We start from the raw sequence: 54,856 nt of genomic DNA on the forward strand, positions 1-54,856 counted from the left end.
CCAGCCTGCGGGCGAAGGTTGAGCACCCGTTCCGGGTGGTGAAGCGGCAGTTCGGTTACACCCAGGTGCGCTACCGGGGCTTGGCGAAGAACACGGCGCAGGTGCTGACGCTGTTCGCGCTGTCGAACCTGTGGATNGCGCGGCGACGTCTGTTGCTGCCGACGGGCTAAATCCGTCCGTTGGACGGGGAAACCCGTCGAAAAGCGCCAGAAATGGCGAGAAAGTGATCACATCGAGGTCGATCAGGCGCCTTGGCGCTGAAATCCAAGCATCAGCGCGCTTTGATCAGACCTTCCCTAGGCTCGTATCTCTCCCGTTCCCGTTGGCGATCACGACAAGCGAGGCAAGCCCGCACTCGGCTGCTTCAGACTGAAGGACTGGTTTCAACATTCCCATTGCCACACCATAAACGTGGGAACACCCGAATGACTTGAGCCCCCTCGGCGATCTCGCTCCCGGAGTCACGCTCCTTGGTTTAATTGGGATAAGATCAGAAGAAAAACAAAATTCCCGATGTTATATGAAAAATGAAAGATATAGCACGCCAGAAATCCAAGTCTTACATAAACAAAAGAGGCAATTAACGAAAAGGCGAAGACAGATAGCCACCGATCAGGATGCGCTGCGGCAAACATCGAGCTTGCGACTATGGCCGAGAGCAGCGCCTCCTTCCCGTTCGATTTCCAAATGGCGACACCACGAAAGAAAAACTCCTCAATCAGCGGCGCGATAAGCGAAGACAACAAGATACTTGAGAAAATGAATTTTCCATCGAAATTCCAGCCAGCTATCCTTTCCACATCCATGTTACTTAAAAGCACGTAGCACAAATGGAAGGCGACGCCCCCGGCACACGCCAGCACAAGGTCGAACCCGTAGGGGTTCTCATCAAGTCCACTCCCGCCCCCAGATACGCAAAAAGGGCCCCTTGTGGGGGCCCTTTTTGCGTATCTGGCGGAGAGAGGGGGAAGCCCCTAACCCGATACTAACCCCATGATTTCCCGAGAAAAGCGGCCGGGTGAGAGTTTGTACCAACTGGCGTACCAGCGTCAGGGCATAGTCTAGCAGCCCTCATGCGCGGCGCGGAAGCGCCCGCGCCAAGCCCTGGCCCCAGGCCAGGACACGGTCGCCGCAGGCGGCCGCACCGGCAGCCCCCTGGGGGGCGTCCGCCAGGCGCGTAGCGCCGCAGCGGGCCGGCGGGGGCGGCTTGGTCTCTTACCTGTTCTATCTCTTACCCCCCTCACGAAACACCGCAAAACAAGCCTTTCAGGCTCATTTCCCCCTTGTTTCCACAACCGCTAAAGGTAGTAAAAGCCACAGCCCCTGAAGGTTGTAGCCCTACAACCCCTGAAGGTTGTTGCCGAGGTTGTAGCGCCGACAACTTTCGGTTGTTTCTCACCGCGGATGACATTGAAATGCGGCTGGCATAGGATCGCCCCACAGGGGCTGACAGGGTGATTTTCATGCGCGCATTGCTGATCGTATCGGCGTTCCTTTTGCTGGCAATGGTGGCTGGAGACGCCTCGGCACGACTTTGCCGGAAGAACACAAACTTCCCCTTGATCGACAAGGGGATGACGCTGGATGAAGTCACCAAGTTGATTGGCAAGCCCGTCAGCGCAGAAAGCGGACCAGAGGACTCGAAGGTTCTGTTTTACTGCCTTGCCTCGTCTTTCCTGGATACCGACGGCAGCGACACCCGCGAGTATTGGGTACAGATGATGGATGGCAAAGTCATTGGCTACGGGGAGCGCAGTGACGCCGCCGCCATGCAACGTGCACAGCGCCAATATGCTGCGGCGTGGGGAAGCGCGAACATGATTGTAAACAGCGCTAATCAAGCCGCAGACAGAATGACCTACACGGGCACTCCGGCCGTGAGTACGCAAGTCAATGTTCAGCAGAACACCGTTATCCAGCAGGCGGCTCCTGCGCCCGAAGCCACGCAATCAGCGGACGACCAATCAAAACCCGATTGGCGCAAGTGGAAGCCGCTCTAACCTGCGCGAACATAGTTTTTCACGCTTGACAGGTTGTGTTTATTTCGCCTAATGATTGGGCGAGGCTGGCGGGCTGCCTTCCTTCGCACTCTTGCGCGAAGGAACATTTATGTCATTACAGACCCGAACCGAAACCGTCTCCGCCGCAGAGGTCCGCTACGAGTTGGAAGCAGATAGCGGCTTATCCGATGAAGCAAAACAGGCCCTGGCTGGCGCTGCCGCTGCCGGCGGTGTGCTCGAGAAGCGCACGACCTACCGCGAGACCTCGCCCATTGCCATCGAAAAAGGCGCGGGCTGGGTGCTGGCATTTCTCGACAATTTCCGCCAACTGCTCAACGCGGGCATTACCACCCAGGAGATGAGGATCGTCGCCTATGTCCTGGACAAGATGGAATACGGCAACCTGGTTTGTTTGTCGCAAACGGCCACGGCCAAGGATTTCAACTGCTCCCAGCAAGCCATCTCCAAGCACTTCAAATCGCTTGAAAAGCGCGGGTTTTTCGTCAAAAGCGGTGGACATCTGTTCGTGAACTCCACCATCTTTGCCAAGGGCTTGGCCACCAGGATGGACGAGGAAAGGCGGCAACACTTGGCAGCCGCGCAGGACACGCGCGGCGGGCGGTTCAAGACGACGCTCAAGGTCAAGAAAGTCAAGACCTAAACCCTGTAGCGGTTTAGACTAGACCTATCGACTGGCGGGGGGGCGTATGGCGTTCTGGCTATTGACACTTCTCTACTTGGCTGTGGCGGTTGCTGTTGTTCGGTGGACCCTGATCTCGGCGCTAGGCCTTTGGGTCTGTACCCCGCACGCGTTCATCAAGTACCCAACGGTATACAAGTTGGTACCGTTGGTGCTTCTAGCGATTGCGGCGATTGTTGGCCTCTCCTCGGATATTCCTTGGTATCTAGTGATCGTTGTGCTCTTGATCGCTAGGACGCTAAGCATGTGGGTTGGGAAGAAACTAGCTTTTCAAAAGGTTCGGAAGGAATACGCAGAGTTTTCCGAGTCTGACGATACATGGGACCCGGCAAAAGCTAGCGATAGTGAGCTATGGGAGCTGGCCAAATCTAAACTCAAGTACGATCCCTGAGCGCACGTTCCCCCCCCAACTATGTGCCCAGCGCTTCGACTTTTGGAAAAGCCCGCGTCTTTGGTGCGGGCTGTTGTTTTGGTGTGAGGGGAGGAGATAACAAGCGCTCCGCGCTTGCGCCTCCGGCCTGGTCTGTTAGTTGTGGTTACTCCCGCCCGGAGTACGCCCATGCCCGACAACACCAAAGCGACCCACGCCGTCCTGCGCGCCCTGCTGGACGAAATGGCGAAATCCCTAACCGCGACGAAACCGCAACCCGTCGAGCCTGGCCCCGGCTATCGCACGCGCGTGAATGTGCGCGAGTTCCTGCGGGGCCAGGAGGGGGAGGATAGTTGGTGGGACGACAGCGGCGATGAGGATGCTTTCATCGGTTTGCGCCCCCGCCCGAAACCACGCGCGAAGCGCCGCCTCCGTTGACTACCAGCGCGGGCGCGGACTGCGCCGCCGAGTCGGCGCATTGTTCGCAGTCTGCAAAGAAGTACGCGCGGCCAGCCGAGTAGCCACCTGGGCGAACCGTTCGGCCAGCGTGGGCGGTAGGGTTTTGGTCTGCCGAACCGGGCGCGACGCGGCGGCGGCTTTGATCGTCACTGCGCCCCTGGCGCTGCGAGCATGCCCGTAGCCCTGCTGGCTGCGGTCATTGGCATGACCGAGCCAGGCCGCCGCCCCTGTGCGGCTCTGGGTGGCTTTCGCGTCTCCGGCTCGCGCATGCCTGTACGCATAGGGCGATAGACCAGGCTGGGCCTGGCGCATAGCGCGACGCACCGCCACCACGTCGGTAGGCGTGGCGGCCAGGTCGCCGCCCGTGTCATCGACATAAGCCCGGAGGAAGGCCACCGCCAAGCCCGACAGGCCGCGCCGGGTTGGCTCCACATCCAGCACGCGCAGGGGCTGGCCACGCGCAGCGTCCACCTTGGCCCCGGCCACGGCTAGGCGCAGGCCCGTGGCGGTGTTTTCCAGCACCACGCCCCGCACCAGTTCCGCCGGGCGAATGCCGAACAGGGCAAAGACGCAGGCCAGGGCTTCCACCCGGGTACAGCGCCCAGGCTGACGGGCCAAGGCCACCAAGAGGCGATCCGGCGAGAGCGCCCGGCGGCCGGCCTGGCGCTTGGATTTGCTCGCGGGACGCTGGCCGGCCGCCCGTAGGGCCGCCGCCTTGTGCGCCCAGGTGGGGCGATCCGGGGCCAGGTACAGCGCCCGGAAGACGGTAGCCCGCTCGAAGGCAGCCAGGGTGTAGGCCCGCATGGCGTCGGTGTCCTTGGCCTTGCGTGCCGCCTCGGCCAGGGCACGGAGCCGGGCAATTTCCTGGGTCTCCACCCACCGACAGGCGCTGCGCAGGCGGTCGAAATGCGCCCGCGTGCTGGCCACGTCCAAGGGCGTGGCCCCGGCGGCCCACAGCCGGGCATGGTCGCGCCCGTAGGCGCTCCGGCTGGCCGGCGAGGGGTTGGCCCCGGTCGCGCCCGCCTCGTCCAGGACCGCGCGGATGGCGCGATCCTGGGCGACGCCCACCGGCACGCGCAGGCGTAACCCCTCGGCTTGGGCGACGGCTTGGGCTTGGGCCAGGGTGTCGGCGTAGCGTGCCCGTAGTTCCGCTGGCAAGCCTGCGCCCAGGTTCTGGGTCGGCGGCGTGCTGGCCTGGGGGTTGTGGCTTTTCATGCCCTCCCACCCCCAGAGCACCGGGACGGCGGAGCCGTTCCGCGTCGTCGGGCGCCAGCCCGACGACAGACCACCGGCGCTCGCCGGTGGTCAGCGGCCAGCGCTGGCGCGCTGTCCGTCGCCCGGTCGCTCCCGCTTCCCCGTCGCCGCTGGACGCGGCAACGGGCCGGGCGGCCATTCTCCGGTCCTGGACTCGCGCGCGATGACTCGCGCGCCCAGGTCCTGCGAATGGCCACATTGTCGGCCAGTGAGGCCGACAATGTGCGAGACAGCCAGCCAGAGAGAAACGCCATCCGGCCAGGCTAGGCGCGAAACCTGGGCAGGCAATGGCCGCCCAGGTCCAAGAGCGCGAGCCAGCACGCAGGCCGAGCGCGCGGGGTCTGTCAGGCCATCGCTTTCGACTGCTTCCGGCGGCCGCTCGTTGCCGTCTCCGGGGCCGCTCCAACGGCCAGCAAAGGCCGCAGGCCGTCCAGGTCGATGACTCCCTCGGCGGCCCAGTTCAGGGCCGGCAGGCAGGCGGCGGCCGTCGCTTTCAGCGCCGAACCGCCGGCCCCGTACGTGGCGGCGTGGTCGGTGTCCAGCGTGCTAGGCCCTTCGCTGCTCTCGTGGCCGACGAAGCGCTCGCGCCAGCCCTGGGCCACGCCTTTGCGGGTCATCGTCTGGATGACGGTGGCGCGGAAGGAGTGAAGCCCCATCCGGCCCTTGCCGCGCGGGGCAATGCCCCACGCTTTCAGGGCCGACAGAAACGCCTTCTGACTGGACGCGGCCGGGCCGTTCTGCGTCAGCAGGTTGCCTGGGAAAAGCCGAGACTCCCCGGCGGCCTTCCTGGCCTCCACCCGATCCAGCAGGCCCAGGGCCAGCAGGTCGGGGTGGATTGGCACCAGGCGAATGCTGGCCTCGGCCTTTACGGCCTTGTCTTCGGCCAGTTCGTTGATGTCCAGGACGGGCACACCCTCGTGCTCGTCCGGCCCCACGTCCACCAGCTCCAACCGGGCCAGCTCGTTCGACCTGGCCCCGGTGTAAAGCGCCAGCACGGCCAGCCAGCGGTCTTTGAGCGTGGGCAGAACGGCGAACGCCTCGGGCGTAAACATCGCCTTGAGTTGCTCCGTCTTGAACGCCTGGAAGCCGGTACCGCGCCGGCTAGCCTTGTCGGCCCGGGTCAGGCGGATATGCCCGGCGGCCGGATTGGCTTTGTCGTCGGGGTAGTAGCCGCTGGACGCGGCCCAGGTAAAGAACCGTTTGAGGTAGGACTGGACGGACTGCGCGGTCTTGCGCGCCAGGCCGCCGGCCATCAAGTGGTTGTAGAAGCCTGCGCAGTCCGCGCGGCCCAGTGTGTAGAGCCGGGTTCCCGGCTTGACGTAGGCGGCGAAGGTTTCGCCGGTCTTCTTCAACTTGTGGTAGGTCTTCAAGCGGGCCGGCGTGGTGAAGTTCGGCCGCTCGGCTTTCAGCCAGAAGTCCACGGCGCTGTCTGTCCGGCTGTTGTGGACGCCAGGCGGTGGGCCAGGTGGCGGCGGTACCGGCAGGGCCGACGGCGGCGGCTGGTTCGCCAGTGGGCCGGCCCCGCCGTACAACTCGGCCAGGAACCTGGCCGCCTCCTTGGCGGCCGCCATGTCGGCCGCCCTGTCGTCGGTGTCCGGGCCTTCCATCGACATGCCGGAGGCGGCATGTACCACCTTCCACTCTTTCGGCTTGCGTCCGCCAGTCAGGCCCAGCGCTTGCGCCAGGTCGTCATCGTCCTGTTTCCGCCACACCATCCCCGACGCCTCCACCCGTGCGATAGCCGCATGGTAGGCGAGCAACAACGCGCCTGACCATGCCAGCGCCAGGCGCGGATCATGCGTGCGAAGGCTGCGCCGGATCTCGCCGCGTCCGTCGAATTGGCGGCGCAGGTGCTTGGGAACAACCAGGCGGAAGGTGTAGCCGCTAGGGCGGTGGAGCAAGTAGCGAGGCAGGCGCATGAATGTACCAATCCATGTACCAGGCGCGTTCTCTCCGAAAAAAGAAAAACCCCTGTAAAAACAGGGGTTTAGGCGTATCTGGCGGAGAGAGGGGGATTCGAACCCCCGAAGCGGGGTTTAGCCGCTTACACACTTTCCAGGCGTGCTCCTTCAACCACTCGGACACCTCTCCGGAACCTGGCGGGGTCGCTTGGACGCCCGTTCAGGGGCGGGAATTCTATAGCTTGCGGGCACTTGCCACAAGCGCGGTCCGGGACGGGGACGGGGACGGGGACGGGCATGGCACAATGCCGGTCCTGGTCGAAACGGTTGCCCGATGTCCTATCTCGTCCTTGCCCGCAAGTGGCGCCCGAAGCGGTTCTCCGAGCTGGTCGGGCAGGAACACGTCGTGCGCGCGCTGGGCAATGCCCTGGATACCGGGCGGGTCCACCACGCCTTCCTGTTCACCGGCACCCGCGGGGTGGGCAAGACCACCATCGCCCGCATCTTCGCCAAGTCGCTGAACTGCGAGAAGGGCACCAGCGCCGAGCCGTGCGGGGTCTGTCCGGCCTGCACCGACATCGACGCCGGCCGCTACATCGACCTGCTGGAGATCGACGCGGCCTCCAATACCGGCGTGGACGACGTCCGCGAGGTGATCGAGAACGCCCAGTACATGCCCTCGCGCGGGCAGTACAAGGTCTACCTGATCGACGAGGTCCACATGCTCTCCAAGGCGGCGTTCAACGCGCTGCTGAAGACCCTGGAGGAGCCGCCGGGCCACGTGAAGTTCCTGCTGGCCACCACCGACCCGCAGAAGCTGCCGGTCACGGTGCTGTCGCGCTGCCTGCAGTTCAACCTCAAGCGGCTGGACGAGGGCCAGATCGAAGGGCAGATGACGAAGATCCTGGCCGCCGAGGGCATCGAGGCCGATACGGCGGCGATCCGCCTGCTGGCGCGGGCCGCCGACGGCAGCCTGCGCGACGGCCTATCTCTGCTGGACCAGGCCATCGCCTATGCCGGCGGGGCGCTGCGCGAGGACGTGGTCCGGGCCATGCTCGGCAGCGTCGACCGCACCCAGGTCGCGGCGCTGCTGGACGCGCTGGCCGAGGGCAACGGCGCGGCGCTGCTGGATACGGTGGCCACCCTGGCCGGGTTCGCCCCCGACTGGGGCAACGTGCTGGAGGCGCTGGCCGAGGCGCTGCACCGGATCCAGGTGCGGCAGCTGGTGCCGGGCGCGGCCCAGGAGAACGAGGGGCTGGACCTGGACCGCTACGCCTCGGCGCTGCGGCCGGAAGTGGTCCAGCTCTGGTACCAGATGGCGGTCACCGGCCGTCGCGACCTGGAACTGGCCCCGGCGCCGCGGGTGGGCTTCGAGATGAGCCTGCTGCGGATGCTGGCGTTCCGCCCGGAGGCCGATGCCGGTCCGCTGGGCAGCGGCGGTGCGGGGGCGGGGGCCAGCGGCAATGCCGGCGGTGCCGGTCCGCGTCGCGCGCCGGTCTCGGCTGCGGCCGGCGAGGGCGGGGCGGTGGCGCGCGAGGCTGCGGCGCCGGACCCTGAGCCAGTGCCGGCCCCCTCCATGGCCGCCCCGGTCGAACCGGCGCCCGTGCGCCCGGCCCCGGCCCCGGCCCCGGCCGACGATCCGCCGCCGTGGGACCTGCCCGCGCCGCGCCAGGCGACGCCGACGCCCGTGGTGGCCCCGGAACTGGCCGCGGTGCCGCCGCCGGCCGCCTCGCGCGCGCCCACGATGGAGGAAATCGACGCGCCGGCGCCCGCTAACGGAACCGCGAAGCCGGCCGCCGCCGAGACGCTGGCGCCGGGGATCGTCGTGTCGCCGTCGCCCGCGCCGGTGCAGGCCGCGCCGGCCGCCAATGCCGATGCCGGCGGGGTGGTCGTGGCCGACGCCGAGGACTGGCTGCAGCGCGTGGCCAGCTGCGACCTCAAGGGCCCGTCCAGGGAACTGGCCGGGCACACCGCCTTCGTCAGCCACGCCAACGGCGTGCTGACCCTGGCCCTGGATCCCGGCTTCGAATACCTGCGTACCGAACGCTCCACCGCGGCGCTGGCCGATGCGCTGGCCGCCACGCTGGGCGAGGCGCCGAAGATCGTCTTCACCACCGGCGACGCGCCGGCGGAGACACTGAACCAGCGCCGCGAGCGCGAGCGAGGCTCGCGCCAGGCCGCGGCCGAGGAGACCTTCCTCAACGATCCGGCGGTCAAGCGCCTGATCGAGAAACACGGCGCCCGCGTCGTGCCCGACTCCATCCGACCTTCAGACGGTAACTGACATGCGTGGCAACATCGCCCAACTGATGCAACAGGCGCAGAAGATGCAGGAAAACCTGCAGCGCGCCCAGGAAGAACTGGCCAGGCTCGAGGTCACCGGCAACGCCGGCGGCGGCATGGTCAGCGTCACCCTCACCGGCACCAAGGAGTGCCGCAAGGTGCGCATCGATCCTTCGCTGCTGTCCGACCAGGAGATGGTCGAGGACCTGGTGGCCGCGGCGTTCAACGACGCCTCCAACAAGGTTGACGCCGAGTCCAAGGCGAAGATGGCGGCCGCTTCGGCCGGCATGCCGCTGCCGCCGGGCATGAAGCTGCCGTTCTAAGGGCCGTAATTCGGGATTCGTGATTGGTGATTCGAGAGCCGTGATTCGGGATTCGTGATTGGTGATTCGTAACAGCAAGAGCAGGCGTTCGGTCCCTCTGGCGGAAACCGCAGGAGCGGATGCCTTGGTTCTTCGAATCACTAATTACGAATTACCAATCACGAACCCACCAATCACGAACCCAATCACGAACCACCAATGACGGCTCTTCTCGAACAGCTGATCGAAGCCCTGCGCGTGCTGCCGGGCGTGGGGCGCAAGAGCGCCCAGCGCATGGCCTACCACGTGCTGGAGCGCGGCCGCGATGGCGGCCGCCAGCTGGCGGCGGTGCTGGCCGAGGCGGTCGAGCGCATCGGTCATTGCAGCCAGTGCCGCGACTTCAGCGAGACGCCGGTGTGCGCCACCTGCGCCAGCGCCAGCCGCGACCGCCAGCAGCTGTGCGTGGTCGAGTCGCCGGCCGACCGCCTGGCGATCGAGACCGCCACCGGCTACCGCGGCCTGTACTACGTGTTGCAGGGCCGGCTGTCGCCGCTGGATGGGATCGGCCCGCGCGAACTGGGCCTGGATGCGCTGGCCACGCGCCTGGCCGGTGGCGAAGTCGCCGAGCTGATCGTCGCCACCAGCGCCACGGTCGAAGGCGAGGCCACCGCGCATTACCTGGCGCAGCTGGCACGCCAGCACGGCGTGCGCCCCAGCCGGCTGGCCCAGGGCCTGCCGCTGGGCGGCGAGCTGGAGTACGTCGACCGCGGCACGCTGTCGCACGCCTTCGGCAGCCGCGGCGAGATGCGCGAATAGCCCACGCCGCGTGGGCCGGCGCGGGGCAGGGCGCTATGCTTGCGCCTTCCTTCGGCGAACCACGGACCGGAACACCATGAGCGACACCCTCTTCGGCAAGATCATCCGCCGCGAGATTCCCGCCACGATCGTCTACGAGGACGAGGACATCCTCGGCTTCCGCGACATCGCCCCGCAGGCGCCGGTGCACGTGCTGTTCATCCCGAAGCAGAAGGTCATCCCGACCCTCGACGACGCCACTGCCGAAGACGCCGAACTGCTCGGCAGGCTGATGCTGGCCGCGGCCCGCTGGGCGCGCGACGAGGGCCTGGCGCAGGACGGCTACCGGGTGGTGATGAACTGCCGCGAGCATGCCGGCCAGACCGTGTTCCACCTGCACCTGCACCTGCTCGCCGGTGCGCACCTGGGACGGTTCGGCACGCCGGGCTGAGCGCGCCGCGACAGGCAGGCCGCAAATGAAAACGCCGCCCCGGAGGGCGGCGTTTTCATTCGGGTCAACGAACAGGGCGGCTTACCAGCCCCACCAGCTCCAGCGCCCCCACGGACCGCCCCACGGGCCCCAGGGCCCCCACGGGTCGTGGTGGATGACGCGGACCTCGTTGACCACCGGCCACAGGTAGACCACGTCGGCGGCCATGCGCGGCAGGGTGTAGTCGTACTCGCCGATCTTCACCTTATCGGTGCCCTGCACGCGGCCGACGAAGGTGACCTCGCGGCCGGGGGTGAACACCGCCGGGTCGTAGAAGCCGGAGCGGCAGGCGAGGAAGCGGCCCTGGGCCACGTCGCGCGAGCCGCTGGCCGGGCGGCCGCTGGCGTCCAGCGGGATCGACACCACCTGGAAGCAGGTGCTGTCCGGGCCCGGCGTGGTCTGCACGATGCGCCCGCCCCAGCGCACGCTGGCGCCGAGCTGCTGGCCGGCCACGGCCTGTTCGGGCGTGAGCGGGAGGAAGGCGCCCTGCAACGGCTGGGGCGCGGTAGCGCAGGCGCCAAGCAGCGCGAGGGCGCTGGCGGCGATGGCGATGCGGAACGGGATGCGTAGCGACATGGCGGCCTCCGGAAGGTCAGGGGCGGTGCCGTTCCAGCGCTTCCCGCAGCCGGCGCGTCCCCCCATGCGCCGGAGCGTATCGCGCGGCGACGAAACGCCGGCTGAGCGCCAGCAGCTCCTCGGCCGAACGCGGGTGCGCGGCGGCCACGCGCTGCGCCCAGGCCAGCGCCGGCTCGTGCGGGGCGCGGCCCAGGCCCAGCCGCGCGTAGCGGCGGCCGAGGCGGTGCCAGGCGCGCAGCAGCGGATCGCGCTCGCGCTCGCCGCGGGCCAGCAGCCAGATCATCCCGGCCATGGCCAGTGCGGCGAAGGCGGCGAACAGCAGCAGCAACTGCGAAGGCTCCAGCCGGCCCAGGCCCAGCGGGCTGAGCAGGGCCTGCTGGCGTTGCGCGTCGAAGCCCAGCACCAGGTCGTTCCAGCCGCGGCGCATGAAGTCGACGAGGTCGCCGAGGCGTGCGCCGCGCAGTGCGTCGATGCCGTCGGCCGCCGGGCCGCCAGCGCCCAGGCGCGCGTCGAGCGTGTCGTAGATGCGCTCCGGCGCCACCGCCGCGGTCGGGTCCACGCGCACCCAGCCGCGTCCTTCCAGCCACACCTCGCTCCAGGCGTGGGCGTCCATGCGCCGCACGATCCAGTAACCGCCGAACGGGTTGCGGTAGCCGCCGGCATAGCCGGTGACCACGCGCGCCGGGATGCCGGCGGCGCGCATCAGCACGGTGAAAGCCGAGCTGAAGTGTTCGCAGTAGCCGGTGCGGGTCTCGAACAGGAACTCGTCGACCGCGTGGCGGCCGGGCAGCGGGGTGTCGAGGGCGTAGGCGAAGTCGGCGCGGATCATCGCCAGGGCGCGCTCGATGATGGCCTCGTCGTTGTCGCCGAGTTCGCGCCGCCACTGCGCGGCCAGCGCCCGGGTACGCGGATCGCGGTCGCGGGGCAGGGCCAGCGCGTGCTGGCGCAGGATCGGGCGCAGCTCCGTCTCGAAGCGCCGCGGTGGTGCCGATTGCAGGCGCCAGCGGCTGGGCGCGGCCAGCGGGCGGTCGGTGCGCAGGCCGCCGCCGTGGCCGGGATGGGTGCCTTCGGGCGCGATGAGCGGCAGGTCGAGGGCCGGCAGGTCGCGGCGGTCGGTGGCTTCCACTTCCAGCGCGTAACTCCAGCGGGCCGGCGCGGGCTCCCATGACGGAGGGGGCAGGTCCTCGATCCAGCGGTTGCGGGTCCAGGTGCGGCCGTCGTAGTCCAGCAGCACCGGCCCGCGCCAGTACAGCTGCTCCACCGGCGGCACCGGGCCGTCGAACTCCGCGCGCAGCGCCGGCGCGTCGTCGGTCATCAGGTCCAGCCAGCCGCCCGGGCTCATGCTGTCCGACAGTCCGGGCCGGCCCAGCGCACGTTCGGGCACGCCCCACAGCGGCGTGGACAGGCGCGGGAACAGCCAGAACGCGACCAGCGCCAGCGGCAGGCCGATCGCCACCAGCCGGCCCATCGTGCCCAGGCGCTGCTTCACCGGCGGCGCGGCCACGCCGGCTTCCAGGTCGGACAGCCGCTGCAGGGCGAGCAGGCCGGCCAGCACCGCGGCCAGCGCCGCGGCCATCACCTGCGGGCTCTGGTCGAGCAGGAAGGCGGCGAACGGCGCGAACAGGGCGAAGCCGACAAGGCTGCGCGCATCGCGTAGGGTGCGCAGTTCGGTGGGCTTGATCGCCAGCATCGCCGCCAGCAGCGCGCTGCCGGTATCGCGGCCCAGGCGCGTGCCCATCATCGCCAGCACGCCGGCGATCACCGCCAGCGCGATCACGCCGCGCAGCAGGCCGGGCATCGGCCGCCGCCATGCGATCGCGGCCATCGCCGGCGCGGTCAGGGCGAAGCCGACGCCCAGTGTCGGCGGCAGGTTGATCAGCAGGGGCAGCAGCGCCAGCGCGGCGGCGGCCAGCGCCCAGATGCGGCTGCCCGCATCCAGCGGCGTGGTCCCGTCCTGCGGCGGAAGCGGCGGCACGGTGCTCATGCGGACGGCAGCAGCGCGAGGGCGCGCAGGCAGGCGTGGCGGTGGTCGGGACCGCGGCCCGGGCCCAGGGCGAGGCCGGGCAGGCGCAGGTGGTAGCGGCGGCCTTCGCGCTCGGCCTGGTCGACCCAGGCGGCCAGGCGCGAGATCCGCGCCTCGTGGCCGAGGTGGCGCAGCGCGTTCCAGTCCAGCAGCACGTCCTGCTGGCGCGCGCGTTCGTACTCGCGCACCACCAGGCTGTCGCGGCGCGCGCTGTGCTTCCAGGCGATGGTGCGCGGCGCATCGCCGCTGCGGTACGGGCGCAGCTGGTGCGGCTCGTCGCCGAGCGGATGCACGCGGCTGTGCTGCACGCCCTCGCCGCTGTCGGGCAACGGCGGCGGCTGCGGCTCGGCGCGTGGATAGACCAGCAGGCGCTGCCGTGGCCAGGCCCGCGACCAGGCCCGCGCCAGGCCCAGCGGCTGGGTGGTGGAGATGCGGAGGCGGCCCGGTTCCAGCCAGCCGCGCTGGCGCGTCGGCAGCGGCAGCGCCACGTCGGCCAGGCCGTCCTCGCCGGTGCTGGCCCCGGCGACGGTGTGGTCGTGTTGCAGGCGCAGGCCGCGCCGGCGGCGGCCGTCGCGGGTGGAGAAGGTCATGCGCAGCCACAGGGTCTGGCCGGCGGCGACCGGGTCGGCGGACACCGCGTCCAGCTGCAGGCCCGACAGCTGCAGGTGCGCGGCGACCAGGCTGGCCAGCCCGGCCGTACCCAGCAGCAGGGCCAGCAGCAGCGCCGGGTTGTTGTTGTAGTTGAGCGCGCCGAGCACCATCGCCAGCACCAGCAGCCCGTAGAACAGGCCGAAACGGGTGGGCAGCACGTAGATGCGGCGGCGGTCGATCCGCAGCGGCAGGGACTCGGGCGCGCGCGGGCGTTCGAACGACTCCAGCCACGTGCGCAGTTCGCGCCACGTGCGGGGCATCAGTCCACCGGCACCGCGTGCAGTACCGACTTGGCCAGCGCCGCGCCGGTGCCGGCTTCGGCCTCGCCGACCAGGCGGTGCCCGGCCACGGCGATGAACAGTGCCTGCACGTCTTCCGGCAGCACGTGGTCGCGGCCGAGCAGCAGCGCGTAGGCGCGCGCGGCGCGCAGCAGGGCCAGGCCGGCGCGCGGCGACAGGCCGACACGGATGCCCGGTTGCTGCCGGCTGCGCGCCAGCAGCGCCTGCACGTAGCCGACCAGCGCGTCGCTGGCATGCACCCGCGCGGCCGCGTCGCGCAATGCGATCACGTCGCCGTCGCCGAGCACCGGCGTGGCCTGCGCGATCAGTTCGCGGCGGTCGCTGCCGGTGAGCAGGGCGCGTTCGGCGTCGGCGCCGGGATAGCCCAGCGAGAAGCGCAGCAGGAAGCGGTCGAGTTGCGAATCCGGCAGCGGGAAGGTGCCGGACAGGTCGACCGGGTTCTGCGTGGCGATCACGAAGAACGGATCGGGCAGGCGGTGGGTGGCGCCGTCGATGGTCACCTGCTGCTCGGCCATCGCTTCCAGCAGCGCGCTCTGCGTGCGCGGCGGCGCGCGGTTGATCTCGTCGGCCAGCAGCACCTGGGTGAACACCGGACCGGGATGGAAGCGGAACTGGCGCGTGGAGGCTTCGTAGATGGACACGCCCAGCACGTCGGCCGGCAGCAGGTCCGAGGTGAACTGGATCCGCTGGAAGCCCAGGCCCACGGTCGCGGCCAGGGCGTGGGCGAGGGTGGTCTTGCCCAGTCCGGGCAGGTCCTCGATCAGCACGTGGCCGCCGGCCAGCAGCGCGACCAGGGCCAGGCGCACTTCATGCGGCTTGCCCAGCACCAGCGCGTTGACCTGGCGCTGCGCCTGCTCCAGCGACTGGCGCAGGGCGTCGGTTAGGATGGGGCTCGAGGGCGTGGCGATGTCCGACATCGTCTTCCTGGGTACCGGGTCCGGAGGGAGTGTAGCGGCTGATGGAGGCGGAGTACCGCGCGCAACGCACGTTCATTGTCTGGTGGATGCTGGCCTGCGTGCTCAAGCTGGTGGTGGCGGCGCGTTTGCCGCTGTTCGTCGACGAGGCGTTCTACTGGCAGGAAGGGCGGCACCTGGCGGCGGCGTACTCCGACCTGCCAGGGATGACCGCGTGGCTGGCGCGGCTGGGTACGTCGCTGGGCGGCGACCACGTGCTGGCGCTGCGGATGCCGTTCCTGCTGATGGGCGCGCTGCTGCCGTGGTGGGTGGCGCGGATCGGCCGGCGCTGGTTCGGCGCGATCGCCGGCTGGCGCGCCGGCACCCTGGCGGTGCTGCTGCCGCTGCTGGGCATGCTCGGCGTGCTGGCGCTGCCGGACGTGCCGCTGGCGCTGGCCACGGTGCTGTGCCTGCATGCGGGCATGCGCATGCTCGAGGAGGTCACGCCGCTGGCGGTGATGGAGCTGGCCTTCGGCCTGGCGCTGGGCGCGCTGAGCCATTACCGCTTCGCCGGGGTGTGGGGCGCCGGCATCGTGGTGCTGCTGCTGTTGCCGCAGGGCCGGCGGCTGCTGCGCGACCCGCGCGTGCTGCTGGCCGGCGCGTTCGGCCTGCTGGCCTGGCTGCCGCTGCTGCTGTGGAACCTGGAGAACGGCGAGGCCGGCCTGCGCTTCCAGCTGGTCGAGCGGCATCCGTGGGCGCTGCATGGCGGCGGCTGGGCCTTCGTCCCGGTGCAGGCCCTGCTGGTCACGCCGCTGCTGGCGGTGGCGCTGCTGCAGGCGGCGTGGGTGACCGGCTGGAAGCGGCGCCCGGCGCGGCCGCAATGGCGGTTCCTGGCGCTGTTCGGTTCGATCATCCTCGGCGGGCTGTTCGTGCTGGGCTTCGTCGCCGATGCCGAACGGGTGAGCTTCCACTGGCCGGTGCCGGCGTACCTGGCGCTGCTGCCGGCGGCCGCGCGGGTGCTGGAAACCTGGCCGGTGCAGTGGCGGCGGGCAACGTGGACCGTCACCGGGCTGGGCCTGCTGGCCGCGCTGGGCTGGTGCCTGGCGGTGTCGGTGCCGGCGCTGCGCGAGGCCAGTGCCGGGTCCAAGCATTACCCGCGCAACTTCGCCGGCTGGGAGCCGCTGGCCAGGGCGGTGCGCGAGGAGCTGGAGGCGATGCCGCCGGGCACGCAGCTGCTGGCCGACGACTTCAAGGTGGGGGCCGAGCTCGGCTTCGCGCTCGGCGATCCGGACATCGCGGTGCTGGACCACCCGCTCAACCATGCCCATGGCCGCGCGCCACAGCTGCGCAAGTGGGACCTGCTGGCCGAGGGCCTGCCGCAGGCGCCGGCGCTGCTGGTGCTGGCACCGGGCGACGTGTCGTTCCGTGACCTGCTGCGCCGCTACCACGCGCTGTGCCAGCGCCTGGGGCCGTTGCCGCCGCCGTCGCGCACGGTGCTGGTCGACCATGGCGCCACGCGTTTCCTGCTGGTCCGCCTGCCGGGTGGCAAGCCGGTGCCGGCGGCCGGTTGCGTCGCCCCGGCCCTGGCCTGGATCGATGCGCCGGAGCCGGGCGCGCGGGTGTCGCCGCGCTTCGAGGTCGGCGGCTGGGCGTTCAGGGAAGGCATCGGCCTGTCCCGGATCGAGGTGCTGCTGGACGAGGCGGTGGTGGCCGAGGCCGAGTACGGGCTGCCGTTCGACGTTTCCGGGCACTTCCCCGGCTCGACGGATCCGAACCAGCCGCGCGTGGGCTTCCGCGCGCAGGTCGACCTGCCGGCAAGCCAGGCCGGCACGCGCTGGCTGGGCCTGCGCCTGCACGGGACCGATGGCAGCGTGGAGGAATGGCCGCGGCAGCGCGTGCGGATCGTGGCGGGGGACGACGGCAGGTAAGATGCTGCCGGTTTTCCAGGAAACGCCCGATGCAAGGTCCAGGGGAAGGGTCCAACGCCGAGGCCGCGCAGGGCTTGCGCATCGCGTTGCTGGTCCCGTGCCATAACGAGGCGGCGACGGTGGCCGCGGTAGTGGAGGCGTTCGCCCGCAGCCTGCCTTCGGCGCGCTGCCACGTGTTCGACAACCGCTCCGTCGACGCCACCGCCGAGATCGCCCGCGCCAGCGGTGCGCAGGTGCACCCGGTGGCGCTGCGCGGCAAGGGCAACGTCATCCGCCGCGCCTTCGCCGACATCGAGGCGGACGTCTACGTGATGGCGGACGGCGACGCGACCTACGACGCGGCCGCCGCTCCGGAAATGGTGCGGCGCCTGGTCGAGGACGGCCTGGACATGGTGGTGGGCGCGCGCGTGGACCAGGACCCGGCGGCGTACCGCGCCGGCCACCGCTTCGGCAACCGTCTGCTCACCCGCTGCGTGGCCATGCTGTTCGGCGACAGCTTCGACGACATGCTGTCCGGTTACCGGGTGTTCTCCCGGCGCTATGTGAAGTCGTTCCCGGCGCACGCGGCCGGGTTCGAGATCGAGACCGAGCTGGCGGTGCACGCGCTGCAGCTGCGCATGCCGGTGGCCGAGGTGCCGGCCGCCTATGGTGCGCGGCCGCAGGGCTCGACCAGCAAGCTCAACACCTGGCGCGATGGCGCGCGCATCCTCGGCACCATCGGCCGGCTGGTGATGGCCGAGCGGCCGCTGCTGTTCTTCTCCGCCTGTGCCGCGGCGACGTTGCTGCTGTCGCTGCTGCTGGCCGCGCCGCTGCTGGCCACGTACCTGGAGACCGGCCTGGTGCCGCGTTTCCCGACCGCGATCCTGTGCGCGGCGCTGGTGCAGCTGGCGGCGATGCTGTTCGGCTGCGGCCTGGTGCTCGACACGGTCACGCGCGGGCGCATCGAGGCCAAGCGCCTGGCCTACCTGGCGATCCCGGCCACGCGCGGGCACCTGCCGGCGGCGGAAACGCCGCTGGGGCTGCCGGTCGCTGGCGTGCCGGTGGCGGACGTGGCCGTGGCGGGCATGCCGGTGGTCGCGCCGGAGCCGGCGCCTCCGGCGACGGGCGAGGGCGGGGAATGAGCCTGGTGGACATGCGCGCGCGCCGGCGCGGGGCGCAGGCGGCATGCGTGCGCGTTTTCGGCTTCGGTTCGCGTGCCGGCATGGTGCGGGCCGCCGTGGCGGTGGCGCTGCTGGGCGCGGTGGCCTCGCTGCTGCGCGGGCAGGACGCCAACTGGGACCTGCGCAACTACCACCTGCACAACGGCTGGGCCTGGTTGCACGGGCGGCTGGGCATGGACCTGGCGCCGGCGCAGCTGCAGACCTGGTTCGTGCCGTTGATGGACGTGCCGTACTTCCTGCTGGTTCAGCATGCGCCGGCGCCCGTGGCCGGCGCGCTGCTGGGACTGGTGCACGGACTGGCGTTCCTGCCGGTGGCCTGGATCGGCTGGCGCGCGCTGGCCGGCGACCCGCGCCGCGACTGGCTGGCGCCGCTGCTGGGCCTGGCCGGCCTGGCCAGCGCCGCGTTCCTGTCCGAACTGGGCACGACCATGGGCGACAACACCACCGCACCGCTGGTCCTGGGCGCGCTGGCGCTGTGCCTGCCGGTGGCGGGGCGGTGGCGCAACGGCCGCACCGTGCTGGCCGGCGTGCTGCTCGGTGCGGCGGTCGGGTTGAAGCTGACCAACGCGCTCTACGCGGTCGCCCTGGGCCTGGCGGTGCTGGCCGCACCGCTGCCGTGGCGCGCGCGGCTGCGCACCGGCGTGCTGCTGGCCGGCGTGGCGCTGCTGGTCTTCGCCGTGCTGGCCGGGCCGTGGCTGCATGCGGTGTGGCAGGCCTATGGCAATCCGCTGTTCCCGCAGTACAACACCTGGTTCCAGGCGCCGCTGGCGTCGCCGGAGGCCACGGCCGACCTGCGCTGGCGGCCGCATGGCCTGGGCGAGGCATTGCTGCGGCCGCTGCTGTTCACCGCGAAGCCGCATCTGGTCAGCGAGCTGGCGTTGCTGCAGGCGATCTGGGCGGTGCTGTACATCGTCGCCGTGCTTGCGGCCGTCGCCTGGCTGTGGCGGCGTTTGCGCGGACGCGCGCAGGTACACGCGCAAGGCCGCGATGCGGCGGTGCTGCGCATGCTCGGGGTGTTCTTCGTGGTCGGCTTCGTGCTGTGGCTGTGGATGTTCAGCATCCACCGCTACCTGGTGGTGCTGGAACTGCTGGCGCCGCTGGTGCTGTGGTGGCTGCTGCGCACGCTGCTGCCGGGGCGCGCCGGTTCGCTCGTGGCCGGCGCCGCGGTGCTGCTGTGCGCGGTGGTGGCGCTGGTCGGCTGGAACGACTGGGGCCATGCGCGCTGGACCCGTGAGGCCTTCCGCGTCGAGGCCCCGGCTGGGCCGCCGCCGGGCCTGGTCCTGCTGGCCGGGGACGATCCACAGTCCTGGCGCATCCCGTTCCTGCCGAAGGGGCCCGTGTATGCCGGCGTGGCGACCAACTTCCCCGAGTCGCCGGCCTATGCCGCGCAGGTGCGCGCGCTGGTGGCCGCGCACGACGACGTGCGGGTCATGCTGCCGGCCGAAGCCGATCCTTCCGGCGGCGGCAAGCTGATGGAGAAGCTCGAGCGCGCCGACCGCCAGAACCGCTGGGCCGGGCGCCTGGGCCTGGATCGCGACGACTGTCCGGCGATGCGCTGGATCGTCGAACGCAGCCGCAATCGTGGGCTGCTGGGATCCGGGGAGTCGCCGACCGGCCGCTGCCGTTTCGTTCCGCTTGAAGGCGGGAAGCCGCTCGATCCGCGGGCGACGCAGGCCCTGCGCGAGGCGCAGGACCGCGAACGCCTGGCGGGCATGGCGGCGACGCTCGAACAGCGCTACGGCCTGCACGTCGACCGCGACAGTTGCCAGGTGCTGCGCAGCTGGATCGGCGCCAAGGCGTTCCCGTACCGGTTGTGCCGGGTGGGCCTGGTGGAGGCGGCCGGCTGAAGCCGCCGCCCGCGCCAGTCAGGGCAGGGCGTAGCCGGCCTCGCGCAGCAGGCCGGACAGGGCGATCAGCGGCAGGCCGATGAGTGCGGTCGGGTCGCGGTTCTCGATCGCCTCGAACAGGCTGATGCCCAGGCCCTCGCACTTGAAGCTGCCGGCGCAGTCGAACGGCTGCTCGGCATCGACGTAGCGTTCGATCTCGTCGGCGGCCAGGGTCCGGAAGTGCACCTGGGTCAGGTCGACCGTGGCCAGCTCATGGGCGCCGCGGCGCAGGCATACGGCCGTATGGAAGCGCACCGTGCGCCCGCTCATCTGCGTCAGCTGGGCGATCGCCGCCTCGCGGCCGCCGGGCTTGCCCAGCACCTGCCCGTCGAGTTCGGCGGCCTGGTCCGAGCCGATCACCCAGGCGTCCGGGAACCGTTCAGCCACCGCGTCGGCCTTGGCCTGGGCCAGGCGCCGGACCAGCTGGGGCGGGCTCTCGGCGCGCAACGGGGTCTCGTCGATCCCCGGGCTGGCGCATTCGAAGGGCAGCCGCAGGCGCTGCAGCAGCTCGCGGCGGTAGCGCGAAGTGGAAGCGAGGATCAACATATGGGGGTACGGCAGGTGGGCCGGCCAGTGTCGGCCGCGCCGCGGCCGCCGGCAATGGCCCGTTTCCACGCCCGGGCCGGGTTTGACATGGCCCGGTCCGGTCCTTAACATTCAGCGGCTTATGTCCGCAGGTGCATCCGTCGTGCAGGTCCCCGAAACGCTGGATGCTTGGAGGATGGTCGCCGCGAGGCGGCAGTTCGAAGGGCGGATGCCGCTGTCGGCGATGCCCCGGCTGGGCGGGAGCCTGGCCGACACGGATGGCGAATGCCGCTTCGCGCTGGAGTTCGGGCACGACGCGTTGCAGGTGCCCTACGTCGAACTGTCGATCGATGCCGGTCTGCCGCTGGTGTGCCAGCGCAGCCTGGAGCGGTTCGTGTTCCCGGTGAAGACCGTGCAGCGGCTCGGTCTGATCCGCGACGAGGCCGGGGAGGCCGCGTTGCCGCCAGGCTACGAGGCGCTGCTGGTGCCGGAGGACGGCCTGTTGCGGCCGGCCGAGCTGGTCGAGGACGAGCTGGTGCTCGCCCTGCCGGTGGTGCCGGTGGCCCCGGGCAGCGAACCGGTCGAGCAGACCTGGTCGGCGGGCGAGGAAGAGTTGCAGGCGGCCAGCCCGTTCGCGGCGCTGGCGGCCCTGAAGAAGAAGTAACAAGCAGGACACACGGTCGCGCCGCCGCCGAAGGCGCCCTGGAACGGCACCGGCGGGTGGCTTCGAGGTCCAACAAGACACGCACTACAACGAGTTTGGAGCAATCCCATGGCTGTGCAGAAATCCCGAGTCACTCCGTCCCGCCGCGGCCAGCGCCGTTCCCATGACGCGCTGACGGCCAAGCAGCTGGCGACCGACCCGACCACGGGCGAGACCCACCTGCGCCACCACGTCACCGCCGACGGCTACTACCGCGGCAAGAAGGTCATCGCCACCAAGACCTCGGTGGTCGAGGAAGACTGATGCCTGGCGGGCGCGCCCCGTGCGCGCCCGTCCGCGGTGAAACACATCCAGGTCCTCGCCGAGGGCCGCAAGCGGGAATGCGCATGAGCGAACGGATCTATTCGCGCATCGCCGGAACCGGCAGCTACCTGCCGGCGAAGGTGGTGACCAACGACGACCTGGCCAAGGTGGTCGACACCAGCGACGAATGGATCCGCACCCGCACAGGCATCGCCGAACGGCGGGTCGCCGCCGAAGGCGAGACCACCAGCGACCTGGGCCACCAGGCCGCGCTGCGTGCGCTGGAAGCCGCCGGCGTCGAGCCGTCCGAGATCGACCTGATCGTCGTCGGCACGACCACGCCGGACGTGGTGTTCCCGTCCACCGCCTGCCTGATCCAGCAGAAGCTGGGCATCGCCGGCTGCGCGGCGTTCGACGTCAACGCGGCCTGCTCGGGCTTCGTGTTCGCGCTGAGCGTGGCCGACAAGTTCATCCGCACCGGCGCGGCGAAGACCGCGCTGGTGGTCGGTGCCGAGACCCTGACCCGCATCGTCGACTGGAGCGACCGCACCACCTGCGTGCTGTTCGGCGACGGTGCCGGCGCGGTCGTGCTCAAGGCCGACAGCGAGACCGGCATCCTTTCCACGCACCTGCATGCCGACGGCAGCAAGCGCGACCTGCTGTGCTGCCCGGCGGGCGTGTCGGCCGGCTTCAAGCCGGAGGAGACCAATGCCGGCGTGCGCATCCTCATGGCCGGCAACGAGGTGTTCAAGCATGCGGTCAAGGCGCTGGACGGCGTGGTCGACGAGACCCTGGCCGCCAACGGCCTGGACAAGCGCGACCTCGACTGGCTGATCCCGCACCAGGCCAACCTGCGCATCATCGAAGCCACGGCCAAGCGCCTGGACATGCCGATGGACCGCGTCGTCGTCACCGTCGACCGCCACGGCAACACCTCGGCCGGTTCGGTGCCGCTGGCGCTGGACGAGGCGGTGCGTTCCGGCCGCGTGCAGCGCGGCCAGCTGCTGCTGCTGGAGGCGTTCGGCGGCGGCTTCACCTGGGGCTCGGCGCTGCTGCGCTACTGAGCCGCGCGGCCTGCAGGCCGCGGCTGCTTCAACCCGCATTCCGCGAACACCGCACGGCCTCCAGGGCCGCGCGGCGTCGTCGTGCGTGTCCACCGGGCGCATCCCGCGCCGCAGGAGGCATCAGGCATACGCAACAGTACAGACGAAGCACCGCTTTCGCCCGTATCATCGGCATTCGTTCCTGATCTGCGACAGCGCGTGACCGACCCGACGCTCGCCTTTGTTTTCCCCGGCCAGGGCTCCCAGTCCGTAGGGATGCTGGCCGAACTGGCCGAACTGCACCCGCAGGTGCGCGAAGCTTTCGCCGAAGCCTCCGAAGGCGCAGGCGTCGACCTGTGGAGCCTGTCCCAGGGCGGCCCCGAGGAAATGCTCAACCGCACCGAATACACCCAGCCGGCGCTGCTCGCCGCGGGGATCGGCGTGTGGCGTGCGTGGAACGCGCAGGGCGGCGCGCAGCCCTCGATGCTCGCCGGGCACAGCCTGGGCGAATACACCGCGCTGGTCGCCGCCGGCGCGCTGTCGCTGGCCGACGGTGCGCACCTGGTGCGCCTGCGCGGCCAGCTGATGCAGGATGCCGCGCCCGCCGGCACCGGCGCGATGGCCGCCGTGCTCGGCGCCGACGACGCGCTGGTGCAGGAGGTCTGCAACGAGGCGTCCGGCAGCCAGGTGGTGGTGCCGGCCAATTTCAATTCCCCCGGCCAGATCGTCATCGGCGGCGACGCGGCGGCGGTCGACCGTGCGCTGGCGCTGCTGGCCGAGCGCGGCGTGCGCAAGGCGGTGAAGCTGGCGGTGAGCGTGCCTTCGCACACCCCGCTGATGCGCGAGGCGGCCAACCGCCTGGCCGAGGCGATGGCCGGCCTGCGCTGGCACGCGCCGTCGCTGCCGGTGGTGCAGAACGTGGACGCGCAGGTGCACGGCAGCGTCGAGGCGATCCGTGACGCGCTGGTGCGGCAGCTGTACCTGCCGGTGCAGTGGACCGGCTGCGTGCAGGCGCTGGCCGCGCGCGGCGCGACCCGCGTGGCCGAATGCGGCCCGGGCAAGGTGCTGGCCGGCCTGGTCAAGCGCATCGACAAGTCGATCGACGCGCGCGCGCTCGGCACCGCCGGCGACTTCGGCGCGGCGCTGGACGACTGGCGCTGATACCTTTGCGGCGGCGCGCCGGCCGGCGCGCCACGCCCTCCACGAACGCGAGAAGAAGAGACCCACCATGACTGCAAGCAGCCTGCCCCTGAGCGGCGAAATCGCCCTGGTCACCGGCGCCAGCCGCGGCATCGGCGCGGCGATCGCCGACGAACTGGCGGCGCGCGGCGCCACCGTGATCGGCACCGCCACCAGCGACGCTGGCGCCGCGGCCATCGGCGCGCGCCTGGCGGGGCAGGGCGGCCACGGCCGCAAGCTGGACGTCACCGACGCCGCCGCGGTCGAGGCGCTGATCGACGGCATCGCCAAGGAGTTCGGTGCGATCTCCATCCTGGTCAACAACGCCGGCATCACCCGCGACAACCTGCTGATGCGGATGAAGGACGAGGACTGGCAGGCGATCATCGACACCAACCTGACCAGCGTGTTCCGCACCTCCAAGGCGGTGATGCGCGGGATGATGAAGGCGCGCAAGGGCCGCATCATCAACATCGCCTCGGTGATCGGGGCCACCGGCAACGCCGGCCAGGCCAACTACGCCGCGGCCAAGGCCGGCATCATCGCCTTCAGCAAGTCGCTGGCCAAGGAGATCGGCAGCCGCAACGTCACGGTGAATGTCGTGGCGCCGGGCTTCATCGACACCGACATGACCCGCGAGCTGCCGGAGGACGCGAAGAACGCGATGCTCGGCCAGATCGCGCTGGGCCGTTTCGGCGAACCGGCGGACATCGCCCGCGCGGTGGCGTTCCTGGCCGGACCTGACGCGGCCTACATCACCGGCGAAACCCTGCATGTGAATGGCGGCATGTACATGGCCTGAGCCTGGCGCCCGCCAGAAGAAGGATCTCAAAAGCCACGTAAGCTTTTGATCCGGCTGCGGTTCCCGGCCAGTGCCAGGCCCGCGGCTTTTGACTACACTATCCGCCCTGTGGAAAGTGATCCTCCCGTACCGGCGCGTGCCGCGGCGGTCCGAACAACAACCACTCCATCCGGAGCAGCAAACCCATGAGCACCATCGAAGAGCGCGTCAAGAAAATCGTCGTCGAACAGCTCGGCGTCAAGGAAGAGGAAGTGACCAACAGCGCATCGTTCGTCGACGATCTGGGCGCCGACTCGCTCGACACCGTCGAGCTGGTGATGGCCCTCGAGGAAGAGTTCGAGTGCGAGATCCCGGACGAGGAAGCCGAGAAGATCACTTCCGTCCAGCAGGCGATCGACTACATCAAGGCCCACGTCAAGAGCTGACGCGAGCCGTGCCTCCGGGCCGCCTGGCGGCCCGTGGCCAAAAACCGTCCGGGGCCGCCGCGTGCGGCCCCGTGCGCGTCCGGCCAGCCGCGCCGGGTGCGTCCGCTACACCTCATCCGCCGTATACGCAGGAGCCGTCTATGAGTCACCGTCGCGTCGTCATTACCGGCATGGGCATGGTCTCGCCGCTTGGCAACGACCTGGCCAGCAGTTGGGACGGCATCATCAACGGCCGCTCCGGCATCGGCCCGGTCACCCATTTCGACGCGTCGGCCTTCACCACGCGCATCGCCGGCGAGATCCGCGGCTTCGACCCCACCGCCTTCGTGTCGCCCAAGGACGCGAAGAAGATGGAGCCGTTCATCCACTATGGCCTGGCCGCCTCGTTCATGGCCCTGGACGACTCCGGGCTGGAGATCACCGAGGCCAACGCCGAGCGCATCGGCGCGATCATCGGCTCGGGCATCGGCGGCATCCTCGGCATCGAGGAGCAGACCGCCAAGTACCTGGAAGGCGGCCCGCGCAAGATCTCGCCGTTCTACGTGCCCAGCACCATCATCAACATGCTGCCGGGCCAGCTGAGCATCATCCGCGGCCTGAAGGGCCCCAATTTCTCGGCGGTGTCGGCCTGCGCCACCGCCAACCACTCCATCGGCACCGCCATGCGCATGATCCAGTACGGCGACGCCGACGTGATGGTCGCCGGCGGCGCCGAGCGCGGGTCCTCGCCGACCTCGATGGGCGGCTTCTGCTCGATGAAGGCGATGTCCACCCGCAATGACGAACCGGCGCGTGCCTCGCGCCCGTGGGACGCCGAGCGCGACGGCTTCGTCCTCGGCGACGGCGCCGGCATCCTCGTGCTCGAGGAGTACGAGCACGCCAAGGCGCGCGGCGCGCGCATCTACGCCGAGCTGGTCGGCTTCGGCGCCAGCGCCGACGCCAACCACATGACCGCCCCGAGCGAGGACGGCGACGGCGCCGCGCGCTGCATGCTGGCCGCGCTGCGCGACGCGAAGCTCGACCCGTCCGCGGTCGGCTACCTCAACGCGCACGGCACCTCGACCCCGCTGGGCGACCTGGCCGAAACCCTGGCGATCAAGCGCGCCTTCGGCGACCACGCCTACAGGATGATGGTCAGCTCGACCAAGTCGATGACCGGCCACCTGCTCGGCGCCGCCGGCGGCGTGGAGGCGATCTTCTCGGTGCTGGCGATCCACCACGGCATCGTCCCGCCGACCATCAACCTGGAGAACCCGGGCGAGGGCTGCGACCTGGACTACGTGCCCAACGTGGCGCGCGAGGCCAGGGTCGACGTGGCCGTGTCCAACGGCTTCGGCTTCGGCGGCACCAACGGCACGCTGGTGTTCAAGCGGATCTGACCCGGGCGCGGCGCATCGCGGCCGCACCCACAGGACGACCAGGGGCCGGCGGCTCCGCCCGCAGCGAGGGCGGGCGCCGGCCCCGTCCATTCCACCCAGCAGGACGCATGCTCCGCCCCCATCCGCTTCCCGCCGACACCGACCTGCTGGCGCTGCACCGGCTGGCGCCGGCGCGCTATCCGCTGCTGCTGGAGTCGGTGGCCGCCGGCACGGTGCAGGGGCGCTGGGACCTGCTGCTGGCCACCGGCGGCGAAGGCCTGCGCCTGGATGGCGACGGGACGACCCGCGACCTGCGCGGGCAGGCACAGGCCGGCAGCTTCCTCGAGGCGCTGGACGCCCAGTGGCGCCAAGCGCGCATCGAGCCGGAGGAGCCGCGCTGGCCGTTCCGCGGCGGCTGGGCGCTGCTGCTGGACTACGAACTGGCCGCACAGGTCGAGGCGGTGCTGCGCCTGCCGCGGCGTGCCGGCGACGGCCGCCCGCAGGCGCTGGCGCTGCGCTGCCCGGCGGCGGTGCTGCGCGACCGCGCCAGCGGCGAATGCGTGGCCCTGGCCGAGGACGGGCACGCGCCGCTGCTGGACGCGATCCTGGACGACCTGCGCGCCTCGGCCGCGCTACCGCCGCTGCCGCAATGGGCGCCGCCGGCGAGCGTCACCGAAGACGAACCGCGGCGCTTCATCGACGGCGTCGAACGCATCCTCGACTACCTGCGCGCCGGTGACGTGTTCCAGGTGAACCTGTCGCGCGCGTGGCAGGCGCGGTTCGACGCGCCGCTGGACCCGGCCGCCCTGTACGCGCGCCTGCGCCAGGCCAACCCGGCGCCGTTCGCCGGCCTGTTCGCCGGCGACGGCTGGGCGGTGGCCAGTTCCTCGCCGGAACGGCTGGTGTCGGTGCGCGGGCGCGTGGCCGAGACCCGGCCGATCGCCGGCACCCGCCCGCGCTTCCCGGGCGACGACGACGCGGCGCGGATCCGCGAGCTGGTCGGCCATCCCAAGGAGCGCGCCGAGCACGTGATGCTGATCGACCTGGAGCGCAACGACCTGGGCCGGGTCTGCACGGCCGGCAGCGTCCAGGTCGACGAACTGATGACGGTGGAGAGCTATGCCCACGTCCACCACATCGTCAGCAACGTGCGCGGCATCCTCCGCGACGACGCCACGCCAGGCCAGGTGATCGCCGCGGTATACCCCGGAGGCACCATCACCGGCTGCCCGAAAGTGCGCTGCATGCAGATCATCGCCGAGCTGGAAGGCGTGCCGCGCGGCGCCTATACCGGCGCGATGGGCTGGCTCAACCGCGACGGCGACCTGGACCTCAACATCCTGATCCGCAGCGCCGAAGTGCAGGGCGCCGACGTGGTGTTCCGCACCGGCGCCGGGATCGTCGCCGACTCGGTGCCGGAGCGCGAACTGGACGAGACCCGGGCCAAGGCGCGCGGCCTGCTGCGCGCCCTCGAACCGCAGGCATGAGCGGGACCTGGCACACGACAGGGCTCCGGCGTCGCGCGGTATGCTGGGCGCCGGTCGAGCGAAGAGGTGGACGTGGCTGGCGGATGTAGGAGCGCGCTGCGCTGGATGCTGGGAATCGCGGGCGTGGCGGTGCTGCTGGCGGCGCTGCTGGCCGGCTGGGGCTGGACCCGTTACCAGGCCTTCGCCGATGCCCCCGTGGCCAGCGGCCAGACCGCCGACAGCGTGCGCATCGAGCGCGGCGACGGCTTCGTCCGCGTGCTGGGCCGCCTGCGCGCGGCCGGCGTCGATGCCGGCCATGACCTGGAATGGCGCTTGCTGGCGCGGCAGATGGACGTGGCCGGCCGGCTCCGCGTCGGCGAGTACGCGCTGTCGCCCGACCTGACCCCGCGCCAGCTGCTGCAGCGCATGCGCGACGGCCGGGTGATCCAGTACCGGGTGACCATCGTCGAAGGCTGGAACTTCCGCCAGCTGCGCGCGGCCCTGGCCGCCGCCGAACCGCTGCTGCACGAGACCGCCGGCATGGACGACGCGGCGGTGATGGCCGCGCTCGGCCATCCCGGCCAGCATCCGGAAGGTCGCTTCCTGCCGGAGACCTACCTCTACCAGCGCGGCGACAGCGACCTGGACATCCTGCGCCGCGCCTACGAGGCGATGGAGCGTGCCTTGGCCGAGGCCTGGGAGGCACGCGCGGCGGACGCGCCGCTGAAGTCGCCGGAGGAGGCGCTGATCCTGGCCTCGATCGTGGAGAAGGAAACCGGGCAGGCGCACGAGCGCCCGCAGATCGCCGGCGTGTTCGCGCGCCGCCTGCGCAAGGGCATGCTGCTGCAGACCGACCCGACCGTGATCTACGGCCTCGGCAGCGCCTACGACGGCAACATCCGCAAGCGCGACCTCACCACCGATACCCCCTACAACACCTACACCCGCCCGGGCCTGCCGCCCACCCCGATCGCCATGCCCGGCCGCGCCGCGCTGCAGGCGGCGGTGAACCCGGCCCCTGGCGACGCCCTGTACTTCGTCTCGCGCAACGACGGCAGCCACGTGTTCTCGGCGACCTATGCCGAACACAGCGCCGCGGTCGACTGCCACCAGCGCCGGCGTTGCCGGCCGGGCACGGCGGCCGCGCCCGCGGCCGGCGATGCCGTCGGCGAGGCGAAGCCGGAGGCGACCGACGGCAAGGACACGCGTCGATGAGCAGGCTTCCCACCCACCCGCGCTTCATCAGCCTCGAGGGAGGCGAGGGCGCGGGCAAGAGCACCGCGCTGGCGTCGCTGCGCGAGGCCTTGCAGCGCCACGGCCACGACGTGGTGCTGACCCGCGAGCCCGGCGGCACGCCGCTGGCCGAGAAGATCCGCAGACTGATGCTCGACAACCGCGAAGCCCTGCGCGGCGAGGCCGAGGCCGAACCGCTGGCGGCGGAGACCGAGCTGCTGCTGGTGTTCGCCGCCCGCGCCCAGCACGTGCGCCAGGTGGTACTGCCGGCGCTGGAGCGCGGCGCCTTCGTGGTCAGCGACCGCTTCACCGATTCCAGCTACGCCTACCAGGGCGACGGCCGCGGCCTCGATCCGGACTGGATCGCCGACCTGGAGCGCCGCGCCGTCGGCCTGCGCCCGGGCCTGACCCTGCTGCTGGACCTGGACGTGCGCGAGGGCCGCGCCCGCACCAGCGGCCGCGACCTGTGGCCGGACCGGATCGAGAGCGAGCAGGACGAATTCTTCGAGCGCGTGCGCGCCGGCTTCCGCCGCCGCGCCGGGGCCGAGCCGGAACGCTTCCGCGTGATCGACGCCTCGCGCTCGCCTGCCGAGGTCGGCGCTGCGGTCGCCGCGGCGGTGGACGCCTGGCTGGAGGGGCAGGGTCGATGAGCACGGCGCTGGCGCCCTGGCAGCAGCGCATCCATGACCAGGCGATGGCCTCGCTGGCCGCCGGCCGGCTCGGCCATGCGCTGCTGCTGTGCGGCCCTGCCGGGCTGGGCAAGCGCGCGGTGGCCGAACAGCTGGCCGCCTACGTGCTGTCCGGCGGCGACCCGGCCGCCGATGCGCGCAACCGCCCGCTGATCGCCGCTGGCACCCATCCGGACCTGCACGTGGTCGGGCTGATCCCCAACCGCGAAGGCACGCGGATTCGCACCGAGATCGTGATCGAGCAGATCCGCGAACTCGGCCAGCAGCTGGCGCTCACCCCGCAGTACGGCAGCGCCCAGGTCGCGATCATCGATCCGGCCGACGCCCTCAACACCGCCGCCTGCAACGCGCTGCTGAAGACCCTCGAGGAGCCGGCCCCGGGCCGCTACCTGTGGCTGGTCAGCAGCCGTCCCGGACGGTTGCCGGCGACCATCCGCAGCCGCTGCCAGCGCCTGGAGTTCCGCCTGCCGCCGCGCGAGGAATCACTGGCCTGGCTGGCCTCCCGCGGCCACGCCGCCGCCGGGGCGGCCGAGGCCCTGGACGCCGCCCGCGGCCACCCCGGGCTGGCCGACGAATGGCTCAGCGGCGACGGCCTGGGCCTGCGCCGCGAGGTCGGCGCCGACCTCGACGCGCTGGAAACCGGCCGCGCCGACCCGCTGGAGGCGGCCCTGCGCTGGGCCGGCGACGAGCGCGCCGCCGAACGCCTGGCCCATGCCGCCGAGCACGCGCGCGACCGCGCCGCCGCGCTCGGCTTGACCGATCCGGAGCGATTGCACAAGCTGGCGTCCTGGTTCGACGATGCCAACCGTGCCCGCGAACTGTTGCGCAGCACGGTGCGCGCCGACCTGGTGGTCGCCGATCTTCTGCTGGCCTGGCGCGACGGCGCGCGGGCCCAGGCAGGCAAGGGGGAAATCCGATGAGTGCTGTAAGCGGACGCCAGGGCATCCTGTCGCTGGCGGTGAAGGACAAGGCTGCCCTGTACAGCGCCTACATGCCGTACATCCGGCACGGCGGCATCTTCGTGCCCACGCCCAAGCGCTACTTCCTCGGCGACGATGTGTTCCTGCTGCTGACCCTGCCCGATTCCAGCGACCGCCTGCCGATCGCCGGCAAGGTGGTATGGGTCACCCCGGCCGGCGCCCAGGGCAACCGCACCGCCGGCATCGGCGTGCAGTTCCCGGAAGGCAACGAGGGCGAGATGGTGAAGAACCGGATCGAGACCCTGCTGGCCGGTACCCTCAACGCCGACAAGCCGACCCAGACCATGTAACCCGGCCCCGCCGGGGAGGAGTGCCTCGGATGCGTCGCTGGATCCTTGCCGTAGCGCTGCTGGGGTCCCTGCCGGCCGCCGCCCCCCTGGTCGCCGCGGAGCCCGCGTCCCCGGCGCGCGTGCGCCTGGAGAACCCGTCGCTGGTGCTGGAGGTCTCGCCGCGCCTGGGCGGGCGCATGCTGCATGTCGCGCTGCCCGGCGCGCCGAACCTGCTGCTGGTGGGCGAAGCCGTCGACAGCCAGCCGGATCCGCGCGTGGGCGCGGATGCCGGGAACATCCCCTACATGGGCCACGAGGTCTGGGTCGGCCCGCAGGCGGACTGGTGGAAGTTCCAGGCGCTCAACCCGGCGCGGCGCAAGGCCGCGGCGGTGTGGCCGCCGGATCCGTGGCTGGCCTACGCGCCGGCGAAGGTGCTGGAGCAGGGCGCGGACCGGCTGCTGCTGGAAGGCGCGGCCAGCCCGGTCAGCGGCGTGCAGCTGAGCTACGGCTTCGAGCTGCCGCCGGACCGGCCCGGTACCGCCGGGTTGGCGGTGGAGATGCGCAACATCCGCAAGGAACCGGTCGCGCGCGACATCTGGTTCAACTCGCGGGTGCCGCCGCAGACGCGCGTGTACGTACCGGTGGCCGCCGACGGCGGCGGCGTGCGCGTGCGCTCCGATACCGAAGACGGTTACGACAGCCTGGTCAGCCGCCACGAGGACGGGCTGTTCTCGCTGGAGCTGCTGCCGCCGGGCGAGGGCCTGGTGGGCCGGCGCGGCAAGGTCTTCATCCAGCCCGAAGCGGGCTGGCTCGCCGGCTTCCACGCCGGCCAGGCCTTCGTGATCCATTTCGAGCGGCAGCCGGCCGAGCGCATCCATCCGGACCAGGGCCAGGTCGAGCTGTACCTGGACTGGCGACCTGATGCGGCCTATCCGGGCCTGATGGAACTGGAAGTGCACGCGCCCTACGTCACCCTTGAACCGGGTGCCTCCACCAGTGCACGCGAGTGGTGGCTGGTGCGCCGCTACGACGGCCCCGACCGGCGCGACGCGCAGGTGGCCTTCCTGCGGCGGATGCTGGACGAGGCGGGTATCGAATGAGCGCGGCGGTGGCGGGCGGGCCGCAGGACCGCACGCCGGCGCCGGCCAGGTCGCGCAGCCGCTGGCCGTGGCGCGCGATGGGGCATGTTCCGTGCTGTGGGCGGGAGCAGCGGGGCGAGCCCCGCTCTGCAGGGGCGGCGGACATCGCGCTGTCGCACTTCGATGCGTGCCGGCTGCAAACGGAATGGCCGGCGCATTGCGCCGGCCATTGTCGTGGGGCGTGACCGGCTTGCGGGGCCGGTCACGACCATGTGCCGTGGCCGCTTACTCCGGCGGCTGGCGCAGCAGCGGGTTGTCCCAGCCCGGGCGCGGGGCGAAGCGGTCGCCGTAGCGGCCCTGCAGGGTGCGCAGCTTCTCCAGCAGGCCGTCCACGCCTGTGGCGCGGATGTGCTGGATCGGGCCGCCACGGAACGGGGCGAAACCGGTGCCGAAGATCACGCCGGCATCGAGCAGGTCGGCATCGGCGACGACCTTGTCATGGAGGCAGGCGACCGCCTCATTGAGCAGCGGCAGGATCAGGCGGTCCTCCAGATCCGAAGGCGCGGTATAGCCCTGCGGCACCTCCGGCTTGACCGCCTTGCCGTTCTCCCACTTGTACAGGCCCTGGCCGTCCTTCTTGCCGCGCTTGCCCGGCTCGACCGTGGACAGCGCCGCCGGCAGCTGCAGGCCGAGGAACGGCGACAGCTCCGCGCCCACGCCCTGGGCCACGTCCAGGCCGACGGTGTCGATCAGTTCGATCGGGCCCATCGGCATGCCGAACTTCACCGCCGCCTTGTCGATCACCGCGCCGGGGATGCCCTCGGCCCAGGCGTGCGCCGCCTCGAGCATGTACGGGAACAGCACGCGGTTGACCAGGAAGCCCGGGGTGCCGGCGACCGGCACCGGGAACTTGTCCAGCGCCTTGCAGAACGCCGCCAGGCGTTTGACCACCGCCGGATCGAGGCGGTCGTGCTGGACGATCTCCACCAGCGGCATCTGCGCCACCGGGTTGAAGTAGTGCAGGCCGGCGAAGCGGTCCGGGCGGGCGATGTGCTCGCGCAGTTCGTCCAGCGGGATCGACGAGGTGTTGGTGGTCAGCAGCGCATCGGCCTTCAGGCGCGGCTCGATCGATTCGTACAGGGCGCGCTTGGCTTCCGGGTTCTCGATGATCGCCTCGATCACCAGGTCGGCCTTCGCGACGCCGTCGCCGGCCAGGTCGCCCTGCAGGCGCGCGGCCACCGCCGGGCGCTTGCTCTCGTCCTTGACCCGCTTGGCGAACAGTTCGCTGGCGCGGCCCAGCGCGCCGTCGATGAAGCGCTGCTCGCGGTCCTGCAGGGTCACGTTGAAGCCCTTGTAGGCCGACCAGGCGGCGATGTCGCCGCCCATCACGCCGGCGCCGACCACGTGCACGTGCGAGATGCCGTGGTCCTTGCCGCCCAGGCCCTTCAGGCGCTCGGTGAGGAAGAAGATGCGGATCAGGTTGCGCGCGGTCGGGCTGGCGGCCAGCTTGACCACCGCGCGGCGTTCGGCGTCCAGGCGCGCCTGGATGCCCGCGCCGCCGCTGCGTTCCCAGGTCGAGATCAGCGCGTACGGGGCCGGGTAGTGCTCCTTGCGCGCCTTGCGCGCGACCTGCTTGGCCATCTGCGGGGCGAGGATCTTCCGCGCCAGCCAGGTGTTCGTGGCCCAGCCCTTGAAGCGCTGGCCGAACGGACGTTGCAGGCCCTTCAGCGCCAGCGCCGCGGCCGCGTCCTCCAGCAGCGCCGGTTCGACCACCTTGTCGACCAGGCCGATGCCGCGCGCGGCCGACGCCGACAGCGTGCGTCCGGTCAGCATCATGTCCATCGCCGCCGGCGCACCGACCAGGCGCGGCAGGCGCGCGCTGCCGCCCCAGCCGGGGAAGATGCCCAGCTTGACCTCGGGCAGGCCGATCCGGGTGGACGGGTCGTTGCTGGCCACCCGGTAGTCGCAGGCCAGCGCCAGTTCGGTGCCGCCGCCCATGCAGAAGCCGTGGATCGCGGCCACGGTCGGGCAGGGCAGTTCGGCGACCTTCTGGAACACGGCCTGGCCGCGGCGGATCGCGTCGTTGACCGTGCCCTTGCGGTCGAACTCCTGGAACTCCTTCAGGTCGGCACCGGCGATGAAGCCGGAGGGCTTGGCCGAGCGGAACACCACGCCCTTGGGCGGGTCGATCGCCAGCCGCTCGAGGATGTCGTCCAGCTCGATCAGCACGTCCTGCGAGAGCGCATTGACCGGCGCGTCCTGCCGGTCCAGCGACAGCACCACCACGCCGTCGTCGCGCTGCGCGGCTTGCCAGTGGCTGAATCGCAGTCCATCGAAGCCTGGGAGCATGGCCTGACCATCCGGTTGTGTATGGAGTAGGCCGCTATCATCCCGAGGTTGTTTCGGCGGCGTCAAATCCCGATCCGGGATCCGGCCCATCGCGGACGGCGGCGTGCCCGACCATACTGGGCGCGCGGTTAAGGTCACGCATGAAGCGCCTGCGGGTGGCGCGGCGCGGCGCGCGGACGGGCACGACGCCCCCGTCCGGCCCATCCGGACAGCGGCTTCCGCCGGCCGCTGAACTTTTTCCGGCCACGGCGGTCACAAGCCCCGGAACGCCGGGACGACAGGAGTGTGGCCCGGCATGGCCGAAGGAACGCCGAAGGATCCGACCCAGGAGCTGGACCTCGAACTGGTCCGCCGCGCGCAGCGTGGCGACAGCGCCGCATTCGACCTGCTGGTGCGCAAGTACCAGCACCGGATCACCGGGCTGATCGGGCGCTACATCGCGGACTGGAGCGAATGCCAGGACGTGGCCCAGGAGACCTTCATGCGCGCCTACCGCGCGTTGGGGAATTTCCGCGGCGACGCCCAGTTCTATACCTGGTTGCACCGCATCGCAGTGAATACCGCCAAGAACCACCTGGTCGCCCACAACCGCCGTCCGCCCACGGACGACATCGACGCCAGCGACGCCGAGCAGTACGAGACCGGCGCGCGCCTGCGCGACAACGACACGCCCGAGCGCGAAGCCATGCGCGAGGAGCTGGAGCGGACCGTGATGAAGGCGGTGGACGCGCTGCCGGAGGAACTGCGGACCGCCATCACCCTGCGCGAGGTCGATGGGCTGAGTTACGAGGAGATCGCGCGGAAGATGGATTGCCCGATCGGGACGGTGCGCTCGCGCATCTTCCGGGCGCGCGAAGCCATCGATGCCGAACTTCGGCCCCTGCTTGATGTCCAAAGCGCCACACGCGAACGAAACCGTCCATGAGCCACGATCCCCGCAACACCGACGACAAGTTCGAACTCCATTACCGGCAGCAGCTGTCGGCACTGGTCGACGGCGAACTGGCCCCGGACGAGGCGCGCTTCCTGCTGCGTCGCCTGGAGCACGACACCGAGCTGTCCGGCCGCTTCGAGCGCTGGCAGCTGTGTGGCGACGTGCTGCGCGGGCAGGTCCGGCGCGCCGCCGGCCCCGACCTGGCCGACCGCATCGCCGCGGCCGTCGCCGCCGCACCGATGGGCGCCGAGGCGGCCGCGGCTGCCGCGCCGCAGCGCCGCCGCCAGCTCTGGACCCGCTGGGGCGGGGGCGCCGCGCTGGCCGCCTCGGTCGCGGCGGTGGCGATGTTCGTCGGCCGCCCGGCCCAGACCGGCCCGGATTTCGCGCCCGCGCCGGCGGTAGCGGTGCTGCCGTCGACCGAGGCGGTCCTGCCTGATGCCGCCGCCGCGCCGGCCACCGCCATCGCCCAGGCGGCGGAAGTGGCGGCCGCCGCTGCGGCGCGGCTCGCCGCGTCGCGCCCGGCGCCGCGCCAGGTGGCTTCGGCCCCGCGCCCGCGTCGCGCCGCCACTGCTGCGGCCACCCCTGCCGTGTCCGCGCCTGCTTCCCCCATCGCGCCGCTGGCCGACGCGGTGGCCGAGGCCCCCGTCGCCGCCCCCGGGACGGCCCTGCCGGCCGATCCGTTCGCCTCGGCGGTGCCGCTGGAAGCCCGGCCGTGGCCGCGCGCGGCGCTGCCGCGCACTGGCAGCGCCTATACCGCCAGCTTCGGCCAGGCCGGTGGCGGCAGCCCGTTCTACCCGTTCGAGCCGAGCCTGGCCGCACCGCAGGCCAGCGAGTCGGCGGAGGAGCCCGGCCTGCCGGAACCGCCGCCGCAGGACCTGCAACGCTGATCCCGCCGGCGGCCCGGGCCATCGCCCGGGACCGCCTCCCGTTCCGTCCCAAGGTGCGCCCGCACGGCCACTCTCCCCCTCGCTCTGAAGGCAAGCATTTGATGAACCCACGAGTCCGTCCCAGTCTTCTCGCCGCCCTGGTCCTGACCGCGCCGCTGGCCGCCTGCGCCCGCGCGCCCGAAGCCGCCGATGCGCCCATCGCGACCGCTGCCCCGGCCGCGGTGACCGCGCCGGCCACCCCGCTGGTCAGCGGCCTGCCGGACTTCACCCGGCTGGTCGAGCAGGTCAGCCCGGCGGTGGTCAACATCGAGGCCAAGGTCGGCGCGCGCCGCTCCGCGCGCTCGGCCGGCGGCATTCCCGAGGACCAGATCCCGGAGATCTTCCGCCGCTTCTTCGGCCCGGACTTCCCGGGCGGGCCCGGCCAACCGGGTCCGGGTGGCCCGTCGGCGCGTTCCGTCGGCTCGGGTTTCATCATTTCCGATGACGGCTACATCCTGACCAACCACCACGTGGTCGACGGCGCCGAGGAAGTCACCGTGCGCCTGTCCGACCGCCGCGAGTTCACCGCCAAGGTGGTCGGCAGCGATCCCACCTACGACGTGGCCCTGCTCAAGGTCGAAGGCAAGGCCCTGCCGGTGCTGCGCCAGGGCAAGTCCGCGGCGCTCAAGCCCGGCCAGTGGGTGGTGGCGATCGGCTCGCCGCTGGGCCTGGACCAGTCGGTGACCGCCGGCATCGTCAGCGCGGTCGGCCGCACCACCGGTGCCGGCCAGCAGTACGTGCCGTTCATCCAGACCGACGTGGCGATCAACCGCGGCAATTCCGGCGGGCCGCTGCTCAACACCTCCGGCGAGGTGGTCGGGATCAACTCGCAGATCCTGAGCAACTCCGGCGGCTACATGGGCGTGAGCTTCGCCATCCCGATCGACCTGGCGATGAGTGCGGTCGACCAGATCAAGAAGACCGGCAAGGTCAGCCGCGGCATGCTCGGCGTGACCATCGAGCGGATCGATTCGGCCAAGGCCAAGGCCCTGGGCCTGAACAAGGGCGCGCTGGTCAACCGGGTCGAGCCGGGCAGCGCGGCGGAGAAGGCCGGCATCGAGATCGGCGACGTGATCGTCTCGATCAACGGCCAGGAAGTGGCGACCAGCGCTGACCTGCCACCGCTGGTGGGCATGCTGCCGCCGGGCACCAAGGCCCGGGTCGGCATCATCCGCGACGGCAAGTCGCGGACCCTGGACGTGGTCCTGGGCGAGCTGCCGATCGACGGCCAGCAGGCCTCGGCGAGCCCGGACAGCGGCCAGGGCGGCGCGCCGGCGCCCGCCTCGAAGGTGGACCTGCTGGGTCTGAGCGTGACCGAGATCGACGCGCGCAGCCGCCGCCAGCTCGGCCTGGAGGCCGGCGAGGGCGTGCTGATCACCGGCGTGGATGGCGCCGAGGCCCGCGAGGCCGGGGTCGAGCCGGGCATGGCGATCCTGCAGGTCGGGCGCACCCCGGTCGGCAGCGTGGCGGCGCTGGAACGGGCCCTGCGCGACCTGCGCAAGGGCGACACGGTGATGCTGCTGATCCGCGGCGCGGCCGGCGTGAACCAGTTCGTCGCCATCACCGTCGGCGCGGAAGACTGACCGCCAGGCGCGGCGTCCCCCCGGGGCGCCGCGCCATTCCGGGGGCAGGGGCGGGAGCCGCTCCGGGCATGCGATAATCCGCCGTTACCCGACGACGGCACGAGACCGCCGCCCCCACATGTCTTCCGATCCGATGCGGTTCATCCGCAACTTCTCCATCATTGCCCACGTCGACCACGGCAAGTCGACCCTCGCCGACCGCATCATCCAGCTGTGCGGCGGCCTCGAAGCGCGCGAGATGGAAGCGCAGGTGCTCGATTCGAACCCGATCGAGCGCGAGCGCGGCATCACCATCAAGGCGCAGTCCGTGTCCCTGCCGTACAAGGCCAAGGACGGGAACACCTATTTCCTGAACTTCATCGACACCCCCGGGCACGTCGACTTCTCCTACGAGGTCAGCCGCTCGCTGGCCGCCTGCGAGGGCGCGCTGCTGGTGGTGGACGCCGCCCAGGGCGTGGAAGCCCAGTCCGTGGCCAACTGCTACACCGCGGTGGAGCAGGGCCTGGAAGTGGTGCCGGTGCTGAACAAGATCGACCTGCCGACCGCCGACATCGAACGCGCCAAGGCCGAGATCGAGGCGGTGATCGGCATCGACGCCTCCGACGCGGTCGCGGTCAGCGCCAAGACCGGCCTCAACGTCGACCAGGTGCTGGAGGCGATCGTCCACCGCATCCCGCCGCCGAAGCCGCGCGACACCGACCGGCTGCAGGCGCTGATCATCGACTCCTGGTTCGACAACTACCTGGGCGTGGTCTCGCTGGTGCGGGTGATGCAGGGCGAGATCACCCCCAGGAGCAAGATCCTGGTGATGTCGACCGGCCGCACCCACGAGGTGGACAAGGTCGGCGTGTTCACGCCCAAGCGCAAGGAACTGCCTGCGCTGAAGGCCGGCGAGGTGGGCTGGATCACCGCCTCGATCAAGGACGTGCACGGCGCCCCGGTGGGCGACACCCTGACCCTGGCCAGCGCGCCGGCGGCGGCGCCGCTGCCGGGCTTCCAGGAGATGCAGCCGCGCGTGTTCGCCGGCCTGTTCCCGGTCAACGCCGAGGACTACCCGGACCTGCGCGAGGCCCTGGAAAAGCTGCGCCTGAACGACGCGGCGCTGCGCTTCGAGCCGGAGAGCTCGGAGGCGATGGGCTTCGGCTTCCGTTGCGGCTTCCTCGGCATGCTGCACATGGAAATCGTGCAGGAGCGCCTGGAGCGCGAGTACGACCTGGACCTGATCACCACCGCGCCGACGGTGGTCTACGAGGTACTGAAGACCGACGGCACGGTGATGCCGCTGGACAACCCGGCCAAGCTGCCGCAGGCCAACCTGATCTCCGAGATCCGCGAGCCGATCATCCGCGCCAACATCCTCACCCCCGAGGAGTACATCGGCAACATCATCAAGCTGTGCGAGGAAAAGCGCGGCGTGCAGATCGGCATCACCTACATGGCCAGCCAGGTGCAGATCAGCTACGAGCTGCCGATGGCCGAGGTGGTGCTGGACTTCTTCGACAAGCTCAAGTCGGTCAGCCGCGGCTACGCCTCGCTGGACTACCACTTCCTGCGCTTCGAGGCCGGTCCGTTCGTGCGGGTGGACACGCTGATCAACGGCGACCGCGTCGACGCGCTGAGCATCATCGTCCACCGCAGCCACGCCGACCGTCGCGGCCGCGAGCTGTGCGAGAAGATGAAGGACCTGATCCCGCGCCAGCAGTTCGACGTGGCGATCCAGGCCGCGATCGGCTCGCAGATCATCGCCCGCTCCACGGTCAAGGCGCTGCGCAAGAACGTGCTGGCCAAGTGCTACGGCGGCGACATCACCCGCAAGAAGAAGCTCCTCGAGAAGCAGAAGGAGGGCAAGAAGCGGATGAAGCAGGTCGGCCGCGTCGAGATCCCGCAGGAGGCCTTCCTGGCGGTGCTGCAGGTGGACAGCAAGTGACGTCCCGGGCGACGCTAGCGGCCGCGTGGCGTGGCGTCGCCTGTTCCCCCGTTCCCCGTTCCGGTTCCGACCCGCTAAGGACATCGAATGAAATGGTTTGAGCTCGGCCTGGTCGTGCTGACCTTCGCCACCGGCCTGATCTGGCTGCTCGACAGACTGTTCCTGGCCAGGCGCCGCGCCGCCCGCGACGGACTGCTGGCCGAGGAGCCGGTGGTGGTGGACTACTCGCGCGCGTTCTTCCCGGTGCTGGCCGCGGTGCTGGTGCTGCGCAGCTTCGTCGCCGAGCCGTACAAGATCCCGTCCAGCTCGATGATGCCGAACCTGCTGATCGGCGACTTCATCCTGGTCAACAAGTTCGCCTACGGCCTGCGCCTGCCGGTGACCAATGCCAAGTTCGTCGACCTGGGCGAGCCCGAACGCGGCGACGTGGTGGTGTTCAAGCCGCCGCACGCCCCGGACCAGAACTGGATCAAGCGGGTGATCGGCCTGCCGGGCGACCGCATCGGCTTCCACGGCGACACCCTGTACGTGAACGGCGAGGCGGTGGAATACGTGGAGCTGGGCGAGTTCATCGGCCAGGGCCGCGGCGCGGAGATGAACGGCGCGACCCTGCTGCTGGAGAAGCTGCCGGGCCGCGAGCACGAGGTGCTGGAGTGGCTGGGCCGCGCCAACCCCGCCGGCCAGGGCGAATGGACCGTCCCCGAGGGCCACTATTTCGTCATGGGCGACAATCGTGATAATAGCGAGGACAGCCGGTTCTGGGCCCAGACGCACTTCCTGCCCGAGGAAAACCTCCGCGGCCGTGCGTTCCTGATCTGGCTCAACTGCGAGGGCTGGTTCTGCAAGGGGAGTTTCGATCCTTCGCGGATCGGGACGAAGATCAAGTAACGGGCGGCTGCGCCGGCGTAGGGTATGCGCCGGTCTCACCCAGCATCGAGGTCACGGGGAAATGGCAAACAAGCGCAAGCAAAGCGGTCTGAGCCTGGTGGGGTTCCTGGTCGTGCTGGCCGTGGTCGGCTTCGCCGCCTACGTCGGCATGAAGCTGTTCCCCATGTACCAGGAGTACTACGCTGTCACCTCGGCGATGAAGGGCCTGGCCAACGAGCCGGGCGTGGCCGACATGGACCCGGCCCGGGTCCAGGACCTGTTCTTCCGCCGCCTGTACATCAACTACTCCGAGAACGTGAAGCCGCAGAACGTCAAGTTCGAGCGCACCAACGGCGGCTGGAAGATGCGCGTGAACTACGAGGTGCGGCGTTCGCTGGTCGGCAACCTGGATGTGGTGGGCAAGTTCGACCGCACCCAGGAACTCACCCGGCGCGGTGGTGGCGAGTGACCGCACCGTGATGCGCGACAGGATCGGCCACCGGTTCGCCGATCCGTCGCTGCTGGCCCAGGCGCTGACCCACCGCAGCGCCGGCACGCCGCACAACGAGCGGCTGGAATTCCTCGGCGACGGCGTGGTCAACCTGATCGCCGCCGAGGCGCTGTACCGGCGCTGGCCGCAGGCTGACGAGGGCGTACTGACCCGCGCCCGCGCCGAACTGGTCCGCGAGGCCTCGCTGGCCGCCATCGCCCGCCAGCTGGACCTGGGCTCGCGCCTGACCCTGGGCCCGGGCGAGCTGAAGTCCGGCGGCTTCCGCCGCGATTCGATCCTGGCCGACGCGCTGGAGGCGGTGGTCGCCGCCATCTACCTGGACGCCGGCTGGGACGCCTGCCGCGAGGTGGTCCTGCCCTGGTTCGAGCAGTCTCTGGCCGCGCTGCCGGCCGGCAAGCCCGAAAAAGACGCCAAAACCCGCCTGCAGGAATGGCTGCAGGCGCGGCAGCGGCCGCTGCCGGGCTACGAGCTGGTTTCCGAGAGCGGGGAGGAACACGCCAAGGTGTTCCTTGCCCGGTGTACCCTGAGCGAGCCTCCGGTCAGCGCCGAGGGGCAGGGCACGTCCCGCCGGCTGGCCGAACAGGCCGCCGCGGCGGCGGTGCTGGAAAGGCTGGAGCCTTCGCCCCGGCATCCATAAGCGGTCCCATACGTGAATTCCGAACACACCGAAGATTCCCACCGCTGCGGCAGCGTCGCGGTGATCGGCCGGCCCAATGTCGGCAAGTCGACCCTGGTCAACGCCCTGGTCGGTGCCAAGGTCAGCATCGTCTCCAACCGGCCGCAGACCACCCGTCACCGCCTGCTGGGCATCGCCACCGTGCCGGGCGGCCAGCTGCTGCTGGTCGACACCCCCGGCCTGCACCGTAGCGAGGGCCGGTTCAAGGCCTCGGCGATGAGCCGGGTGATGAACCGCGCCGCGCGCGGCGCGCTGGAAGACGTGGACGTCGGCCTGATGGTGGTCGAGGCCGGGCGCTGGGACGAGGAGGACAGCCTGGTGTTCAACGTCCTGCGCGACGCCGGCATCCCGGTGGTGCTGGCGGTGAACAAGGTCGACCGGCTCAAGGACAAGACCGTGCTGCTGCCGTTCCTGGCCCAGGTCAGCGAAGGCCGCGACTTCGCCGCGATCCACCCGCTGTCGGCGCTCAAGCGCAAGGGCCTGGAGGCGCTGGTCCGCGACCTGCTCAGGCTGCTGCCGGAGGCCCCGCCGGTGTTCGACGAGGACGAGATCACCGACCGCAGCCAGCGCTTCCTCGCCGGCGAGCTGGTCCGCGAGCAGCTGATGCGCCAGCTCGGCGACGAGCTGCCGTACGCGACGACGGTGGAGATCGAGCGTTTCGCCGAGGACGGCGAGCTGCTGCGCATCGGCGCGGTGGTGTGGGTCGAGCGCGAGGGCCAGAAGCCGATCGTTATCGGCAAGGGCGGCGCGCGCCTGCGCGAGATCGGCAGCAAGTCGCGCCAGCAGATGGAGCGGCTGTTCGGGCGCAAGGTGTTCCTGGAGACCTGGGTGCGCGTGCGCGAAGGCTGGTCCGACGACGAGGCGGCGCTGAAGGCCTTCGGCTACGGCGACTGAGCCGCCACATGCGGAGGAACAGGTGACGGCGACCGTCGGACCGCTTCCGCTTTCCAGTCCGCGACGGTGCTGACATGCGCCTGGAAGGCGAGACCGGCTTCGTCCTGCACGCCCGGCCCTGGCGCGAGACCAGCCTGCTGGTGGAGGTGCTCAGCGCCGGCCACGGCCGCATCGGCCTGGTCGCGCGCGGGGTGCAGTCGCCGAAGCGGCAGGTGCTGCGCGCGGCGCTGCAGCCGCTGCAGCACATCCGCTTCGACGCGGTGATGGCCGGCGAACTGGCCCAGCTGCGCGGCGCCGAGGCGCTGGACGCGGCGCCGCAGCTGGCCGGCGACGCGATCCTCGCCGCCTTCTACGTCAACGAGCTGGTGCTGCGCCTGGCGCCTCGCCAGGACCCGCTTCCCGAACTCGACGCGGCCTACGCGCGCACCCGCGCCCGCCTGGCCGGCGACGCCCCATTGGCGTGGACCCTGCGCCGCTTCGAGCGCGACCTGCTCGGCGCGCTGGGCCTGGGCTTTGAACTGCACGTGGACGGCGACGGCGAGCCGATCGATCCGGCGGCGCGTTACCGCCTCGATCCGGAGCACGGTCCGCGCCGCCTGCTCAGCGACCGCGGCCAGTCCGATCGCAGCGCCGCCGCCACCGGCAGCGCGCTGCTGGCGCTGGCCGCCGACGAACGCCCCGGCCCGGCGGACCTGGCCAGCCTGCGCCTGCCGCTGCGCGCGGTGCTGGCGCACCACCTCGGGCCGCGCGGACTGAAGTCGTGGGAGATGGCCGCGTCGCTGGGGCGCATCGCTCCGTCGCGCTGAGCGTCGCGGTGGCCTCGCCCGCGTGCGTCGCCGGCGCGCGCGCCGGCTAGAATCCACGCATGTCCACGATTCCCGAAATCCGTCGCCTGCGCGGTGCCGAGATCGCGCCCTGGCTGGACGACGTCGCCCGCCTGCGCATCGAGGTGTTCCGCGAATGGCCCTACCTCTACGACGGCGACGACGCCTACGAGCGCGAGTACCTGACCGCCTACCTCGAATCGCCCGGCAGCGTGCTGGTGCTGGCGCTGGATGGCGACCGCGTTGTCGGCGCTTCTACCGGGCTGCCCCTGGCCGACGACCAGGAAGCGTTCCGCAAGCCGTTCGAGCAGGCCGGCCTGCCGGTGCGCGAGGTGTTCTACTTCGGCGAATCGGTGCTGCTGCCGGCGTACCGCGGCCGCGGCGTCGGCCACGCCTTCTTCGACCAGCGCGAGGCGCATGCGCGCGAACTGGGCGGCTTCCGCTGGACCGCGTTCTGCGCGGTGGACCGCGCGCCTGACGATCCGCGCCGGCCACCCGGCTACCGGCCCAACGACACGTTCTGGCACGGCCGCGGCTACGCGCGCCTGCCGGGGATGACCTGCATGCTGCCGTGGAAGGAGCCGGGCGACCACGAGGAAACCCTGCATCCGCTGACCTTCTGGCTGCGCGACTGGGCGGCTGCGCCATGAAGGTCGCCGCCTGCAAGTACCCGGTGGGCAAGCCGGCCTCGTTCGACGAGTTCGCCGGGAAGCAGCGCCGCCTGCTCGGCGAGGCCGCCGCGCGCGGCGCGCAGGTGGCGGTGCTGCCCGAATACCTGTCGCTGGAACTGGCGGCGACGTTCCCGCCGGACATCCACGCGGACCTGCATGCCTCGCTCGCGGCGATCCAGCCACTGCGCGCGCAGTGGCTGGCGCTGTTCGCGGGCCTGGCCCGCGAGACCGGCATGTACGTGGTCGCCGGCAGCTTCCTGCTGGCCCAGGCCGATGGCCGCTACCGCAACCGCTGCGACGTGTTCGCGCCAGACGGCAGCCATGCCTGGCAGGACAAGCTGCAGCTGACCGGTTTCGAGAAGGCCACCGGCGTGATCGACGGCGGCGACGCGCTGAAGGTGCTGGACATCGCCGGCGTGCGTACCGGCGTCTCGATCTGCTACGACAGCGAGTTCCCCCTGCCGGTACGCGCGCAGTACGAGGCCGGCGCACGCCTGCTGCTGGTGCCCAGCTGCACGGATACCGGGGCTGGTGCGACGCGGGTGCGCGTGGGCTGCCTGGCGCGCGCGCTGGAGAACCGCATGTTCGTGGTGCAGTCGGTGACCGCCGGGTCGGCGCCGTGGAGCCCGGCGCTGGACGAGAACACCGGCGAGGCGGCGCTGTTCGCGCCGATGGACGCCGGCTTCCCGGCCGACGGCGTGCTCGCCAGCACGCAGGGGGACGAAACCTGGGCCGTGGCCGAACTGGATTTCGGACTGCTGGAAGGCACCCGCGGCAAGGCGCAGGTCGCCAACGACCGCGATTGGCCCGGACAGCTGGCGCCGGCGCTGGTGCGGGCGCGCGTGGCGGGTTTCGAGTCAGGTTTCGAGGCGGGGCCGCCGGCGGAGTAGCGCTGAAGGCTCTGCAAGCGTCGTCCCGGATGCGCTTCGCTTATCCGGGCTACGCATTCGACCGGCCCCCGTAGAGCGGGGCTTGCCCCGCTGCCTTTCCTTGCCCCGCTGCCTTTCCGGCACGCCGCTTCGGTGGGCGCGTAGTCGGGCAAGCCCGACTCTACGAGGGGCGCTGCGCTCTAGCGGTTCTTGTCGTCTTCGCCCGGCTGCACGGCCTGCACCGTCAGTGCCAGGCCGCCGTCGCGCAGCCGCGCCTGCAGGCGGTCGCCAGGGGCGACCTGCTGGACCGACTGGACCAGGTGTCCGTCGTCGGCGCGGGTGAGGATCGAGTAGCCGCGCGCGACCGTGGCCAGCGGGCTGCAGGCTTCCAGCGAACGGGCCAGGCCGCGCAGGCGCAACGCGTCGCGCTGGAGGACGCGCGTGATGCAGGCCTGGGGACGCGGTTGAAGCTGCTGCAGGCGTGCCCGCAACTGGGCGAGGCGGCGCGCGGGATGATGCGCGCGCAGCACCGCGCCGGCATGGCGCAGGCGCGAAGCGCGCTGCTGCAGTTGGCGCTGCCACAGCGCGTCGATGCGCCGCTGCAGTTCGGCATGGCGCTGGCGCAGCAGGTGCAGGCGCGCCTGCGGCGACTGCGCCTGCAGGCGCAGCGCGGCGCGGTCGGCGCGCTGCATGGCCTGGACCAGGCGCTGGCGCTGCAGGGCGCGCAGCCGCGACTGCAGCATGCGCAGGCGCTGCGCCAGGTCGCGCCGGTCCGGTACCAGCAATTCGGCGGCGACCGAAGGCGTGGGCGCGCGCACGTCGGCGGCGAAGTCGGCGAGGGTGAAGTCGGTCTCGTGGCCGACCGCCGACACCACCGGCACCGGCGAGGCGGCGATCGCACGCACCAGGCGTTCGTCGTTGAACGCCCACAGGTCTTCCAGCGAGCCGCCGCCGCGGGCCAGCAGGATGGCGTCATAGCGGCCGCTGGCGCCGGCGCGCTGCAGCAGGTCGGTGATCTGCGCCGCGGCGGTGTCGCCCTGGACGAGGCTGGGCAGGATTTCCACGTCCAGCAGCGGCAGGCGGCGGCCGAGCACGCTCAGCACGTCGCGCACGGCGGCGCCGGTGGGCGAGGTGATCACGGCCAGGCGACGCACCCAGTGGGGCAGGGGGCGCTTGCGGCCTTCATCGAACAGGCCTTCGGCGGCGAGCTTCGCGCGCAACGCTTCGAACGCGCGGCGCAGGGCGCCTTCGCCGGCTTCCTCGAGGTGGTCGAACACCAGCTGGTAGTCGCCGCGCGCTTCGTACAGGGTGAGGCGGCCGCGGCCGAGCACCTTGAGGCCTTCGCGGGGCGCGAACTTCAGCCACTGGCTCTTGGGCCGGAACATGGCGCAGCGCACCTGCGCGCGCGCGTCCTTGAGGGTGAAGTACAGGTGGCCGGAGCCCGGGCGGGTGACGTTGCCCAGCTCGCCCTCGACCCACACCAGCGGGAACGCGCTCTCCAGCAGGTCGCGCGCCAGGGTGTTGAGCTGGCTGGGCGTGAGGATGGGGTTCTGCTCGGACATCGGCGGGTGGGGCTTGGCGGGACAGGATAGCGCGGTGGAGTGCGTGGTGCCGGACGGGGGCGCGGCGTCAGCTCTCGCCATGGCGCGGCGGAAGGTAGCGGTAGCCGCAAAGGCAAAGGCGTCCAGGGGATCGGCTCCGTCCGAAGCCCATGCCCTGGACGCCTTTGCCGTTGCCGTTGCCGTTGCTGTTGCTGTTGCTGTGTTCCTGCTGTGGATGTTCTCACCACGCCAACGCGTGCAGTGCAGCGACATCAAGCCCCGTGATGCCGTTCCAGCGCCCACGCCACGTGTTCCCGCACCAGCTCCGACGGATGCTCCCGGCGCGATTCCAGCGCGGCGATCACTTCGGGCTTGGACGGTGCGTTGCCCAGCGCCACGGCGATGTTGCGCAGCCAGCGTTCGTGGCCGCTGCGGCGGATCGGGCTGCCTTCGGTGCGGCGCAGGAACTCGTCTTCCTCCCAGGCGAACAGCTGCGGCAGGGTGGCCACGTCCAGGTCGTTGCGCGCGCGGAAATCCGGCTCGTCGGTGCGGCGGGCGAACTTGTTCCAGGGACAGACCAGCTGGCAGTCGTCGCAGCCGAAGATGCGGTTGCCGATCGCCGGGCGCAGTTCCTCGGGGATCGGGCCTTCGTGCTCGATGGTGAGGTAGGAAATGCAGCGCCGCGCGTCGAGCCGGTACGGCGCGACGATCGCACCGGTGGGGCAGACCTCGATGCAGCGCGTGCAGGTGCCGCAGTGCGCGCTGGCCGCCGCGTCGACCGGTAGCGGCAGGTCGACGTAGATCTCGCCGAGGAAGAACCAGGAGCCGCCGTCCTTGTCGATCAGGCAGGTGTGCTTGCCGATCCAGCCCAGGCCGGCGTTGCGTGCCAGCGCGCGCTCGAGCACCGGCGCCGAGTCGACGAACACGCGGTGGCCGAACGGACCGATCTCGGCCTGGATCCGGTCGGCCAGCTTCTGCAGGCGGTTGCGCATCAGCTTGTGGTAATCGCGGCCAAGCGCGTAGCGCGCGACATAGGCGCGGGTCCCGTCGGCGAGGGTCTGCCAGGCCTCGTCGCCGTCGTTGCGGCCATAGTCCAGGCCGACCGAGATGACCCGCAGCGTGCCGGGCACCAGCTCCTGCGGGCGGCTGCGGCGGTCGCCGTGGCGGGCCATCCATTCCATGGTCCCGTACAGGCCCTGCTGCAGCCAGTCGCGCAGGTAGGCCTCGTCCTCGCCCAGTTCCACGCCGGAAATGCCGCAACGCTGGAAGCCGAGCTCGCGCGCCAGCTCGCGCACGCGGCGGGCGACGGCCAGCGGGTCGGCGTGGGCGGCAGGGGCGGCGGGCAGGAACATGCGCGGATTATAGGGAGCGGCCGCTACACGCCCGCGAAACGGCGCCCTGGGCGGCGGTAGAATCCACGCATGGCCTTCCTCCATTCCGCCGCCGCCGCGCGCGAGATCGACCGCCTCGCCACGGCCGCGCTCGGCGGCGACGGCTACCGGCTGATGCAGCGTGCCGGCCAGGCCGCCTGGCGCGTGCTGCTGCAGCGCTGGCCGCGCGCGCAGCGCATCGTGGTCGCCTGCGGCAGCGGCAACAACGGTGGCGACGGTTACGTGCTGGCGCGGCTGGCGCTGCAGTCCGGCCGCCAGGTGCGGGTGGTGCATCCGCCCGGGGGTGGTCCGCGCAGTGGACTGGCGCAGCGCGCCTGCACCGATTATCTCGCCGCCGGTGGCCACGTCGAGCTGTTCCCGTCGCCGCTGGACGATGCGGACGTGCTGGTCGATGCGCTGTTCGGCATCGGCCTCGAACGCGCGCCAAAGCCCGAGTACGCCGCGCTGGTCGAAGCGCTGGACCAGGCGGAGGCGCCGCTGTTCGCGCTGGACGTGCCCAGCGGCATCGACGCCGATCGCGGCTGCGCGCCGGGCGTGGCGCTGCACGCCGGATGCACCTTGCAGTTCATCGTCGAACACGTGGGCCTGCGAACCGGCATCGCCCTGGACCATGTCGGCGAGCTGCTGCTCGACACGCTGGATGTGGACGCCGCGGAATACGCGGAGACTGCGCCGGCGAGCGCCACGCTGCTGCGCGCCGACGCATTGCGCCAATGGCTGCTGCCGCGGCGCCGCGATACGCACAAGGGCGAATCCGGACGCGTGCTGTGCATCGGCGGCGAACTGGGCGGTGGCGGCGCGGTGCTGCTGTGCGCGGAAGCCGCGTTGCGCGCCGGCGCGGGCCTGGCGATCATTGCCACGCGCGAAGCGCACGTGGCGGCGATCCTCGCGCGGCGCCCGGAAGTGATGGTGCGCGCGGTGCATGACGCCGGCGGGCTCTCGCCGCTGCTCGCGAACGCAGGCGTGGTCGCCTGCGGCCCGGGCCTGGGCCAGCAGGCCTGGGGCGAATCGCTGTTCCGCGCCGCGCTTGCCAGCAACAGGCCGCTGGTCCTCGATGCCGACGCGCTCAACCTGCTGGCCGCATCCGGCCTGCGCCCACCGGCCGACGCGATCCTGACGCCCCATCCGGGCGAAGCCGCGCGCCTGCTCGATACCGACATCGCCGGCATCCAGCGCGATCGCTTCGCCGCCGCCGCGGCGCTTGCAGCGCGCTACGGCTGCACCGTGGTGCTGAAAGGCGCCGGCACGATCATCGCCTCGCCCGGCCGGATTCCCGCCGTGCTCGACGCCGGCAATCCCGGCATGGCCACCGGTGGCATGGGCGACCTGCTCACCGGTACGATCGCGGCGGCGCGTGCGCAGGGCCTGTCTGCGTTCGAAGCGGCCTGTGCCGGCGCGCTGCTGCATTCGCTGGCCGGAGACGCGGCCGCCAGCGAAGGCGGGCAGCGCGGCCTGCTGCCTTCGGACCTGCTGCCATGGCTGCGCCGCCTGTCCAATCCCGAGGAAGCCTGATGCAGTTCGTCCTGCCCGACAGCGAAAGCACCGAAGCGCTGGGCCGCGCCCTGGCCGCGACCCGTCCGCCCCGCGCGGTGGTGCACCTGCACGGCGACCTCGGCGCCGGCAAGTCCACGCTGGCCCGCGCCCTGCTGCGCGCGCTCGGCGTGCAGGGGCCGATCCGCAGCCCGACCTACACCCTGGTCGAACGCTACCCGGTGCCGGGCGGCGAGGCCTGGCACCTGGACCTGTACCGCATCGGCCATGCCGGCGAACTGGATTTCCTGGGCCTGGACGGGGACGAGGCCACGCTGTGGCTGGTCGAATGGCCGGAGCGGGGCGCCGGGGCGCTGCCGGCGGCCGACCTGCGGATCGAGCTGGCCCAGGAGGGGATGGGGCGCCGGGCCGGGCTGCTGGCCGGGTCGGAAACCGGGCGGGAATGGCTGGCCGCACTGGCCGAAACCGGCGGTTTGCGGCCCCTTGTTGCCGGGTGACCCTAGGAAGGTATCCCAGGCCTCGGATTATTAAGGAAAAAAGTTCTTGCAATCCCCGGGCCGCGGTGCTTGAATCGCGCCATGCGCCAGCGGATTGCCCGGACAGGATGCCTCGGGGTGGGCTTGATGCTCGCCGCCCTCGCGTTCGTCGCGCCGGCCTGGGCCGGCCAGGTCCGCTCGTTGCAGCTCGAGCAGGGCGCCACCGGCACCCGCGCCGAGATCGACCTGCAGGGCGCCGGCAAGTACAAGACCCTCTCGCTGACCGGACCGCACCGCCTGGTGGTGGACCTGCCCGATTCGCAGGCCGCGCGCGGGCTGAAGCTGCCGGCCCCGGCGGGAGTAGTCACCGCGGTCCGCACCGGCCAGCCGGTGCCGGGCACCTTCCGCATCGTTTTCGAACTGGCCCAGCCGGTGGCGGCGCTGCCCGCCCGGATGGAGCCGGCGGCCGACGGTGCGCGCCTGCTGATCGAATGGCCGGGCGATGGCCCGGCGCCGGCGACTGCCGCGGCGACCAGGTCGCCGGCCCCCGCAACCGTCGTCACCGCTCCCGTGCCGACCCAGGCGCCGGCCGTCGACCCGGAAGAGGCCGCGCGCGCCACCGCGCTGCTGGCGGGCCAGGCTGCGCAGGCGGCCCGGATGCAGGCAACGCCGCCGAACCCGCCGGCCGCCATCCCGGCGGCGACCGTCCCGGCCAGCGCGACCGCGACCACCACGGCCGCCAACGCCGGGCCGTCGCCGCGCGAAATCCTCGAAGGCCGCGCCAACGCCCCGGTCGTGGCCGAAGCAGGCCCGCCGGGGAGCATCCCGACGGCTGCCAACCCGGCAGCCACCGCCCCGCCGCCGGCGGCCGGCCCCTCGTCCGCCGTCGCCACCGGCCCGTCGGCCGAGACCACGCCGGCGCCCGCGGCCACCACCGCCCCGGCACCGGCCAAGCCGGCCGCACTGGGCAAGGGCATGCGCCCGCTGATCGTGGCCATCGACGCCGGACATGGCGGCCAGGACCCGGGCGCGATCGGCCCGACCGGCAAGCGCGAGAAGGACGTCACCCTGGCCATGGCCCGCGAACTGGCCCGCCAGGTCAACGCCACGCCCGGCCTGAAGGCCTTCCTGGTCCGCGATTCGGACGTGTTCATCCCGCTGCCGATGCGCGCCCAGCGCGCGCGCCAGGCCAAGGCCGACATCTTCGTCTCGCTGCATGCCGACGCGGCCGAGAACCGCAGCGCGCGCGGCTCGTCGGTGTACGTGCTGTCGACCAAGGGCGCCTCGTCGCAGCGCGCGCGCTGGCTGGCGGACAAGGAGAACGCGGCCGACCTGGTCGGCGGCGTGCGCCTGCAGCAGACCGAGAACGTGCTGGCCAGCGTGCTGCTGGACCTGGCCCAGAGCGGGCACATGCGCGCCTCCGAGGACGCGGCCAACCACGTGCTCGGTGGCCTCAAGCGCGTCGGCAACAACCACAAGCCGAACATCGAGCGCGCCAACTTCGCCGTGCTGCGCACCTCCGACATGCCGGCGATGCTGGTGGAGACGGCCTTCATCTCCAATCCGGAGGAGGAGAAGCGCCTGGTCGACCCGGCCTACCAGCGCAAGGTCGCCAGCGCGGTGGTCGACGGGCTCAACACCTATTTCAGCCGCCAGCCGCCGCCGGGCACGCTGTTCGCCGCGCGCGCCGAAGCGGCGACGGTGGCGATGGCCGGGGGCGGCACGCCCTGAGGCGCGGGCCGCGACGCCGGTCGCGACCCCATTCGCCGCTACGGCGGCTATCATCGATGCACTACTTTGCAGCCGGCGCATGACGCCGCGATCCAGTGCCGATCCGACAGCTTCCGGACACCCTCATCAACCAGATCGCCGCCGGCGAAGTCGTCGAACGGCCCGCTTCGGTGGTCAAGGAACTGGTCGAGAACGCGCTCGACGCCGGCGCGCGCCGCGTCGACATCGACCTGGAGGAGGGCGGCATCCGCCTGATCCGGATCCGCGACGACGGCGGCGGCATCGCCCCGGAGGAGCTGCCGCTGGCGGTCAGCCGCCACGCCACCAGCAAGATCGCCTCGCTCGACGACCTCGAGGCGGTGGCCACGCTCGGCTTCCGCGGCGAGGCGCTGCCGTCGATCGCCTCGGTCAGCCGCTTCATGCTGGCTTCGCGCCGCCGCGACGACGAGCACGGTGCAGCGCTGCACGTCGACGGCGGCCGCGTCGGCGAGGTGGAGCCGAAGGCGCATGCGCCGGGCACCACGGTGGAGGTGCGCGACCTGTTCTACAACGTGCCGGCGCGGCGCAAGTTCCTGCGCGCCGAGCGCACCGAGCTGGGCCACATCGAGGAATGGCTGCGTTCGCTGGCGCTGGCGCGCCCGGACGTGGAGCTGCGGGTCAGCCACAACGGCAAGCCCTCGCGGCGCTACCGTGCCGGCGACCTGGACGCGGCCGCGCGCCTGGGCGAGACCCTGGGCGACGACTTCGCGCGCAGCGCCCTGCGCATCGATCACGGCGGCGCCGGCATGCGCCTGCACGGCTGGATCGGCCAGCCGCACTATTCGCGCGCCAGCGCCGACCAGCAGTACCTCTACGTCAACGGCCGCGCGGTGCGCGACCGCAGCGTCGGCCACGCGGTGAAGCTGGCCTACCAGGACGTGCTCTACCACGGCCGCCAGCCGGCCTACGTGCTGTTCCTGGAACTGGATCCGACCCGGGTCGACGTCAACGTGCATCCGGCCAAGCACGAGGTGCGCTTCCGCGACGCGCGCCTGGTCCACGACTTCGTGTTCCGCACCCTGCAGGAAGCGCTGGCGCAGACCCGCGCCGGCGCCGAGGTGGGCGGCACGGCGGCGGTGCCGGCGATGCCGGCCGCCGGCCAGCCGGCGATGGACGGCGGCGAGGCGCGGCCGTTCCAGCCGTGGACGCCGCGACCGCAGCCGCTGGGCCTGCGCCTGGACGAGGCGCCCGCCGCCTATGCCGCGCTCTACGCGCAACCGGCGTCGTCCACCGGGCCCATGCCGGCGCCGACGCCCGGCGCGCCTGCGCCCGCGTTCGAGCGCGGCCTGCCGGCGGACAACGGCGAGGTGCCGCCGCTGGGCTACGCCATCGCGCAGCTGCACGGCATCTACATCCTCGCCGAGAACGCCGAGGGCCTGGTGGTGGTCGACATGCACGCCGCCCACGAGCGCATCGGCTATGAGCGCCTGAAGGCCGCGCACGACGGCATCGGCCTGCGCGCGCAGCCGCTGCTGGTGCCGCTGGCGCTGGCGGTGGGCGAGCGCGACGCCGACGTCGCCGAACGGGAGGCGCAGACCCTGGCCGAACTGGGCTTCGACGTGACCCGCAGCGGCCCGCAGACCCTGGCGGTGCGCAGCGTGCCGGCGCTGCTGGCGCATGCCGACCCGGAAGCGCTGCTGCGCGACGTGCTGGCCGACCTGCGCGAGCACGGCGCCACCCGCCGCGTGGCCGCCGCCCGCGACGAGCTGCTGTCGACCATGGCCTGCCATGGCGCGGTGCGCGCCAACCGGCGCCTGACCATCCCGGAAATGAACGCCCTGCTGCGCGACATGGAAGCGACCGAGCGCTCGGGGCAATGCAACCACGGGCGTCCGACCTGGGCGCGCTTCACGCTGGGGGAGATCGATCGATGGTTCCTGAGGGGAAGATGAGGCGGTTCTGCCGCGCCGCGGGGACGGCGTTGCTGGCAGGCGTGCTGCTGGGCGCCTGCGGTGGCGGCGACGGCGACGACAAGGCGAAGACGATCGCCGACCCGGCCTTCCTGGCCGAGCAGCAGGCCTGGCGCGACGGACGCCTCGAAGACCTGCTGCGGCCGGACGGCTGGACCAGCCTGGTCGGCCTGCACTGGCTGGAACTGAAGGCGCACTACATCGGCAGCGGCGAGCGCATCGGCAATGGCGTGCGCCTGGCCTTCGGCCCTGAAAAGATGGGCCTGCTGCAGCTCGGGCGCGATGGCAGCTGGAGCTTCACCCCGGAGCAGGGCGTGGAGCTGACCTTCGACGGCGAGCCGCTGAAGGGCAGGGTCGTGCTGCGCAACGACCGCGATCCGCAGCCGAGCGTGATCGGCTTCGACGAGGGCAAGGGCCTGGTGACCCTGCTGCGCCGGGGCGATCGCGATGCGCTGCGCGTCAAGCATGCCGACGCGCCGACCCGGCTGCAGTTCGCCGGCCTGGAATACTGGCCGGCCGACCCGTCGTGGCGCATCGAGGGCCGTTTCATCCCGCACCCGCCGGGCAAGACCCTGCCGATCGGCGACATCGTCGGCACGCTCGGCGATTCGCCCAACCCCGGCGTGGTGGAATTCGAGCGCGACGGCCGCACCTTCCGCCTCGAAGCGCTGGGCGAACCCGGCGGCGAGCTGTTCTTCGTGCTCGCCGACCGCACCAGCGGCCATGGCAGCTATCCGGCCGGACGCTTCCTCGATGCGGCCTGGCCCGGTCCCGACGGCAAGGTGGTGCTGGACTTCAACCGCGCCTACAACCCGCCGTGCGCCTTCACCCTGTTCGCGACCTGCCCGCTGCCGCCGCCGGAGAACCGGCTGGACCTGCAGGTGACCGCGGGCGAGAAGAACTATGTCTCGCCGGTGCACTGACCGCCTTGCATCTGTGCCGGCCTTCATGGAGTGCTGAAACGATGAACCGTGCCGCCGGCTGGTGCGTGGCCCTCCTGCTGGTCCTGGCCGGAGCGGCGCCCGTGCATGCCGAGCCGCCGGTGCCGCTGCTGTGGAAGGTGTCCGACGCCGACAACGCGGTCTACCTGCTCGGCTCCTTCCACCTGCTGTCGCAGGAGGACTATCCGCTGTCGCCGGACGTGGATGCGGCCTTCGCCGATGCCGAGTCGCTGCTGTTCGAGCTGGCGCCGGGCGAGGCGGATTCGCCGGAGCTGGCCACGCGCCTGGCCCGGGCCGGCACGCGCAGTGGGCCGGGCTCG

General features: G+C 71.3%; 52 protein-coding genes and 1 tRNA gene (1 of these 53 cut by a window edge). 41 read left to right on the top strand and 12 right to left on the bottom strand.

Annotation, left to right across the window (positions count from 1 at the left end; all coding sequences use genetic code 11):
* A partial coding sequence (locus PSEJ35_RS0108415) for a transposase (protein WP_156924773.1) occupies positions 1–170 on the top strand: 170 nt, incomplete at its 5' end.
* Between the two features lie 291 nt (positions 171–461).
* Here the strand turns inward: PSEJ35_RS0108415 and PSEJ35_RS16955 are convergent.
* Complete coding sequence (locus PSEJ35_RS16955; RefSeq protein WP_084635489.1) at positions 462–806, bottom strand: CPBP family intramembrane glutamic endopeptidase; 345 nt, start codon at positions 804–806, stop codon at positions 462–464.
* Positions 807–1,463: 657 nt separating this feature from the next.
* Between PSEJ35_RS16955 and PSEJ35_RS0108420 the strand changes: the two genes are divergently transcribed.
* The 3 genes from PSEJ35_RS0108420 (at position 1,464) to PSEJ35_RS0108430 (ending at position 3,508) form a co-directional block, all read left to right on the top strand.
* Positions 1,464–2,000 carry a hypothetical protein gene (locus PSEJ35_RS0108420; RefSeq protein WP_024870212.1) on the top strand — a complete coding sequence of 179 codons (537 nt, stop codon included), beginning with the start codon at positions 1,464–1,466 and terminating at the stop codon, positions 1,998–2,000.
* Positions 2,001–2,109: 109 nt separating this feature from the next.
* Positions 2,110–2,661 (top strand): replication/maintenance protein RepL, encoded by a 552-nt coding sequence (locus tag PSEJ35_RS16650; RefSeq protein WP_051412598.1) that lies wholly within the window; start codon positions 2,110–2,112, stop codon positions 2,659–2,661.
* 598 nt (positions 2,662–3,259) lie between these two features.
* Complete coding sequence (locus tag PSEJ35_RS0108430; protein ID WP_028917399.1) at positions 3,260–3,508, top strand: hypothetical protein; 249 nt, start codon at positions 3,260–3,262, stop codon at positions 3,506–3,508.
* Here the strand turns inward: PSEJ35_RS0108430 and PSEJ35_RS0108435 are convergent, their stop codons facing one another.
* The 3 genes from PSEJ35_RS0108435 to PSEJ35_RS0108445 all read right to left on the bottom strand — a co-directional run bounded on the left by PSEJ35_RS0108435 (position 3,509) and on the right by PSEJ35_RS0108445 (position 6,874).
* On the bottom strand, positions 3,509–4,744 hold the full coding sequence (locus tag PSEJ35_RS0108435) for a hypothetical protein (protein ID WP_156924775.1): 1,236 nt from the start codon (positions 4,742–4,744) through the stop codon (positions 3,509–3,511). It abuts the gene before it with no gap.
* Positions 4,745–5,127: 383 nt separating this feature from the next.
* Positions 5,128–6,702, bottom strand: a complete 1,575-nt coding sequence (locus PSEJ35_RS16655) for a DUF6538 domain-containing protein (RefSeq protein ID WP_051412599.1) — start codon at positions 6,700–6,702, stop codon at positions 5,128–5,130.
* Positions 6,703–6,781: 79 nt separating this feature from the next.
* Positions 6,782–6,874 (bottom strand) — tRNA-Ser (locus PSEJ35_RS0108445).
* Positions 6,875–7,018: 144 nt separating this feature from the next.
* Between PSEJ35_RS0108445 and dnaX the strand changes: the two genes are divergently transcribed.
* The 4 genes from dnaX (at position 7,019) to PSEJ35_RS0108465 (ending at position 10,515) form a co-directional block, all read left to right on the top strand.
* A complete protein-coding gene (gene dnaX, locus PSEJ35_RS0108450; RefSeq protein WP_028917401.1) occupies positions 7,019–8,968 on the top strand; it encodes a DNA polymerase III subunit gamma/tau in 1,950 nt (649 codons plus the stop codon).
* A gap of 1 nt (position 8,969) precedes the next feature.
* Positions 8,970–9,290, top strand: coding sequence for a YbaB/EbfC family nucleoid-associated protein (locus PSEJ35_RS0108455; protein WP_028917402.1), 321 nt, complete (start codon positions 8,970–8,972; stop codon positions 9,288–9,290).
* Positions 9,291–9,488: 198 nt separating this feature from the next.
* Positions 9,489–10,085: a recombination mediator RecR gene (recR, locus tag PSEJ35_RS0108460; RefSeq protein WP_028917403.1), complete on the top strand. Its 597-nt coding sequence runs from the start codon at positions 9,489–9,491 to the stop codon at positions 10,083–10,085.
* A gap of 76 nt (positions 10,086–10,161) precedes the next feature.
* Complete coding sequence (locus PSEJ35_RS0108465; RefSeq protein ID WP_028917404.1) at positions 10,162–10,515, top strand: histidine triad nucleotide-binding protein; 354 nt, start codon at positions 10,162–10,164, stop codon at positions 10,513–10,515.
* A gap of 81 nt (positions 10,516–10,596) precedes the next feature.
* Here PSEJ35_RS0108465 and PSEJ35_RS0108470 read toward each other — a convergent pair whose 3' ends face one another.
* From PSEJ35_RS0108470 to PSEJ35_RS0108485, 4 genes are read right to left on the bottom strand one after another with little or no spacing between them, the layout of a single operon-like run.
* Entirely contained in the window at positions 10,597–11,130 is a 534-nt protein-coding gene (locus PSEJ35_RS0108470) for a Slp family lipoprotein (RefSeq protein ID WP_051412618.1), read from the bottom strand.
* Positions 11,131–11,146: 16 nt separating this feature from the next.
* On the bottom strand, positions 11,147–13,114 hold the full coding sequence (locus PSEJ35_RS0108475; RefSeq protein ID WP_051412600.1) for a DUF3488 and transglutaminase-like domain-containing protein: 1,968 nt from the start codon (positions 13,112–13,114) through the stop codon (positions 11,147–11,149).
* Positions 13,111–14,064 carry a DUF58 domain-containing protein gene (locus PSEJ35_RS0108480; protein ID WP_028917407.1) on the bottom strand — a complete coding sequence of 318 codons (954 nt, stop codon included), beginning with the start codon at positions 14,062–14,064 and terminating at the stop codon, positions 13,111–13,113. Before PSEJ35_RS0108480 ends, PSEJ35_RS0108475 begins: the two co-directional genes overlap by 4 nt.
* The gene (locus PSEJ35_RS0108485; protein ID WP_028917408.1) at positions 14,064–15,011 is read right to left on the bottom strand and encodes an AAA family ATPase; all 948 of its coding nucleotides are present in this window, start codon (positions 15,009–15,011) and stop codon (positions 14,064–14,066) included. The genes PSEJ35_RS0108480 and PSEJ35_RS0108485 overlap by 1 nt, the downstream gene beginning before the upstream one ends.
* A 50-nt stretch (positions 15,012–15,061) precedes the next feature.
* On the opposite strand from PSEJ35_RS0108485, the gene PSEJ35_RS0108490 reads away from it, so the two are divergent.
* The 3 genes from PSEJ35_RS0108490 to PSEJ35_RS0108500 are packed head-to-tail and all read left to right on the top strand — an operon-like array spanning position 15,062 to position 19,931.
* Positions 15,062–16,924 (top strand): glycosyltransferase family 39 protein, encoded by a 1,863-nt coding sequence (locus PSEJ35_RS0108490; RefSeq protein ID WP_028917409.1) that lies wholly within the window; start codon positions 15,062–15,064, stop codon positions 16,922–16,924.
* A 29-nt stretch (positions 16,925–16,953) separates the two neighbouring features.
* On the top strand, positions 16,954–18,045 hold the full coding sequence (locus PSEJ35_RS15830) for a glycosyltransferase family 2 protein (protein ID WP_084635490.1): 1,092 nt from the start codon (positions 16,954–16,956) through the stop codon (positions 18,043–18,045).
* The gene (locus tag PSEJ35_RS0108500) at positions 18,042–19,931 is read left to right on the top strand and encodes a glycosyltransferase 87 family protein (protein WP_028917410.1); all 1,890 of its coding nucleotides are present in this window, start codon (positions 18,042–18,044) and stop codon (positions 19,929–19,931) included. Before PSEJ35_RS15830 ends, PSEJ35_RS0108500 begins: the two co-directional genes overlap by 4 nt.
* Before the next feature lie 18 nt (positions 19,932–19,949).
* On the opposite strand, the gene PSEJ35_RS0108505 is transcribed toward PSEJ35_RS0108500, so the two are convergent.
* The gene (locus tag PSEJ35_RS0108505; protein WP_028917411.1) at positions 19,950–20,516 is read right to left on the bottom strand and encodes a Maf family protein; all 567 of its coding nucleotides are present in this window, start codon (positions 20,514–20,516) and stop codon (positions 19,950–19,952) included.
* A 121-nt stretch (positions 20,517–20,637) separates the two neighbouring features.
* Between PSEJ35_RS0108505 and PSEJ35_RS0108510 the strand changes: the two genes are divergently transcribed.
* The 13 genes from PSEJ35_RS0108510 (at position 20,638) to PSEJ35_RS0108570 (ending at position 32,006) form a co-directional block, all read left to right on the top strand.
* A complete protein-coding gene (locus tag PSEJ35_RS0108510) occupies positions 20,638–21,159 on the top strand; it encodes a YceD family protein (RefSeq protein ID WP_028917412.1) in 522 nt (173 codons plus the stop codon).
* Positions 21,160–21,267: 108 nt separating this feature from the next.
* The gene (gene rpmF, locus PSEJ35_RS0108515; RefSeq protein ID WP_024869578.1) at positions 21,268–21,462 is read left to right on the top strand and encodes a 50S ribosomal protein L32; all 195 of its coding nucleotides are present in this window, start codon (positions 21,268–21,270) and stop codon (positions 21,460–21,462) included.
* A gap of 83 nt (positions 21,463–21,545) precedes the next feature.
* On the top strand, positions 21,546–22,526 hold the full coding sequence (locus PSEJ35_RS0108520) for a beta-ketoacyl-ACP synthase III (RefSeq protein WP_028917413.1): 981 nt from the start codon (positions 21,546–21,548) through the stop codon (positions 22,524–22,526).
* Between the two features lie 198 nt (positions 22,527–22,724).
* On the top strand, positions 22,725–23,666 hold the full coding sequence (fabD, locus tag PSEJ35_RS0108525; protein WP_028917414.1) for an ACP S-malonyltransferase: 942 nt from the start codon (positions 22,725–22,727) through the stop codon (positions 23,664–23,666).
* Positions 23,667–23,733: 67 nt separating this feature from the next.
* Positions 23,734–24,486 (top strand): 3-oxoacyl-ACP reductase FabG, encoded by a 753-nt coding sequence (gene fabG, locus PSEJ35_RS0108530; RefSeq protein ID WP_028917415.1) that lies wholly within the window; start codon positions 23,734–23,736, stop codon positions 24,484–24,486.
* A gap of 185 nt (positions 24,487–24,671) precedes the next feature.
* Entirely contained in the window at positions 24,672–24,911 is a 240-nt protein-coding gene (acpP, locus tag PSEJ35_RS0108535; RefSeq protein WP_013535667.1) for an acyl carrier protein, read from the top strand.
* Positions 24,912–25,051: 140 nt separating this feature from the next.
* On the top strand, positions 25,052–26,290 hold the full coding sequence (gene fabF / locus PSEJ35_RS0108540) for a beta-ketoacyl-ACP synthase II (RefSeq protein ID WP_084635491.1): 1,239 nt from the start codon (positions 25,052–25,054) through the stop codon (positions 26,288–26,290).
* A gap of 107 nt (positions 26,291–26,397) precedes the next feature.
* The gene (locus PSEJ35_RS0108545; protein ID WP_028917417.1) at positions 26,398–27,756 is read left to right on the top strand and encodes an aminodeoxychorismate synthase component I; all 1,359 of its coding nucleotides are present in this window, start codon (positions 26,398–26,400) and stop codon (positions 27,754–27,756) included.
* A gap of 105 nt (positions 27,757–27,861) precedes the next feature.
* Positions 27,862–28,950: an endolytic transglycosylase MltG gene (gene mltG, locus PSEJ35_RS15835; protein WP_084635492.1), complete on the top strand. Its 1,089-nt coding sequence runs from the start codon at positions 27,862–27,864 to the stop codon at positions 28,948–28,950.
* Positions 28,947–29,618 carry a dTMP kinase gene (tmk, locus tag PSEJ35_RS0108555; protein ID WP_028917418.1) on the top strand — a complete coding sequence of 224 codons (672 nt, stop codon included), beginning with the start codon at positions 28,947–28,949 and terminating at the stop codon, positions 29,616–29,618. The genes mltG and tmk overlap by 4 nt, the downstream gene beginning before the upstream one ends.
* Positions 29,615–30,577, top strand: a complete 963-nt coding sequence (locus PSEJ35_RS0108560) for a DNA polymerase III subunit delta' (protein WP_028917419.1) — start codon at positions 29,615–29,617, stop codon at positions 30,575–30,577. Before tmk ends, PSEJ35_RS0108560 begins: the two co-directional genes overlap by 4 nt.
* A complete protein-coding gene (locus PSEJ35_RS0108565; RefSeq protein WP_028917420.1) occupies positions 30,574–30,927 on the top strand; it encodes a PilZ domain-containing protein in 354 nt (117 codons plus the stop codon). Before PSEJ35_RS0108560 ends, PSEJ35_RS0108565 begins: the two co-directional genes overlap by 4 nt.
* Positions 30,928–30,956: 29 nt before the next feature.
* Positions 30,957–32,006, top strand: coding sequence for a DUF4380 domain-containing protein (locus PSEJ35_RS0108570; RefSeq protein ID WP_037082858.1), 1,050 nt, complete (start codon positions 30,957–30,959; stop codon positions 32,004–32,006).
* 264 nt (positions 32,007–32,270) lie between these two features.
* On the opposite strand, the gene PSEJ35_RS0108575 is transcribed toward PSEJ35_RS0108570, so the two are convergent.
* On the bottom strand, positions 32,271–34,334 hold the full coding sequence (locus PSEJ35_RS0108575; RefSeq protein WP_028917422.1) for a 3-hydroxyacyl-CoA dehydrogenase NAD-binding domain-containing protein: 2,064 nt from the start codon (positions 34,332–34,334) through the stop codon (positions 32,271–32,273).
* A gap of 295 nt (positions 34,335–34,629) precedes the next feature.
* Between PSEJ35_RS0108575 and rpoE the strand changes: the two genes are divergently transcribed.
* The 11 genes from rpoE (at position 34,630) to PSEJ35_RS0108630 (ending at position 45,037) form a co-directional block, all read left to right on the top strand.
* The gene (gene rpoE / locus PSEJ35_RS0108580) at positions 34,630–35,259 is read left to right on the top strand and encodes an RNA polymerase sigma factor RpoE (RefSeq protein ID WP_028917423.1); all 630 of its coding nucleotides are present in this window, start codon (positions 34,630–34,632) and stop codon (positions 35,257–35,259) included.
* The gene (locus PSEJ35_RS0108585) at positions 35,256–36,155 is read left to right on the top strand and encodes a sigma-E factor negative regulatory protein (RefSeq protein WP_028917424.1); all 900 of its coding nucleotides are present in this window, start codon (positions 35,256–35,258) and stop codon (positions 36,153–36,155) included. The genes rpoE and PSEJ35_RS0108585 overlap by 4 nt, the downstream gene beginning before the upstream one ends.
* 101 nt (positions 36,156–36,256) lie before the next feature.
* Positions 36,257–37,777, top strand: a complete 1,521-nt coding sequence (locus PSEJ35_RS0108590; protein ID WP_028917425.1) for a Do family serine endopeptidase — start codon at positions 36,257–36,259, stop codon at positions 37,775–37,777.
* Positions 37,778–37,910: 133 nt separating this feature from the next.
* Complete coding sequence (gene lepA / locus PSEJ35_RS0108595) at positions 37,911–39,704, top strand: translation elongation factor 4 (protein ID WP_028917426.1); 1,794 nt, start codon at positions 37,911–37,913, stop codon at positions 39,702–39,704.
* A gap of 87 nt (positions 39,705–39,791) precedes the next feature.
* Positions 39,792–40,592, top strand: a complete 801-nt coding sequence (gene lepB, locus PSEJ35_RS0108600) for a signal peptidase I (RefSeq protein ID WP_028917427.1) — start codon at positions 39,792–39,794, stop codon at positions 40,590–40,592.
* Positions 40,593–40,653: 61 nt separating this feature from the next.
* Positions 40,654–41,040, top strand: coding sequence for a DUF4845 domain-containing protein (locus PSEJ35_RS0108605; RefSeq protein WP_024869596.1), 387 nt, complete (start codon positions 40,654–40,656; stop codon positions 41,038–41,040).
* Positions 40,982–41,719, top strand: a complete 738-nt coding sequence (gene rnc / locus PSEJ35_RS0108610) for a ribonuclease III (RefSeq protein ID WP_051412601.1) — start codon at positions 40,982–40,984, stop codon at positions 41,717–41,719. Before PSEJ35_RS0108605 ends, rnc begins: the two co-directional genes overlap by 59 nt.
* Before the next feature lie 12 nt (positions 41,720–41,731).
* Positions 41,732–42,652 (top strand): GTPase Era, encoded by a 921-nt coding sequence (gene era, locus PSEJ35_RS0108615; protein WP_028917429.1) that lies wholly within the window; start codon positions 41,732–41,734, stop codon positions 42,650–42,652.
* Between the two features lie 74 nt (positions 42,653–42,726).
* Positions 42,727–43,458: a DNA repair protein RecO gene (gene recO / locus PSEJ35_RS0108620; protein ID WP_028917430.1), complete on the top strand. Its 732-nt coding sequence runs from the start codon at positions 42,727–42,729 to the stop codon at positions 43,456–43,458.
* A gap of 59 nt (positions 43,459–43,517) precedes the next feature.
* Entirely contained in the window at positions 43,518–44,126 is a 609-nt protein-coding gene (locus PSEJ35_RS0108625; RefSeq protein ID WP_028917431.1) for a GNAT family N-acetyltransferase, read from the top strand.
* Positions 44,123–45,037 (top strand): carbon-nitrogen hydrolase family protein, encoded by a 915-nt coding sequence (locus tag PSEJ35_RS0108630; protein WP_028917432.1) that lies wholly within the window; start codon positions 44,123–44,125, stop codon positions 45,035–45,037. The genes PSEJ35_RS0108625 and PSEJ35_RS0108630 overlap by 4 nt, the downstream gene beginning before the upstream one ends.
* A gap of 179 nt (positions 45,038–45,216) precedes the next feature.
* On the opposite strand, the gene xseA is transcribed toward PSEJ35_RS0108630, so the two are convergent.
* Positions 45,217–46,578: an exodeoxyribonuclease VII large subunit gene (xseA, locus tag PSEJ35_RS0108635; RefSeq protein ID WP_028917433.1), complete on the bottom strand. Its 1,362-nt coding sequence runs from the start codon at positions 46,576–46,578 to the stop codon at positions 45,217–45,219.
* Between the two features lie 251 nt (positions 46,579–46,829).
* Positions 46,830–47,909, bottom strand: coding sequence for a tRNA epoxyqueuosine(34) reductase QueG (gene queG / locus PSEJ35_RS15840; RefSeq protein ID WP_037082861.1), 1,080 nt, complete (start codon positions 47,907–47,909; stop codon positions 46,830–46,832).
* Between the two features lie 69 nt (positions 47,910–47,978).
* On the opposite strand from queG, the gene PSEJ35_RS0108645 reads away from it, so the two are divergent.
* The 6 genes from PSEJ35_RS0108645 to PSEJ35_RS0108670 all read left to right on the top strand — a co-directional run.
* Positions 47,979–49,460, top strand: a complete 1,482-nt coding sequence (locus PSEJ35_RS0108645) for a bifunctional ADP-dependent NAD(P)H-hydrate dehydratase/NAD(P)H-hydrate epimerase (protein WP_028917434.1) — start codon at positions 47,979–47,981, stop codon at positions 49,458–49,460.
* Positions 49,460–49,936, top strand: a complete 477-nt coding sequence (tsaE, locus tag PSEJ35_RS0108650; protein ID WP_028917435.1) for a tRNA (adenosine(37)-N6)-threonylcarbamoyltransferase complex ATPase subunit type 1 TsaE — start codon at positions 49,460–49,462, stop codon at positions 49,934–49,936. Before PSEJ35_RS0108645 ends, tsaE begins: the two co-directional genes overlap by 1 nt.
* A 126-nt stretch (positions 49,937–50,062) precedes the next feature.
* On the top strand, positions 50,063–51,646 hold the full coding sequence (locus PSEJ35_RS0108655; RefSeq protein WP_232207617.1) for an N-acetylmuramoyl-L-alanine amidase: 1,584 nt from the start codon (positions 50,063–50,065) through the stop codon (positions 51,644–51,646).
* Positions 51,647–51,741: 95 nt separating this feature from the next.
* Positions 51,742–53,577 (top strand): DNA mismatch repair endonuclease MutL, encoded by a 1,836-nt coding sequence (gene mutL / locus PSEJ35_RS0108660; RefSeq protein ID WP_028917437.1) that lies wholly within the window; start codon positions 51,742–51,744, stop codon positions 53,575–53,577.
* Complete coding sequence (locus PSEJ35_RS0108665) at positions 53,574–54,518, top strand: DUF1684 domain-containing protein (protein WP_028917438.1); 945 nt, start codon at positions 53,574–53,576, stop codon at positions 54,516–54,518. The genes mutL and PSEJ35_RS0108665 overlap by 4 nt, the downstream gene beginning before the upstream one ends.
* Before the next feature lie 41 nt (positions 54,519–54,559).
* On the top strand, positions 54,560–54,856 hold the 5' portion of the coding sequence (locus PSEJ35_RS0108670) for a TraB/GumN family protein (protein ID WP_051412602.1). The gene runs 606 nt beyond the window's last position; 297 of the gene's 903 nt are visible here — the first part of the coding sequence; its start codon is at positions 54,560–54,562; its stop codon lies beyond the right edge, outside the window.

This window comes from Pseudoxanthomonas sp. J35, from assembly GCF_000513995.1.
Classification (GTDB): Bacteria; Pseudomonadota; Gammaproteobacteria; order Xanthomonadales; family Xanthomonadaceae; genus Pseudoxanthomonas.

What these genes read in the sequence shown, in the direction of transcription:
- PSEJ35_RS0108605 (WP_024869596.1), top strand. Translation starts at nt 40,654, where the DNA reads ATGGCAAACAAGCGCAAGCAAAGCGGTCTGAGCCTGGTGGGGTTCCTG.
- PSEJ35_RS0108645 (WP_028917434.1), top strand. Translation starts at nt 47,979, where the DNA reads ATGGCCTTCCTCCATTCCGCCGCCGCCGCGCGCGAGATCGACCGCCTC.
- mltG (WP_084635492.1), top strand. Translation starts at nt 27,862, where the DNA reads ATGCTGGGAATCGCGGGCGTGGCGGTGCTGCTGGCGGCGCTGCTGGCC.
- PSEJ35_RS0108545 (WP_028917417.1), top strand. Translation starts at nt 26,398, where the DNA reads ATGCTCCGCCCCCATCCGCTTCCCGCCGACACCGACCTGCTGGCGCTG.
- PSEJ35_RS0108470 (WP_051412618.1), bottom strand. Translation starts at nt 11,130, where the DNA reads ATGTCGCTACGCATCCCGTTCCGCATCGCCATCGCCGCCAGCGCCCTC.
- PSEJ35_RS0108520 (WP_028917413.1), top strand. Translation starts at nt 21,546, where the DNA reads ATGAGCGAACGGATCTATTCGCGCATCGCCGGAACCGGCAGCTACCTG.
- PSEJ35_RS0108475 (WP_051412600.1), bottom strand. Translation starts at nt 13,114, where the DNA reads ATGAGCACCGTGCCGCCGCTTCCGCCGCAGGACGGGACCACGCCGCTG.
- PSEJ35_RS0108430 (WP_028917399.1), top strand. Translation starts at nt 3,260, where the DNA reads ATGCCCGACAACACCAAAGCGACCCACGCCGTCCTGCGCGCCCTGCTG.
- acpP (WP_013535667.1), top strand. Translation starts at nt 24,672, where the DNA reads ATGAGCACCATCGAAGAGCGCGTCAAGAAAATCGTCGTCGAACAGCTC.
- PSEJ35_RS0108465 (WP_028917404.1), top strand. Translation starts at nt 10,162, where the DNA reads ATGAGCGACACCCTCTTCGGCAAGATCATCCGCCGCGAGATTCCCGCC.
- PSEJ35_RS0108480 (WP_028917407.1), bottom strand. Translation starts at nt 14,064, where the DNA reads ATGCCCCGCACGTGGCGCGAACTGCGCACGTGGCTGGAGTCGTTCGAA.
- tsaE (WP_028917435.1), top strand. Translation starts at nt 49,460, where the DNA reads ATGCAGTTCGTCCTGCCCGACAGCGAAAGCACCGAAGCGCTGGGCCGC.
- PSEJ35_RS0108590 (WP_028917425.1), top strand. Translation starts at nt 36,257, where the DNA reads ATGAACCCACGAGTCCGTCCCAGTCTTCTCGCCGCCCTGGTCCTGACC.
- rpoE (WP_028917423.1), top strand. Translation starts at nt 34,630, where the DNA reads ATGGCCGAAGGAACGCCGAAGGATCCGACCCAGGAGCTGGACCTCGAA.
- PSEJ35_RS16955 (WP_084635489.1), bottom strand. Translation starts at nt 806, where the DNA reads ATGGATGTGGAAAGGATAGCTGGCTGGAATTTCGATGGAAAATTCATT.
- PSEJ35_RS0108435 (WP_156924775.1), bottom strand. Translation starts at nt 4,744, where the DNA reads ATGAAAAGCCACAACCCCCAGGCCAGCACGCCGCCGACCCAGAACCTG.
- recR (WP_028917403.1), top strand. Translation starts at nt 9,489, where the DNA reads ATGACGGCTCTTCTCGAACAGCTGATCGAAGCCCTGCGCGTGCTGCCG.
- PSEJ35_RS0108565 (WP_028917420.1), top strand. Translation starts at nt 30,574, where the DNA reads ATGAGTGCTGTAAGCGGACGCCAGGGCATCCTGTCGCTGGCGGTGAAG.
- dnaX (WP_028917401.1), top strand. Translation starts at nt 7,019, where the DNA reads ATGTCCTATCTCGTCCTTGCCCGCAAGTGGCGCCCGAAGCGGTTCTCC.
- queG (WP_037082861.1), bottom strand. Translation starts at nt 47,909, where the DNA reads ATGTTCCTGCCCGCCGCCCCTGCCGCCCACGCCGACCCGCTGGCCGTC.
- PSEJ35_RS0108625 (WP_028917431.1), top strand. Translation starts at nt 43,518, where the DNA reads ATGTCCACGATTCCCGAAATCCGTCGCCTGCGCGGTGCCGAGATCGCG.
- PSEJ35_RS16650 (WP_051412598.1), top strand. Translation starts at nt 2,110, where the DNA reads ATGTCATTACAGACCCGAACCGAAACCGTCTCCGCCGCAGAGGTCCGC.
- lepA (WP_028917426.1), top strand. Translation starts at nt 37,911, where the DNA reads ATGCGGTTCATCCGCAACTTCTCCATCATTGCCCACGTCGACCACGGC.
- fabG (WP_028917415.1), top strand. Translation starts at nt 23,734, where the DNA reads ATGACTGCAAGCAGCCTGCCCCTGAGCGGCGAAATCGCCCTGGTCACC.
- xseA (WP_028917433.1), bottom strand. Translation starts at nt 46,578, where the DNA reads ATGTCCGAGCAGAACCCCATCCTCACGCCCAGCCAGCTCAACACCCTG.
- PSEJ35_RS0108500 (WP_028917410.1), top strand. Translation starts at nt 18,042, where the DNA reads ATGAGCCTGGTGGACATGCGCGCGCGCCGGCGCGGGGCGCAGGCGGCA.
- rpmF (WP_024869578.1), top strand. Translation starts at nt 21,268, where the DNA reads ATGGCTGTGCAGAAATCCCGAGTCACTCCGTCCCGCCGCGGCCAGCGC.
- PSEJ35_RS0108420 (WP_024870212.1), top strand. Translation starts at nt 1,464, where the DNA reads ATGCGCGCATTGCTGATCGTATCGGCGTTCCTTTTGCTGGCAATGGTG.
- recO (WP_028917430.1), top strand. Translation starts at nt 42,727, where the DNA reads ATGCGCCTGGAAGGCGAGACCGGCTTCGTCCTGCACGCCCGGCCCTGG.
- PSEJ35_RS0108510 (WP_028917412.1), top strand. Translation starts at nt 20,638, where the DNA reads ATGTCCGCAGGTGCATCCGTCGTGCAGGTCCCCGAAACGCTGGATGCT.
- tmk (WP_028917418.1), top strand. Translation starts at nt 28,947, where the DNA reads ATGAGCAGGCTTCCCACCCACCCGCGCTTCATCAGCCTCGAGGGAGGC.
- PSEJ35_RS0108455 (WP_028917402.1), top strand. Translation starts at nt 8,970, where the DNA reads ATGCGTGGCAACATCGCCCAACTGATGCAACAGGCGCAGAAGATGCAG.
- PSEJ35_RS0108505 (WP_028917411.1), bottom strand. Translation starts at nt 20,516, where the DNA reads ATGTTGATCCTCGCTTCCACTTCGCGCTACCGCCGCGAGCTGCTGCAG.
- PSEJ35_RS0108630 (WP_028917432.1), top strand. Translation starts at nt 44,123, where the DNA reads ATGAAGGTCGCCGCCTGCAAGTACCCGGTGGGCAAGCCGGCCTCGTTC.
- PSEJ35_RS0108665 (WP_028917438.1), top strand. Translation starts at nt 53,574, where the DNA reads ATGAGGCGGTTCTGCCGCGCCGCGGGGACGGCGTTGCTGGCAGGCGTG.
- PSEJ35_RS15830 (WP_084635490.1), top strand. Translation starts at nt 16,954, where the DNA reads ATGCAAGGTCCAGGGGAAGGGTCCAACGCCGAGGCCGCGCAGGGCTTG.
- PSEJ35_RS0108490 (WP_028917409.1), top strand. Translation starts at nt 15,062, where the DNA reads ATGGAGGCGGAGTACCGCGCGCAACGCACGTTCATTGTCTGGTGGATG.
- fabF (WP_084635491.1), top strand. Translation starts at nt 25,052, where the DNA reads ATGAGTCACCGTCGCGTCGTCATTACCGGCATGGGCATGGTCTCGCCG.
- PSEJ35_RS16655 (WP_051412599.1), bottom strand. Translation starts at nt 6,702, where the DNA reads ATGCGCCTGCCTCGCTACTTGCTCCACCGCCCTAGCGGCTACACCTTC.
- PSEJ35_RS0108655 (WP_232207617.1), top strand. Translation starts at nt 50,063, where the DNA reads ATGCTCGCCGCCCTCGCGTTCGTCGCGCCGGCCTGGGCCGGCCAGGTC.
- PSEJ35_RS0108585 (WP_028917424.1), top strand. Translation starts at nt 35,256, where the DNA reads ATGAGCCACGATCCCCGCAACACCGACGACAAGTTCGAACTCCATTAC.
- PSEJ35_RS0108575 (WP_028917422.1), bottom strand. Translation starts at nt 34,334, where the DNA reads ATGCTCCCAGGCTTCGATGGACTGCGATTCAGCCACTGGCAAGCCGCG.
- rnc (WP_051412601.1), top strand. Translation starts at nt 40,982, where the DNA reads ATGTGGTGGGCAAGTTCGACCGCACCCAGGAACTCACCCGGCGCGGTG.
- PSEJ35_RS0108560 (WP_028917419.1), top strand. Translation starts at nt 29,615, where the DNA reads ATGAGCACGGCGCTGGCGCCCTGGCAGCAGCGCATCCATGACCAGGCG.
- PSEJ35_RS0108570 (WP_037082858.1), top strand. Translation starts at nt 30,957, where the DNA reads ATGCGTCGCTGGATCCTTGCCGTAGCGCTGCTGGGGTCCCTGCCGGCC.
- lepB (WP_028917427.1), top strand. Translation starts at nt 39,792, where the DNA reads ATGAAATGGTTTGAGCTCGGCCTGGTCGTGCTGACCTTCGCCACCGGC.